At 65.9% G+C, this 54,873-nt stretch carries 57 protein-coding genes and 2 pseudogenes (2 of these 59 running past the window's edge); 19 read left to right on the top strand and 40 right to left on the bottom strand.

Going from position 1 to position 54,873, the window contains the following annotated elements:
- The 3 genes from RT582_RS00790 to RT582_RS00780 all read right to left on the bottom strand — a co-directional run.
- Window positions 1–177: the beginning of a thymidylate synthase gene (locus RT582_RS00790; RefSeq protein WP_191121596.1), read on the bottom strand. 618 nt of this gene lie to the left of the window's left edge; 177 of the gene's 795 nt are visible here — the first part of the coding sequence; its start codon is at window positions 175–177; its stop codon lies beyond the left edge, outside the window.
- 105 nt (window positions 178–282) lie between these two features.
- Entirely contained in the window at window positions 283–1,083 is an 801-nt protein-coding gene (lgt, locus tag RT582_RS00785) for a prolipoprotein diacylglyceryl transferase (protein ID WP_313476164.1), read from the bottom strand.
- 10 nt (window positions 1,084–1,093) lie between these two features.
- Window positions 1,094–1,876 (bottom strand): sulfite exporter TauE/SafE family protein, encoded by a 783-nt coding sequence (locus tag RT582_RS00780; RefSeq protein ID WP_313476162.1) that lies wholly within the window; start codon window positions 1,874–1,876, stop codon window positions 1,094–1,096.
- Window positions 1,877–2,022: 146 nt separating this feature from the next.
- Between RT582_RS00780 and RT582_RS00775 the strand changes: the two genes are divergently transcribed.
- On the top strand, window positions 2,023–2,778 hold the full coding sequence (locus RT582_RS00775; RefSeq protein WP_313476160.1) for an NRDE family protein: 756 nt from the start codon (window positions 2,023–2,025) through the stop codon (window positions 2,776–2,778).
- 19 nt (window positions 2,779–2,797) lie between these two features.
- Here the strand turns inward: RT582_RS00775 and ptsP are convergent, their stop codons facing one another.
- Together ptsP and RT582_RS00765 are read right to left on the bottom strand one after the other, a co-directional pair.
- Entirely contained in the window at window positions 2,798–5,071 is a 2,274-nt protein-coding gene (ptsP, locus tag RT582_RS00770; protein ID WP_014821846.1) for a phosphoenolpyruvate--protein phosphotransferase, read from the bottom strand.
- Window positions 5,072–5,095: 24 nt separating this feature from the next.
- Window positions 5,096–5,575 (bottom strand): RNA pyrophosphohydrolase, encoded by a 480-nt coding sequence (locus tag RT582_RS00765; RefSeq protein ID WP_014821847.1) that lies wholly within the window; start codon window positions 5,573–5,575, stop codon window positions 5,096–5,098.
- A 183-nt stretch (window positions 5,576–5,758) separates the two neighbouring features.
- On the opposite strand from RT582_RS00765, the gene RT582_RS00760 reads away from it, so the two are divergent.
- Entirely contained in the window at window positions 5,759–6,412 is a 654-nt protein-coding gene (locus RT582_RS00760; protein WP_313476157.1) for a histidinol-phosphatase, read from the top strand.
- Window positions 6,413–6,445: 33 nt separating this feature from the next.
- Here the strand turns inward: RT582_RS00760 and RT582_RS00755 are convergent, their stop codons facing one another.
- A complete protein-coding gene (locus RT582_RS00755) occupies window positions 6,446–6,874 on the bottom strand; it encodes a DUF2269 family protein (protein WP_313476155.1) in 429 nt (142 codons plus the stop codon).
- Window positions 6,875–6,894: 20 nt separating this feature from the next.
- Window positions 6,895–8,409, bottom strand: a complete 1,515-nt coding sequence (gene ilvA / locus RT582_RS00750; protein ID WP_313476153.1) for a threonine ammonia-lyase, biosynthetic — start codon at window positions 8,407–8,409, stop codon at window positions 6,895–6,897.
- 158 nt (window positions 8,410–8,567) lie between these two features.
- On the opposite strand from ilvA, the gene rpiA reads away from it, so the two are divergent.
- The gene (rpiA, locus tag RT582_RS00745; RefSeq protein ID WP_312173579.1) at window positions 8,568–9,239 is read left to right on the top strand and encodes a ribose-5-phosphate isomerase RpiA; all 672 of its coding nucleotides are present in this window, start codon (window positions 8,568–8,570) and stop codon (window positions 9,237–9,239) included.
- A 99-nt stretch (window positions 9,240–9,338) separates the two neighbouring features.
- Window positions 9,339–9,683, top strand: a complete 345-nt coding sequence (locus RT582_RS00740) for a YegP family protein (RefSeq protein ID WP_041015240.1) — start codon at window positions 9,339–9,341, stop codon at window positions 9,681–9,683.
- 35 nt (window positions 9,684–9,718) lie between these two features.
- Here the strand turns inward: RT582_RS00740 and RT582_RS00735 are convergent, their stop codons facing one another.
- The 4 genes from RT582_RS00735 to RT582_RS00720 form a co-directional block, all read right to left on the bottom strand.
- Complete coding sequence (locus RT582_RS00735; protein ID WP_312173582.1) at window positions 9,719–10,615, bottom strand: SdiA-regulated domain-containing protein; 897 nt, start codon at window positions 10,613–10,615, stop codon at window positions 9,719–9,721.
- A 72-nt stretch (window positions 10,616–10,687) separates the two neighbouring features.
- The gene (locus RT582_RS00730) at window positions 10,688–11,584 is read right to left on the bottom strand and encodes an SdiA-regulated domain-containing protein (protein ID WP_312173585.1); all 897 of its coding nucleotides are present in this window, start codon (window positions 11,582–11,584) and stop codon (window positions 10,688–10,690) included.
- A gap of 93 nt (window positions 11,585–11,677) precedes the next feature.
- A complete protein-coding gene (locus tag RT582_RS00725) occupies window positions 11,678–12,343 on the bottom strand; it encodes a fumarylacetoacetate hydrolase family protein (protein WP_221104181.1) in 666 nt (221 codons plus the stop codon).
- A gap of 28 nt (window positions 12,344–12,371) precedes the next feature.
- Window positions 12,372–13,766 (bottom strand): FAD-binding oxidoreductase, encoded by a 1,395-nt coding sequence (locus RT582_RS00720; RefSeq protein ID WP_278420403.1) that lies wholly within the window; start codon window positions 13,764–13,766, stop codon window positions 12,372–12,374.
- Window positions 13,767–13,965: 199 nt separating this feature from the next.
- Between RT582_RS00720 and serA the strand changes: the two genes are divergently transcribed.
- Complete coding sequence (gene serA / locus RT582_RS00715; protein ID WP_313476149.1) at window positions 13,966–15,195, top strand: phosphoglycerate dehydrogenase; 1,230 nt, start codon at window positions 13,966–13,968, stop codon at window positions 15,193–15,195.
- Between the two features lie 82 nt (window positions 15,196–15,277).
- Here the strand turns inward: serA and RT582_RS00710 are convergent, their stop codons facing one another.
- The 4 genes from RT582_RS00710 to RT582_RS00695 all read right to left on the bottom strand — a co-directional run bounded on the left by RT582_RS00710 (window position 15,278) and on the right by RT582_RS00695 (window position 19,041).
- On the bottom strand, window positions 15,278–15,571 hold the full coding sequence (locus RT582_RS00710; RefSeq protein ID WP_041015244.1) for a hypothetical protein: 294 nt from the start codon (window positions 15,569–15,571) through the stop codon (window positions 15,278–15,280).
- A 152-nt stretch (window positions 15,572–15,723) separates the two neighbouring features.
- Window positions 15,724–16,065: a hypothetical protein gene (locus RT582_RS00705; protein ID WP_023444528.1), complete on the bottom strand. Its 342-nt coding sequence runs from the start codon at window positions 16,063–16,065 to the stop codon at window positions 15,724–15,726.
- A 116-nt stretch (window positions 16,066–16,181) separates the two neighbouring features.
- Window positions 16,182–17,255: an AI-2E family transporter gene (locus tag RT582_RS00700; protein ID WP_312173451.1), complete on the bottom strand. Its 1,074-nt coding sequence runs from the start codon at window positions 17,253–17,255 to the stop codon at window positions 16,182–16,184.
- A gap of 70 nt (window positions 17,256–17,325) precedes the next feature.
- Window positions 17,326–19,041 carry an OPT family oligopeptide transporter gene (locus RT582_RS00695; RefSeq protein WP_312725402.1) on the bottom strand — a complete coding sequence of 572 codons (1,716 nt, stop codon included), beginning with the start codon at window positions 19,039–19,041 and terminating at the stop codon, window positions 17,326–17,328.
- 262 nt (window positions 19,042–19,303) lie between these two features.
- Here RT582_RS00695 and RT582_RS00690 point away from each other — a divergent pair, with 262 nt between their 5' ends.
- From RT582_RS00690 to RT582_RS00670, 5 genes are all read left to right on the top strand, one after another.
- On the top strand, window positions 19,304–19,888 hold the full coding sequence (locus RT582_RS00690) for a helix-turn-helix transcriptional regulator (protein ID WP_041015247.1): 585 nt from the start codon (window positions 19,304–19,306) through the stop codon (window positions 19,886–19,888).
- 198 nt (window positions 19,889–20,086) lie between these two features.
- Window positions 20,087–20,569 carry a curli production assembly protein CsgB gene (locus RT582_RS00685; protein WP_044315839.1) on the top strand — a complete coding sequence of 161 codons (483 nt, stop codon included), beginning with the start codon at window positions 20,087–20,089 and terminating at the stop codon, window positions 20,567–20,569.
- Between the two features lie 15 nt (window positions 20,570–20,584).
- A complete protein-coding gene (locus RT582_RS00680; protein WP_041015249.1) occupies window positions 20,585–21,466 on the top strand; it encodes a hypothetical protein in 882 nt (293 codons plus the stop codon).
- A 47-nt stretch (window positions 21,467–21,513) separates the two neighbouring features.
- A complete protein-coding gene (locus tag RT582_RS00675; RefSeq protein WP_041015250.1) occupies window positions 21,514–21,909 on the top strand; it encodes a hypothetical protein in 396 nt (131 codons plus the stop codon).
- A gap of 151 nt (window positions 21,910–22,060) precedes the next feature.
- Window positions 22,061–22,504, top strand: coding sequence for a ketosteroid isomerase-related protein (locus tag RT582_RS00670; RefSeq protein WP_221104187.1), 444 nt, complete (start codon window positions 22,061–22,063; stop codon window positions 22,502–22,504).
- 9 nt (window positions 22,505–22,513) lie between these two features.
- Here the strand turns inward: RT582_RS00670 and RT582_RS00665 are convergent, their stop codons facing one another.
- The 11 genes and pseudogenes from RT582_RS00665 to RT582_RS00615 form a co-directional block, all read right to left on the bottom strand.
- Window positions 22,514–24,163, bottom strand: coding sequence for a complex I subunit 5 family protein (locus RT582_RS00665; RefSeq protein WP_312725398.1), 1,650 nt, complete (start codon window positions 24,161–24,163; stop codon window positions 22,514–22,516).
- The gene (locus RT582_RS00660; RefSeq protein ID WP_313476147.1) at window positions 24,160–25,656 is read right to left on the bottom strand and encodes a complex I subunit 5 family protein; all 1,497 of its coding nucleotides are present in this window, start codon (window positions 25,654–25,656) and stop codon (window positions 24,160–24,162) included. Before RT582_RS00660 ends, RT582_RS00665 begins: the two co-directional genes overlap by 4 nt.
- Complete coding sequence (locus RT582_RS00655) at window positions 25,653–25,859, bottom strand: hypothetical protein (RefSeq protein WP_313476146.1); 207 nt, start codon at window positions 25,857–25,859, stop codon at window positions 25,653–25,655. Before RT582_RS00655 ends, RT582_RS00660 begins: the two co-directional genes overlap by 4 nt.
- Window positions 25,835–27,076 carry a complex I subunit 5 family protein gene (locus RT582_RS00650; protein ID WP_313476143.1) on the bottom strand — a complete coding sequence of 414 codons (1,242 nt, stop codon included), beginning with the start codon at window positions 27,074–27,076 and terminating at the stop codon, window positions 25,835–25,837. Before RT582_RS00650 ends, RT582_RS00655 begins: the two co-directional genes overlap by 25 nt.
- A complete protein-coding gene (locus tag RT582_RS00645) occupies window positions 27,073–27,354 on the bottom strand; it encodes an NADH-quinone oxidoreductase subunit K (protein WP_313476141.1) in 282 nt (93 codons plus the stop codon). The genes RT582_RS00650 and RT582_RS00645 overlap by 4 nt, the downstream gene beginning before the upstream one ends.
- Window positions 27,351–28,288 (bottom strand): annotated as a pseudogene (locus RT582_RS00640) (Na(+)/H(+) antiporter subunit B). Before RT582_RS00640 ends, RT582_RS00645 begins: the two are co-directional and overlap by 4 nt.
- Entirely contained in the window at window positions 28,281–28,574 is a 294-nt protein-coding gene (locus RT582_RS00635; protein ID WP_312725390.1) for a cation:proton antiporter, read from the bottom strand. The pseudogene RT582_RS00640 and the gene RT582_RS00635 overlap by 8 nt, the downstream one beginning before the upstream one ends.
- Window positions 28,567–28,818 carry a monovalent cation/H+ antiporter complex subunit F gene (locus RT582_RS00630; protein WP_044314691.1) on the bottom strand — a complete coding sequence of 84 codons (252 nt, stop codon included), beginning with the start codon at window positions 28,816–28,818 and terminating at the stop codon, window positions 28,567–28,569. The genes RT582_RS00635 and RT582_RS00630 overlap by 8 nt, the downstream gene beginning before the upstream one ends.
- A pseudogene (locus RT582_RS00625) lies at window positions 28,818–29,309 on the bottom strand (Na+/H+ antiporter subunit E). Before RT582_RS00625 ends, RT582_RS00630 begins: the two are co-directional and overlap by 1 nt.
- 159 nt (window positions 29,310–29,468) lie before the next feature.
- Window positions 29,469–30,122 (bottom strand): dienelactone hydrolase family protein, encoded by a 654-nt coding sequence (locus RT582_RS00620; protein WP_312725386.1) that lies wholly within the window; start codon window positions 30,120–30,122, stop codon window positions 29,469–29,471.
- Window positions 30,119–30,787 carry a phosphoribosyltransferase gene (locus RT582_RS00615; protein ID WP_046618487.1) on the bottom strand — a complete coding sequence of 223 codons (669 nt, stop codon included), beginning with the start codon at window positions 30,785–30,787 and terminating at the stop codon, window positions 30,119–30,121. Before RT582_RS00615 ends, RT582_RS00620 begins: the two co-directional genes overlap by 4 nt.
- A 262-nt stretch (window positions 30,788–31,049) precedes the next feature.
- Between RT582_RS00615 and RT582_RS00610 the strand changes: the two genes are divergently transcribed.
- Window positions 31,050–32,135, top strand: a complete 1,086-nt coding sequence (locus RT582_RS00610) for an ABC transporter substrate-binding protein (protein WP_023444513.1) — start codon at window positions 31,050–31,052, stop codon at window positions 32,133–32,135.
- The gene (locus tag RT582_RS00605; protein WP_312725385.1) at window positions 32,122–34,518 is read left to right on the top strand and encodes a putative bifunctional diguanylate cyclase/phosphodiesterase; all 2,397 of its coding nucleotides are present in this window, start codon (window positions 32,122–32,124) and stop codon (window positions 34,516–34,518) included. The genes RT582_RS00610 and RT582_RS00605 overlap by 14 nt, the downstream gene beginning before the upstream one ends.
- Here the strand turns inward: RT582_RS00605 and RT582_RS00600 are convergent.
- The 6 genes from RT582_RS00600 to RT582_RS00575 form a co-directional block, all read right to left on the bottom strand.
- Window positions 34,515–35,189: a DUF1028 domain-containing protein gene (locus RT582_RS00600; protein ID WP_312725384.1), complete on the bottom strand. Its 675-nt coding sequence runs from the start codon at window positions 35,187–35,189 to the stop codon at window positions 34,515–34,517. The two genes, RT582_RS00605 and RT582_RS00600, sit on opposite strands and share 4 nt — an antisense overlap.
- Before the next feature lie 67 nt (window positions 35,190–35,256).
- Window positions 35,257–35,595 carry a c-type cytochrome gene (locus RT582_RS00595; protein WP_312725380.1) on the bottom strand — a complete coding sequence of 113 codons (339 nt, stop codon included), beginning with the start codon at window positions 35,593–35,595 and terminating at the stop codon, window positions 35,257–35,259.
- A 54-nt stretch (window positions 35,596–35,649) separates the two neighbouring features.
- Window positions 35,650–36,918, bottom strand: a complete 1,269-nt coding sequence (locus RT582_RS00590) for a PQQ-dependent sugar dehydrogenase (RefSeq protein WP_312725377.1) — start codon at window positions 36,916–36,918, stop codon at window positions 35,650–35,652.
- A gap of 152 nt (window positions 36,919–37,070) precedes the next feature.
- On the bottom strand, window positions 37,071–37,529 hold the full coding sequence (locus tag RT582_RS00585) for a DUF1456 family protein (protein ID WP_014821882.1): 459 nt from the start codon (window positions 37,527–37,529) through the stop codon (window positions 37,071–37,073).
- A gap of 63 nt (window positions 37,530–37,592) precedes the next feature.
- Window positions 37,593–38,981, bottom strand: a complete 1,389-nt coding sequence (locus RT582_RS00580) for a sigma-54-dependent transcriptional regulator (protein WP_041015265.1) — start codon at window positions 38,979–38,981, stop codon at window positions 37,593–37,595.
- Entirely contained in the window at window positions 38,974–40,455 is a 1,482-nt protein-coding gene (locus RT582_RS00575; RefSeq protein WP_312723189.1) for a sensor histidine kinase, read from the bottom strand. The genes RT582_RS00580 and RT582_RS00575 overlap by 8 nt, the downstream gene beginning before the upstream one ends.
- 149 nt (window positions 40,456–40,604) lie before the next feature.
- On the opposite strand from RT582_RS00575, the gene RT582_RS00570 reads away from it, so the two are divergent.
- Window positions 40,605–40,997 carry a DUF4168 domain-containing protein gene (locus RT582_RS00570; protein WP_125877161.1) on the top strand — a complete coding sequence of 131 codons (393 nt, stop codon included), beginning with the start codon at window positions 40,605–40,607 and terminating at the stop codon, window positions 40,995–40,997.
- Window positions 40,998–41,242: 245 nt separating this feature from the next.
- Here the strand turns inward: RT582_RS00570 and RT582_RS00565 are convergent, their stop codons facing one another.
- From RT582_RS00565 to RT582_RS00540, 6 genes are all read right to left on the bottom strand, one after another.
- Window positions 41,243–42,139, bottom strand: a complete 897-nt coding sequence (locus RT582_RS00565; protein WP_312723187.1) for an alpha/beta fold hydrolase — start codon at window positions 42,137–42,139, stop codon at window positions 41,243–41,245.
- Between the two features lie 246 nt (window positions 42,140–42,385).
- Window positions 42,386–43,117 carry a substrate-binding periplasmic protein gene (locus tag RT582_RS00560; protein ID WP_125877165.1) on the bottom strand — a complete coding sequence of 244 codons (732 nt, stop codon included), beginning with the start codon at window positions 43,115–43,117 and terminating at the stop codon, window positions 42,386–42,388.
- Window positions 43,118–43,132: 15 nt separating this feature from the next.
- On the bottom strand, window positions 43,133–44,473 hold the full coding sequence (locus tag RT582_RS00555) for a GGDEF domain-containing protein (protein WP_312725371.1): 1,341 nt from the start codon (window positions 44,471–44,473) through the stop codon (window positions 43,133–43,135).
- Entirely contained in the window at window positions 44,470–45,237 is a 768-nt protein-coding gene (locus RT582_RS00550; RefSeq protein ID WP_041015269.1) for a substrate-binding periplasmic protein, read from the bottom strand. The genes RT582_RS00555 and RT582_RS00550 overlap by 4 nt, the downstream gene beginning before the upstream one ends.
- A gap of 254 nt (window positions 45,238–45,491) precedes the next feature.
- The gene (locus RT582_RS00545; protein WP_152623980.1) at window positions 45,492–45,848 is read right to left on the bottom strand and encodes a hypothetical protein; all 357 of its coding nucleotides are present in this window, start codon (window positions 45,846–45,848) and stop codon (window positions 45,492–45,494) included.
- Between the two features lie 78 nt (window positions 45,849–45,926).
- Window positions 45,927–46,895 (bottom strand): helix-turn-helix transcriptional regulator, encoded by a 969-nt coding sequence (locus RT582_RS00540; RefSeq protein ID WP_313476133.1) that lies wholly within the window; start codon window positions 46,893–46,895, stop codon window positions 45,927–45,929.
- Between the two features lie 172 nt (window positions 46,896–47,067).
- On the opposite strand from RT582_RS00540, the gene RT582_RS00535 reads away from it, so the two are divergent.
- The 5 genes from RT582_RS00535 to RT582_RS00515 all read left to right on the top strand — a co-directional run bounded on the left by RT582_RS00535 (window position 47,068) and on the right by RT582_RS00515 (window position 52,205).
- Window positions 47,068–49,206: a TonB-dependent siderophore receptor gene (locus tag RT582_RS00535; RefSeq protein WP_312725368.1), complete on the top strand. Its 2,139-nt coding sequence runs from the start codon at window positions 47,068–47,070 to the stop codon at window positions 49,204–49,206.
- 54 nt (window positions 49,207–49,260) lie between these two features.
- Window positions 49,261–49,578: a DUF2218 domain-containing protein gene (locus tag RT582_RS00530; protein ID WP_312173205.1), complete on the top strand. Its 318-nt coding sequence runs from the start codon at window positions 49,261–49,263 to the stop codon at window positions 49,576–49,578.
- A complete protein-coding gene (locus RT582_RS00525; RefSeq protein WP_312725367.1) occupies window positions 49,575–50,525 on the top strand; it encodes an alpha/beta hydrolase in 951 nt (316 codons plus the stop codon). Before RT582_RS00530 ends, RT582_RS00525 begins: the two co-directional genes overlap by 4 nt.
- Window positions 50,526–50,629: 104 nt before the next feature.
- Window positions 50,630–51,076 carry a DUF2147 domain-containing protein gene (locus RT582_RS00520; protein WP_041015272.1) on the top strand — a complete coding sequence of 149 codons (447 nt, stop codon included), beginning with the start codon at window positions 50,630–50,632 and terminating at the stop codon, window positions 51,074–51,076.
- A gap of 79 nt (window positions 51,077–51,155) precedes the next feature.
- Window positions 51,156–52,205, top strand: coding sequence for a serine hydrolase domain-containing protein (locus RT582_RS00515; protein ID WP_313476130.1), 1,050 nt, complete (start codon window positions 51,156–51,158; stop codon window positions 52,203–52,205).
- Here the strand turns inward: RT582_RS00515 and RT582_RS00510 are convergent.
- Window positions 52,202–52,927: a response regulator gene (locus RT582_RS00510; RefSeq protein WP_313476128.1), complete on the bottom strand. Its 726-nt coding sequence runs from the start codon at window positions 52,925–52,927 to the stop codon at window positions 52,202–52,204. The two genes, RT582_RS00515 and RT582_RS00510, sit on opposite strands and share 4 nt — an antisense overlap.
- The gene (dcuS, locus tag RT582_RS00505; RefSeq protein WP_313476126.1) at window positions 52,924–54,531 is read right to left on the bottom strand and encodes a DcuS/MalK family sensor histidine kinase; all 1,608 of its coding nucleotides are present in this window, start codon (window positions 54,529–54,531) and stop codon (window positions 52,924–52,926) included. The genes RT582_RS00510 and dcuS overlap by 4 nt, the downstream gene beginning before the upstream one ends.
- Before the next feature lie 249 nt (window positions 54,532–54,780).
- Between dcuS and RT582_RS00500 the strand changes: the two genes are divergently transcribed.
- Window positions 54,781–54,873, top strand: partial view of a 2-hydroxycarboxylate transporter family protein gene (locus RT582_RS00500; RefSeq protein ID WP_014821899.1) — the start only. The gene runs 1,221 nt beyond the window's last position; 93 of the gene's 1,314 nt are visible here — the first part of the coding sequence; the start codon lies at window positions 54,781–54,783; the stop codon falls past the right edge of the window.

Genomic DNA, 54,873 nt, shown 5'->3' with positions numbered 1-54,873 from the left:
CAGCTCGTGGATGATGGATTTGAGGTGGCACTTCTTGGTGGTGACCAGCGGAAAGCCTTCGGCCAGGTCGAAGCGCATCTGATGGCCAAACACGCTGTAGGTGCCGGTGCCGGTACGATCGGTCTTGAAGGTGCCGTGTTCGCGCACGTGGCGCATCAGGTCGAGGTACTGTTTCATCGATTGACTCGAAGCAGGCGCCGAAGCGCGGTGAAAAGGCTGCGCGAATAGTAAAAGGCCTGCGCCCCGCTTGTCGCCCTCATGGCGACAGGCAGGGCAACGGAATCAGGTCGGAGCCCGGCCGGCGTCGCGGCGATAGGCCCAGGCGATCATCCCGGCACCGAGCAGCACCATTGGCACGCAGAGCAGCTGGCCCATGGTCAGCCAGCCGAACGCCAGGTAGCCCAGCTGTGCATCCGGCACACGGACGAACTCGACGATGAAGCGGAAGATGCCGTAGCACACCGCGAACAGTCCGGACACCGCCATGGTCGGCCGCGGCTTGCGCGAATAGAACCAGAGGATCAGGAACAGCGCGACGCCCTCCAGGGCGAACTGATAGAGCTGCGACGGGTGCCGCGCCAGTTGCTGCGGATCGGTCGGGAAGACCATCGCCCAGGGCACATCGGTGGCCTTGCCCCACAGCTCGGCATTGATGAAGTTGCCGATACGCCCGGCGCCCAGGCCGATCGGCACGAACGGCGCGATGAAGTCCATCAGCTCGAAGAAGCTCTTGCCGTTGCGCCGAGCGAAGATCCAGCTGCACAGCAGCACGCCGATCAAGCCGCCGTGGAAGGACATGCCGCCCTTCCAGACCTGCAAAATCAGGCTTGGGTCATTGATGTAGGCAGCCAGATCGTAGAACAGCACATAACCCAGACGGCCACCGACGATCACCCCCATGGCCACCCAGAACACCAGGTCGGAGAGCTTGTCCTTCGGCCACTCGGGTGCGAAGCGCTGCACCCGCAGCGAAGCCAGCCACCAGGCGCCGCCGATGCCGATCAGGTACATCAGGCCGTACCAGTGAATCTGCAAGGGGCCGATGGCGATGGCCACCGGATCGATCTGCGGATAGGGCAGCATCCGTTACTCCTCAAACCAGAAAATTGATGCCGACGCTCAGCAGCAGCAGAGCGAACAGCCGTTTCAAAACCTTTGCCGACAGCCGATGCGCCAGCTTCGCACCCAGTCTGGCGAAAAACATGCTGGTGGCCGCGATGCCGAGCATCGCCGGCAGATAGACGAAGCCCAGGCTCCAGTCCGGCAGCTGCGCCTCGTGCCAGCCGACCACCATGAAGCTCAGCGCCCCAGCAATGGCGATCGGCAGGCCGCACGCCGCGGAAGTCGCCACCGCCTGCTGCATCGGCACGCTGCGCCAGGTCAGATAGGGCACCGACAGCGAGCCGCCGCCGATGCCGAAAATCGCCGAAGCCCAGCCGATCACCACGCCCACCAGCGACAGCTCCGGCCGTCCCGGCGCCTGGCCGGTGGCCTTGGGCCGCAGGTCGAAGCCCATCTGCACCGCCATCGCCAGGGCGAACACACCGATGATCTTCTGCAGCACCGGACCCTGGATCGCCGCCGCGGTCAGGCTGCCCAGAGCAGCGCCAAGGAGGATGCCAAAGGTCATCCACAGCACCATCGGCCAGCGCACCGCACCTTTGCGGTGATGGGTGAGAATGGAATTGACCGAGGTGAAGACGATAGTAGCCAGGGACGTACCGACGGCCAGATGGGTGAGGATTTCCTGAGAAAATCCCTGGGCGCTGAAACTAAATACCAGCACCGGCACGATGATCAGCCCGCCGCCCACGCCAAACAGCCCGGCCAGCACTCCGGCGAAGCCGCCAAGCAGCAGATACAGCAGAAACTCCATGTGCCCCGTCCCGGCGAAACAAAGCGGCATGTTAGCGGAAAATGCGCCCGTCCCGCGCGCCCGACGTTGACCGCTAAAACCCGGCAGTGGCTCATACGCCGGCGGCGCCTGTACTCTTGGCGGTCCGGACATAGTTTGGCTTTCCCATGTGCCTGATCGTTTTCGCCTGGCGCCCCGGCCACACCCAACCGCTCGTGGTAGCCGCCAACCGCGACGAGTTCCACGCCCGCCCGAGCCTGCCGCTGGGGCACTGGGAGGATGCACCCTGGATCGTCGGCGGGCGCGACCTGCAGGCAGGCGGCACCTGGATGGGCGTCACCACCGGCGGACGCTTCGCCGCACTTACCAACATTCGCGCACCCGGCCAGGTGATCGGCTCACGTTCACGCGGCGAGCTGCCGGAACAGTACCTGCGCGGAAACTTGCCGCCGGCCGATTACCTCGCCGAGCTGACCGGGCGCCGCGCCGACTACGCCGGCTTCAACCTGCTGGTCGGCGATCGGCAGGCACTCTGGCACCTGAACTCACACCGCGGTGAGGCGACGGAGTTGCAGCCCGGAATCTACGGTCTGTCCAACGCCGGCCTCGACACGCCCTGGCCCAAGCTGAGAAAAGCCCGCGCAGCACTGGCGACCAACCTCGACCCGGCGACTCCTGAGAACCTGCTCGCCCTGCTGGCGGACCCCAGCCCAGCGGCCGAGCATGAACTGCCGCAGACCGGCGTGCCGCTGGAATGGGAAAGGCGGCTGTCGAGCATCTTCATCGCCAGCCCGGAGTACGGCACGCGCGCCAGCACAGCGCTGATCCGTCATGCCGACGGGGCGCTGGACATCCTGGAGCGTAGTTTCGGCCCGGACGGCCCGGTGGGCGAGGTGCGCTACCGCCACCCGCCAACGAGCTGATTGGCGAGCGGCGGGCTGCTCAGACGGCGGCGGACGGGTTGATCAGCTTGCTCAGGCCGAGGTTGCGCAAGGTCAGCTGGACCGTGCTGTGAATGACCTGCGGGCTGTCCAGCAGCATGACCCGCGCCAGCAGCTGCTGAGCAGTATCCATGCTGATCTGACGCAGCAGCCATTTCACCTTGGGCAGGTTGGTAGCGTTCATCGACAGGCTGTCGAAGCCCATCGCCAGCAGCAGCATGGCCGCCGCCGGGTCGCCCGCCATCTCGCCGCAGATGCTCACCGGCTTGCCCTCGCCATGGGCTTCCTTGACCACGCGCTGCAGCGCCTCGAGCACGGCCGGATGCAGATAGTCGTAGAGATCGGCGACCCGCGGATTGTTGCGATCCACCGCCAGCAGGTACTGCGTGAGGTCGTTCGAGCCGACCGAGATGAAGTCCACCATGCGCGCCAGCTCGCGCGTCAGGTAGACCGCCGCCGGCACTTCGATCATGACGCCGACCGGCGGCATGATCACGTCCAGCCCCTCGTCGCGCACCTCGCACCAGGCACGGTGAATCAGATGCAGCGCCTCTTCCAGTTCGCGGATGCCGGAAATCATCGGCAAGAGGATGCGCAGGTTGTTCAGCCCGGCGCTGGCCTTGAGCATGGCGCGGGTCTGCAGCAGGAAGATCTCGGGGTGGTCGAGGGTGACGCGGATACCGCGCCAGCCGAGGAACGGGTTCTCTTCCTTGATCGGGAAGTACGGCAGGCACTTGTCGCCACCGATGTCGAGGCTGCGCATGGTCACCGGCAGTGGGTGGAAGGCTTCCAGCTGCTCGCGGTAGATCGCCATCTGCTCCTTCTCGCTGGGGAAGCGCTCCTTGATCATGAACGGCACTTCGGTGCGATACAGGCCGACGCCCTCGGCGCCGCGCTCCTGCGCGCGCACCACATCGGCGAGCAGGCCGGTATTCACCCACAGCGGAATGCGATGACCATCGGTGGTCTCGCACGGCAGCTCGCGCAGCACGTCGAGCCCGGCGGAGAGCTGGCGCTCCTGCTCGGCCAGCACTTCATACTGCTCACGCAGGACCTTGCCCGGGTTGGTGATGATCTCGCCGCGATAGCCGTCGATGATCAGCTCGATGCCGTCGACCTTGGAATACGGCAGGTCGACCGCGCCCATCACCGTCGGAATGCCCATGGCACGGGCGAGAATGGCGACGTGGGAGTTGCTCGAGCCGAGCACCGAAACCATGCCCACCAGCTTGCCCTCTGGCACCTCGCCGAGCATCGCCGGCGAGAGCTCCTCACTGACCAGGATGGTCTTGTCGGGATAGGTCAGCGTCTGCTGACGCGCCTCCTGCAGGTAGGAAAGCAGGCGCCGGCCGATGTCCTTGACGTCCGATGCGCGCTCGCGCAGGTAGGCGTCGTCCATCATCTCGAAGCGCCGCACGTGCTCGCTGACCACCTGGCGCAGCGCGCCCTGCGCCCACTGGCCGGTACGGATGACCTTGGTCACTTCGCCGCCCAGGGCGGAGTCGTCGAGCATCATCAGGTACACATCGAACAGCGCGCGCTCTTCCTTGCGCATCTGCGTGGCGAGCTTTTCCGAGAGAGTGCGCATGTCGGCGCGCACGGCCTCCAGCGCAGCTTCGAAGAGCGTCAGCTCGGCATCGATGTTGTCGATGTTCTTGTCCGGCACCACATCCAGATCGGCCGGCGGCAGCACCACCACGGCGGTTCCGACGCCGGCGCCCGGCGCACCCGGAATGCCGATGAAGCGGGTTTCCTGGATGCCCTTGCCTTGCCGGCCAAGCCCGCGGATCGAACCGGTCGCCTCGGCATGGGCGATAACACCGGCAAGCTGCGCGCTCATGGTGACGAGGAACGCTTCTTCACCTTCGTCGAACTGGCGGCGTTCCTTCTGCTGGATGACCAGTACACCCATCACCCGACGGTGGTGGATGATCGGCGCACCGAGAAAGGAGGCATAGCGTTCCTCGCCGGTTTCGGCGAAGTAGCGATAGCGTGGGTGTTCGGAGGCGTGTTCGAGGTTGAGCGGCTCTTCGCGGGTGCCGACCAGGCCGACCAGGCCTTCGTTGGGCGCCATGCTGACCTTGCCGATGGCGCGCTTGTTGAGGCCTTCGGTGGCCATCAGGACGAAGCGTTCGGTTTCCGGATCGAGCAGATAGACCGAGCAGACCTGGCTACCCATGGCCTCCCTGACTCTCAGCACGATGATGCCCAACGCCGCCTTGAGGTCCTTGGCGGCATTCACTTCCTGGACAATCTTGCGCAGCGTGCCGAGCATGCTCAGAGGCTTTCTCCCCGAATCTCAGTCCCGCACCGGTAAACGCGGTGCGAGTTCTTTAAGTGCGCGACGATAGACCTCGCGCTTGAAGGTGACCACCTGTCCCAGCGGGTACCAGTAGCTGACCCAGCGCCAGCCGTCGAACTCCGGTTTGCCGGTCAGGTCCATGCGTACACGCTCTTCGGCACTGGTCAGGCGCAGCAGGAACCACTTCTGTTTCTGTCCGATGCACAGCGGCTGGCTATGGGTACGCACCAGGCGTTGCGGCAGACGATAGCGCAACCAGCCACGGGTGCAGGCGAGGATATTCACATCCTGCTCTTCCAGGCCGACTTCTTCGTTGAGTTCGCGAAACAGGGCTTCTTCCGGCGTTTCACGGGCGTTGATCCCGCCTTGCGGGAACTGCCAGGCATCCTGATTGATCCGCCTGGCCCACAGCACCTGACCGACATCGTTGGTCAGGATGATGCCGACGTTCGGGCGAAAACCATCGGAGTCGATCACGGCATACAACCTCGCAGACGCATGTCGCGGCATTGTTCCACAAAACCGCGATAAGCCGAAAGCACGGCAAGCCGCCGTTCGGCACGTACCCGCGCGCTCGGCGAGGGGCCGCCCGAGGCTGCGCGCAAGACGCTGCAACCGGTATGCTTGGGGCCGCCCTGACCATCATCGAGGAAAACATCCGTGCGCCTGGCTCTATTCGATCTCGACAACACCCTGCTGGCCGGTGACAGCGACCACGCCTGGGGCGAATACCTCTGCCAGCGCGGCATCGTCGATCCGACCCAGTACAAGGCGCGCAACGACGCCTTCTATCAGGATTACCTGGCCGGCAATCTCGACGTGCACGCCTATCAGAATTTCTGCCAGGAACTGCTCGGCCGCAGCGAGATGGCGCAGCTGCAGCAGTGGCACGACGAATTCATGCAGGATTTCATCGAGCCCATCGTGCTGAGCAAGGGCGAGGCGCTGGTGCGCCAGCATCTGGAGGCGGGCGACAAGGTAGTGATCATCACCGCCACCAATCGCTTCATCACCGGGCCGATCGCTGCACGCCTGGCCGTCGATACCCTGCTGGCGACCGAATGCGAGATGCGTGACGGGCGCTACACCGGTCGTCTAACCGACATCCCCTGCTTCCAGGAAGGCAAGGTCCAGCGCATCGAGCGCTGGCTGGCGGAAACCGAGCAGACTCTCGAAGACGCCTATTTCTACAGCGACTCACGCAACGACCTGCCGCTGCTGCAGCGCGTCCCTCACCCAGTGGCGGTGGATCCGGACCCGGTGCTGCGCGACTTCGCCACCGAACGTGGCTGGCAGATCATCTCGCTGCGCTGAGCCAGCGCAGCAGTCATGCCCGAGCCGGTCGAATCAGACCGGCTTGGCGCCCATCAGGGCGGTGATGGCAATCAGCACGACCAGCACCAGCACAGCATAGATGCCGGCGTTACGCGCCGCAGTGGCGTTGCCCGGCGCCTGCCAGGCGGCAAGACGCCCGGCCAGCAGCAGAACCAGCGGGATCAGCACGAGGAACAGCACGGAGCTGGCCAGCAACCAGAGCTGGCCCAGCGGCCACCCGGCCAAATGTGTCAGCCACCAGCCGGTCACCGGCAGCGACAGGCCGATCACGGCCAGCAGCGGCAGGGACAGTCGGCGGGTGCGCTGCAGCTTGCGTTGCAGCACAGCCTGATCGCCATCGCGGCCGGCCTTCCACAGCATCAGCAGATGCACGATGACACCCAGCAACAACAGCACCGCCGTCGCACCATGAATGATTCTGAGGGTGAGGTAGTGGTCCATTTGCCTTCCTTTAGGTTCGCTTAGCCGAGAAACAGCTTGTATGCCGGATTCTCGCTCTCATCCCAATAGCGGTAGCCAATCTTGTCCAGCGCCGCCGGCAGCAGATGGCGCTCATCGGCGGGCACCTGCAGCCCCGCCACCACTCGGCCATCAGCCGCGCCGTGGTTACGGTAGTGAAACATCGAGATGTTCCAGCGCCCGCCGAGCTTGTTGAGAAAGTTGAACAGCGCGCCGGGACGCTCGGGAAACTCGAAGCGCAGCACCATCTCGTTGCTGACGCCGGCGGCGTGGCCACCGACCATGTGCCGCGTGTGCAGCTTGGCGAGCTCGTTATCCGTGAGGTCGAGCACAGGAAAGCCCTTGTCGCGCAGCCCCTGCACGAGCGCGGCGCGCGGGTCGTTTTCCGGATGCGTTTGCACACCGACGAAGATGTGCGCCTCGCGGTCGGTGTGGTAGCGATAGTTGAATTCGGTGATCTGGCGCTTGCCGATCGCCTCGCAGAAAGCCTTGAAGCTGCCCGGCTGCTCGGGAATGGTGACGGCGATGATCGCCTCGCGCTTCTCGCCCAGCTCGGCGCGCTCGGCGACGTGGCGCAGGCGGTCGAAATTGACGTTGGCGCCGGAATCGATGCCGACCAGCACCTGGCCACTGACACCCTCGCGCTCGACGTACTTCTTGATCCCCGCGACGGACAACGCACCGGCCGGTTCGGTGATCGAGCGGGTGTCGTCGTAGATATCCTTGATCGCCGCGCAGATCTCGTCGGTACTGACGGTAATCACTTCGTCGACATGATCCTTGCAGAGCTCGAAGGTGTGCTGACCGATCTGCGCCACCGCCACGCCGTCGGCGAAAAGCCCGACCTGCTCGAGCACCACGCGCTCGCCGGCAGCCATTGCGGCCTGCAGACAGTTGGAGTCGTCCGGCTCGACGCCGATCACCTTGGTCTCTGGGTAGAGGTACTTCACGTAGGCGGCGATGCCAGCCACCAGACCGCCGCCGCCCACTGGAACGAAGATCGCGTCGATCGGCCCCTGATGCTGACGGAGGATCTCCATCGCCACGGTACCCTGCCCGGCGATCACATCGGGATCGTCATAGGGGTGGATATAGACGTAGCCTTTCTCTTCCACCAGCTTCAGCGAGTAGGCCAGCGCCTCGGGGAAGGCATCGCCATGCAGCACCACCTTGCCGCCGCGGGCGCGTACACCCTGGACCTTCAGCTCAGGCGTGGTGCGCGGCATGACGATGGTGGCCTTTATCCCCAGCTGCTTGGCCGCCAGCGCAACGCCCTGGGCGTGATTGCCAGCCGATGCCGTGACCACGCCACGTGCCAGCTCCTCGGCGGACAGCTGCGCCAGCTTGTTGTAGGCACCGCGGACCTTGAAGGAGAACACCGGCTGCAGATCCTCGCGCTTGAGCAGAATCTGGTTGCCGATTCGCTCGGAAAGCTGGCGGGCGGGCTGCAGCGGGGTTTCGATGGCGACGTCGTAGACGCGGGAAGTGAGGATCTTCTTGACGTAATGTTCGAGCATTCTGGCTGTCTTGGCAGGCATTGCGAGGGAACGAGGAGTCTACCCCCCGCACGCCCCCGGCGACCACCGGCAATCCACCACGGCTTCGGCATGACAAGACCCGCCGCCGGCAGAGGGCTATAATCCGAGCCTTCGTCTTTCCCGCCCGGATTCCCGCCATGACCCAGGATCAGCTCAAGCAGGCCGTCGCCCAGGCCGCCGTCGACCATATCGTCCCGCACCTCAGCGATCGCAGCATCATTGGCGTGGGCACCGGTTCCACCGCCAACTTCTTCATCGACCTGCTGGCCAAGCACAAGGGCTTCTTCGACGGCGCCGTGGCCAGCTCCGAAGCCACCGCCGAGCGCCTGAAGCAGCACGGCATCCCGGTCTACGACCTGAATTCGGTGAGCGAACTGGAGTTCTATGTTGACGGCGCCGACGAGGCGAACAAGCACCTGGAGCTGATCAAGGGCGGTGGCGCCGCCCTGACCCGCGAGAAGATCGTCGCCGCGGTAGCCAAGACCTTCATCTGCATCGCCGACGGCAGCAAGCTGGTCGAGCAGCTGGGCGCCTTCCCGCTGCCGGTGGAAGTCATCCCGATGGCGCGCAGTCATGTCGCCCGCGAGCTGGTAAAGCTCGGCGGCGACCCGGTCTACCGCGACGGCGTGGTCACCGACAACGGCAACGTCATCCTCGACGTGCACAACCTGATGATCGGCTTCGCGCCGGAACTGGAAGGCAAGATCAACGACATCGTCGGCGTGGTCTGCAACGGCCTGTTCGCCATGCGCCCAGCGGATCTGCTGCTGCTCGGCACCAAGGACGGCGTGCGGACACTCAAGCGCTGATCCGCTGCGGCGAAGCGCAACGGCGCGACGCCGAACTGGCGACTACGCTTTATGTGAGCTGTGGCGAATCCGCCGCAGCTCATCACAGGAGGTGTCGCCATGTCCGGCAAATTCCAGTTGAAGAAATCCAGCAACGGCCAGTTCCACTTCAATCTTCTGGCCAGCAATGGCCAAGTCGTACTGTCCAGCGAGCAATACAAGGCCCATGCCTCGGCGCTCAACGGCATCGATTCGGTGCGCAAGAACGCGGTGCGCGAAGGTGCGTTCGAGGTCAAGGAGTCGAGCAACGGCAAGTACTTTTTCGTGCTCAAGGCAACCAACGGGCAGGTCATCGGCCAGAGTCAGATGTACGCCAGCCTGCACAGTGCCGAGCAGGGTTGCGACTCGGTACTACGCCACGCACCGAATGCCGCCCTGCAGGACGAAAGCGCGTCGACCGCCTGACCGCCTTCAAAGCCGGTGATCGAGGCGGTAACCGATCACCTGGCCTGTTTGCTGAACACGTAGAACAGGTTCGGCTCGCTGACGACATACAGCGTGCCGTCCGGCCCCATCGCAATGCCTTCCGCCTGCGGCACATCCTGTTCCAGCCCATGCTTGCCGGCATCCAGCGCCAGGCTGCTGAGCGGCTGCCCGCTGCCATCCAGCTCGACCACCAGCCGCGACTCATCCGACAGCGCCAACAGATGCCCGCTCCGCTCATCGAACTGCAGGCTGGACAGGTCGCGCACGAAAAGCCGCGCCTGGTGCTGGTTGATATGCACGGCAGGTGCTTCGGCGACATAGGGAAAGCCGGCGATCTCGTAGATTCTGACCGGGTTGCGCTCCTTGGCGACGAACAGCCGCTCGCCGAGCTTATCGTAGGCCAGGCCTTCGAAGCCCTTGTTGCCGTTACGGTCGATGCCCAGAGAGAGCTGCGACGCGTGCGCGGCATCGATGACCGTCGTTCGCTCATCGAGCTCGACCCGAAGCAGGCGTTGCCGGCGCTCGTCGCTGATCACATACACGCCGGCAGAGATGTACTCGACAGCCTCAGGATCACCGAAGCCAACGAGCGGGATCGCGCGCAGCAGATCGCCCTCCAGGCCGAGTTCGAGCAGATGCGGGTTGCCATTGGTGACGGAGATTAGACTGTTGCGATCGGGATCGAAGGTCAACGCCGAGAGATCGTCATCAATGCCACGGACCACCTTGCCCTGGATCGTCGCCCGGTAATCCGGCAGCCACAATGAGGCGTCCTTCGCCGGTTCGCCGCGATGCCACTGGTTGAGATGGAACCAGCCACGCTCGAACAACCGGTAATGAACGCCGGCGGCAAGCACCAGCAGCAGGGCCACGGTCAGCAACCCCGCCAAGATCCTTTTCAACGCACGCATAAGGCCCACTTTCACCTGGATTGGGGCAGCGATTGTCTTCAGTCAGGCTTACACCAAACTTAATGCGGTCGTTCAGCGCCTGCGGCTGAATACGTAGAAGCGGTTGGGCTCGCCGACCACGTAGATGTTGCCCTCGCCATCCATCGCCACGCCTTCGGCCTGCTCGATCCCATGCACCAACCCATTGAGTCCGCCGAACAGGCTGATGAAGCTGCGCGGCTTGCCCTGCAGGTCCAGCTCCACCAGCAGCCGCGACTCGTCGGAAAGCATCAGCGTGTGGCCGCTGCGCGGGTCGATGGCGACGGAGGAGATGTCACGAACCAGCAGCCGCTGTTTCGGCACGGCCTGCAGCGCCCCGGCGGCGCCGTCCTCACCCGGGAATGGCAGCTCGAACAGGCCCTGCGGGTCGCGTTCCTTGGCCAGCAGCAGGCGCTGCGTGCGCGGGTTCCAGGCCAGTCCCTCGAAGCCCTTGTTGCCGGCATCGGCGAAGCCCAGGTCATAGCTGGCCAGATCATCGAGATCGAGGCTTTCCACGCCGGGCTCCAGACGGAACACCGCCACCAGCCGACGGCGCTCATCAACGATCGCCATGCGCCCGTCACCCAGGGCCTCCACCGCCTCGGGATCGGCGAAACCGGTCAGCGCGACGCGCCGCAGCACAACGCCGGACGGAGTGAACTCGACCAGCTGTTCGCCGGTTACGGTGAACAGCGTGCCGGTCAGGGGATTCCAGGTCAGCCCCGAGGTCTCGTCGTCCTCAAGCCCAGCCAGGGTGGTTTCCAGCGCCAATTCGTAATCCGGCAGCCAGATGCTGGCCGCGCGCTGTTCGGCGCTGACCGCACCTTCGTCCCAGTACAGCTGCAGCTGATCGTCCCAGTGCAGCAGGCGTGTGGCGACGAGCAGCGCAATAAAAAGCAGCAGCAGGATGGCGGCGACGATCAGACGCCAGCGGGAATAACGAACGGGCATGAGAAACGTTCCGGCGGAAGGTGCCGGATTACAACACGAGAGCGGTTCGCAAAGAAGCAGCAGACGCGGCGGGCTTGCCCCGCCGCGTGCAGGTCAGATCACGCGGCTTTCGAAACGCGACAGCCCGACCAGCTCCAGCACCAGCTGGTCGCCCTGCTTGAGCGGGCCGACGCCGGCCGGCGTGCCGGTCAGCACCACATCGCCCGGCTGCAGGCTGAAATGCCCGGCAATGTGCTGCAGCAGCGGCAGGATGGCATTGAGCATCTGGCTGCTGTTGCCGTCCTGGCGGACTTCGCCGTTGATGGTCAGGCGGATGCCGATGTCGCCCAGATCCTCCACCGCATCGCCCGGCACGAACGGCGCCAGCACGCAGGCGCCGTCGAAGCTCTTGGCGATCTCCCACGGGTGGCCCTTTTCCTTGAGCCTGGCCTGCACGTCGCGCAGGGTCAGGTCCAGCGCCGGGGCGAAGCCGGAGATGGCGTCGCGCACCTCCTCTTCGTTGGGCTTGCGCGACAGCGGCTTGCCGATCAGCACGGCGATTTCTGCTTCGTAATGCACGGCACCGCGATCGCTGGGGATGCTGAAGCCGTCGTCCAGCGGCACGCTGCAGCTGCCGGCCTTGATGAACAGCAGCGGCTCGGTCGGCACCGGGTTGTTCAGTTCCTTGGCGTGCTCGGCATAGTTGCGGCCGATGCAGACCACCTTACCCAGCGGATAATGGATTGGCGTGCCATCGGTGTAGTGGTGCTGGTAACTCATCGAAGACTCCTGGTAATCCGTGGGCCCATCAGGCCGCGAAAATCTTGCCCGGGTTCATGATCCCGTTGGGGTCGAACACCGCCTTGACTGCCTTCATGTACTCGATTTCCGCCGGCGAACGGCTGTATTCGAGGTAGTCACGCTTGGTCATACCGACGCCATGTTCGGCGGAGATCGAACCGTTGTACTTCTGTACGGTTTCGAACACCCACTTGTTGACGGTGGCGCACTTGCCGAAGAACTCGTCCTTGTCCATCGCATCCGGTTTGAGGATGTTCAGGTGCAGGTTGCCGTCGCCGATGTGGCCGAACCAGACGATTTCGAAGTCCGGGTAGTGCTCGCCGACGATGGCGTCGATCTCCTTAAGGAAGGCCGGCACCTTGGCGATGGTCACCGAGATGTCGTTCTTGTACGGCGTCCAGTGACTGATGGTTTCGGAGATGTACTCGCGCAGCTTCCAAAGGTTCTGCAGCTGCTGCTCGCTCTGGCTCATCACGCCATCGAGCACCCAACCCTGCTCGACGCAATGCTCGAAGGTCGCCAGCGCCTGATCGGCGCGCTCCTCGGTGGTGGCCTCGAATTCCAGCAGCGCATAGAAGGGGCAGTCGGTTTCGAACGGTGCCGGCACGTCGCCACGCGCCAGCACCTTGGCCAGCGCCTTGTCGGAGAAGAACTCGAAGGCGGTCAGGTCCAGCTTGTCCTGGAAGGCGTGCAGCACCGGCATGATCGAGTCGAAATCCGGGGTGCCCAGCACCAGCGCGGTGAGGTTGGTCGGCTGGCGTTCCAGGCGCATGGTGGCCTCGACCACGAAGCCCAGCGTGCCCTCGGCGCCGATGAACAGCTGGCGCAGGTCGTAGCCGGTGGCGTTCTTGATCAGGTCCTTGTTCAGCTCAAGGACGTCGCCCTTGCCGGTGACCACCTTCATGCCGGCGACCCAGTTGCGGGTCATGCCGTAGCGGATCACCTTGATGCCACCGGCGTTGGTGCCGATGTTGCCGCCGATCTGGCTGGAGCCGGCGGAGGCGAAGTCCACCGGGTAGTACAGACCCTTGTCCTCGGCGAACTGCTGCAGCTGGGCGGTGACCACGCCGGGCTGGCAGACGGCGGTGCGGTCCATCTCGTTGAATTCGAGAATCTGGTTCATGTAGTCGAACGACACCACCACCTCACCATTGGCCGCCACGGCCGCTGCGGAAAGCCCGGTGCGGCCGCCCGAGGGCACCAGCGCGACCTTGCGCTCATTGGCCCAGCGCACGATGGCCTGGACCTGCTCGATGCTCTTGGGGAAGACGATGGCCGAGGGCGCCGGAGCGAAATGCTTGGTCCAGTCCTTGCCGTAGGCGTTCAGCGAATCGGCGTCGGTCAGCACTTTGCCGGGCTCGACCAGGGTTTTCAGCTCATCGATCAGGGCGGGGTCGGTCATCACGGGAACTCTCATACGATTCATGGTCACCCTGAGCACGCTTCAGCACAGGGGTGGGGGTGTTTCGCGGGGCTCGTATGCTAGCATACGCACCCCTTTGAAACGTGCCTCGGCAGACTCCCGACACCGCTAATGACGGGTCGGCCAGCCTTCGCTGGACACTTCAGTCCTATCCTTCGGCCTTAAGGTTTTAATGCAGATGAGCCAGACCTCTCTCGACAAGAGCAAGATCAAGTTTCTTCTTCTCGAAGGCGTGCACCAGAACGCCGTCGACACCCTCAAGGCGGCCGGCTACACCAACATCGAGTACCTCAAGGGCGCGCTGTCCACCGAGGAGCTGAAGGAGAAGATCGCCGACGCCCATTTCATCGGCATCCGCTCGCGCACCCAGCTCACCGAGGAAGTCTTCGAGGCCGCCAAGAAGCTGATCGCCGTCGGCTGCTTCTGCATCGGCACCAACCAGGTCAACCTGAACGCCGCCCGCGAGCGCGGTATCGCGGTATTCAACGCGCCCTACTCCAATACCCGTTCGGTGGCCGAACTGGTACTGGCCGAAGCCATCCTGCTCTTGCGCGGCATTCCGGAGAAGAACGCCTCCTGCCATCGCGGCGGCTGGATCAAGTCGGCGGCCAACTCCTTCGAGATCCGCGGCAAGAAGCTCGGTATCATCGGCTACGGCTCCATCGGCACCCAGCTCTCCGTACTGGCCGAAGCGCTGGGCATGCAGGTCTACTTCTACGACGTGGTGACCAAGCTGCCGCTGGGCAACGCTACCCAGATCGGCTCGTTGTACGAGCTGCTGGGCATGTGCGACATCGTCTCCCTGCACGTTCCCGAGCTGCCGTCCACCCAGTGGATGATTGGCGAGAAGGAAATCCGCGCCATGAAGAAGGGCGCGATCCTGATCAACGCCGCCCGCGGCACCGTGGTCGAGCTGGATCACCTGGCCGCCGCGATCAAGGACGAGCACCTGATCGGCGCCGCCATCGACGTGTTCCCGGTCGAGCCGAAGTCCAACGACGAGGAATTCGAAAGCCCGCTGCGTGGCCTGGATCGCGTGATCCTGACCCCGCACATCGGTGGTTCCACCGCCGAAGCGCAGGCCAACATTGGTCTGGAAGTCGCCGAGAAGCTGGTCAAGTACAGCGACAACGGCACCTCGGTGTCCTCGGTCAATTTCCCGGAAGTGGCCCTGCCGTCGCACCCGGGCAAGCACCGCCTGCTCCACATCCACCAGAACATTCCGGGTGTGATGAGCGAGATCAACAAGGTCTTCGCCGACAACGGCATCAACATCTGCGGCCAGTTCCTGCAGACCAACGAGAAGGTCGGCTACGTCGTCATCGACGTGGACAAGGAGTACTCCGACCTGGCGCTGGAGAAGCTGCAGCACGTCAACGGCACCATCCGCAGCCGCGTGCTGTTCTGATTCGCTGACGCGGTGCGTTGAAAGGGAGGCTTCGGCCTCCCTTTTTCGTTCATGCGCACTGTCTAAACCCGAGCGCTCTCCGCTAGCTGCGCAGCACCCGATTACCTGCAGCATCGACATCCGCCCCTGGCTGCTCGTCACGCGGCTCGGGCGTCGGCGGCACATCGGTCTCGATCGGTGCCTGGCGCGGCTGCAGCACCGGTGCTTCGATCTGTTCCATCTCGTCCGATTGCCGGTCCGACTGCGGCCGCGGCTCGCGGTTGTCCAGCGGATGCTGACGCGCCTTTTCCGGATTGGTCGGCCCGGTAGTCTCGGCCAGGGCGCTCGTCGCGCCCGCCAGTGAAACCAGCAGAATGCTCAAACGCAGCATGCCCATCGCGCACCTCCCGATCATTGCTCTTGCAGATTCGGCACGCCGGCACCGACAAAGGTTTCCGCATGGATGCCGGCAACGGCCGAGCGGTCAGGTTGAACGCAGAACGGCCCGGCAAGCTGAGCCTGCCGGGCCGTTCAGGTGCAACCGATGGATCAGTAGGCGCCGCGTTCGCCGCCCTCGCCGCCCGTACCGGTCGTACCCTGCTTACCAGCCGCACCATCGCCGCCAGCATCGACGCCGGTGCCGTGATCGCTACCGTGTGTGGTCGCCGGGCGCTCGGTCTCGTCCGGCATCTTGCCGGTATCGGAGGTCGAATCCATTCCGGAGTCAGCGCCAGTGCCGCCCATAGTCCCCGGCTGCTCGGTGCTGTGCCCCATCGAGTCGCGGTGGCCGGTATCGGCGCCGGCATCGGTACCAGTGCCGGTGTTGGCCGCGAATGCCGCGCTGGAAAGCAGTCCCGCCAGGGTGAATGCCGCAATCTTGTGCATGTTCATGATTGACTCCTGCATATTTCAGGGGGTTCATGTAATCCGGCAGCGGGACGCGCCAGGGGTTTCGTCGTCAGCCTTTACAAAACGTGACAGCCCTGTGGAGCGCCCTGCCAGAGCGGCTAGTCGCTCGGACCGTCGGTCGCCTGCGGCCGGTCACCGAGCAGATCCTCCACGTAGAGCATGCGCACCAGCACCATGCCGACCGCCGCCAGCGGTGTCGCCAGCAGCAGGCCGAGGGTGCCGGCCAGCAGGCCGAACAGAAGTTGCACGGCGATGGTTAGCGCCGGCGGAACCGAGACGATGCGCTGCTGCATCCACGGCGTGAACACATAGCTTTCCAGGGTCTGGATGAACAGATAGAGCGCGGCGACGTAGAGCACCGTGCGCCCGCCCTCCAGCGAAGCCAGCAGGAGCGCCGGGATCACCGCCAGCACCGGACCGATATTGGGAATGAACGACAGCAGACCGGCGATCAGGCCGAGCACCAGCGCCAGCTCGATGCCCAGCAGCCACAGACCGAGCGTGGTCAGTACGCCGATCAGCAGCATTTCCAGCAACTTGGCCAGCAGCCAGGCGCGTAATGTCGAGCCGCTTTCGTCGAGCACCTCCGCCGCGCGCGGACGATAGCCCAGCGGCATCAGCTTCAGCAGCCCGCGCACATAGACCTGCGGGTTGATGGCGAGGCAGATGCCGATGGCGAAGGCGATGGCGAAGCTGCTCAGCGCCCCGACGATCGAGCCCATCACCTTGGTCACCACGCTGAACGCGCTGGAACCATCGGGCAGCGAGTCCTCCAGGCGCTCACGCTGCTGCAGCAGCTCATTCGCCCAGGGCAGCTGCTCGGCGCGCTCACGCAGGCGCTCGACGGCCTCGGGTAGCGAATCGGAGAGCGCATCGGCCTGCTCGGCGATACTCGGCGCGACCAGCCAGCCGCCGCCGCCCAGACCGAGCAGCAAGAGCACGAAGAACACCCCCATGGACAGCTTGTAGGACAGCGCCGTCTTGCTGCAGAGCCAGCGGCTCACGCCGTGAATCAGCACACCGAAAAGAATCGAGGCGAACAGCAGCAGGATGAAATCGAACGCCAGCCAGGCGACGATGCTCAGCAGCACCACGACGGCCAGCACCGCGGCCTGCACAATCGTGCGATTGGCGACCGTCTTGGCATCGTTCTGCGGTGTCGACGTGGACATGATGCTCCCCCTCGTGAGTACAAGAGGTACGACAGACCGCGCCGCGCATTAATTCAGCTGTTACCGCCAATCAGCGCAGCAGCTGCCAGAGCGAGGCGCCGACGCCGGCCATGCTCTCGCCCGCCACCAGGCCGGCCGCGGCGACGATCACGAAGCGCTCGCCGAGACTGCGCCAGCGTGACGCGAAGGCCCAGGCGAGCACGGCACCGAAGGTCATCATCAGCGAAATCGAAGCCGGAATGATGAATGCCAGGCCGAGCGCCGCGGAGCTCGGCAACCAGCGCAGCCGGCGTTCTGGCAGCAGCCCTTCCAGCGTCCCGAGCAGCACGCCGCAGAGCGCACCAGCGAGCATCGCCCAGCGAATGTCGGCAGCGAGCGCGCCGAGACCGCCGGTCAAGGCTTCGGCCACCGCTTTCCAGGTAGCGACCGCCGGAGCCGGCCATTCGGGTGTGATCAGCATGCTCTGTGGATCGGGAATCAGCAGCTGATAGGCCAGTACGCCGACCACGCTGCCGAGCAGAATGCCGAAGCACTGCGCCAGCGCCTGACCCCCCGGCGCAGCGCCGATGGCATGCCCGACCTTGAAGTCGTTGAGCAGATCGGTGCACTGTCCCGCCGCGCCACCGGCGGTGTTGGCGCTCATCAGATTGACCGGCACCTGGCCCGGGGCGAACACGCCGAAGCTCAGCTGCGACAGCTGGCCGATGGCGCCGATCGGCGGAATCCCGGTCGCGCCGACCACCCGCGCGGCAACCATCGCCAGCAGCAGCGCCAGCGGAATCGACAGCGCCGCCAGCCAGGGGTCGATGCCGAACAGGCTGACCTGCAGCGCCAGCACCAGTCCTACCGACAGCGCAAAACCGGCCGCTGGCCAGCCGTGCGGGCGCCGCAGCACCGGCCGCCGGTGTGTCGTTGCCGAGCGTGAGCGCAGCAGGCGCAGGCCCAGCGAGGTCAGCGTCGCGCAGACCATCAGGCTCACGCCCGGCCACAACAGCCATTCGATCAGCGCAGCGAACTGCGGCCCCTGGGCGGCAGCCGGCAAGCGCACCAGCCCCTCGGCCAGCAGCCAGGGCGCGATCAGGCCCCAGGCCAGCACAGCGCCGAGCAGCAGCGACAGGCCGACGCGCAACCCGATGATGCCGCCGAAGCCGAGCAACAGCAGCGAGGGTTCGAAGCTGAACGTCAGGCGCTCCAGCTGCGCCGAAGGGGTCCAGCGCGGCAGCGTCCAGAAAAAGGTATCGACCAGTTTGCTCCCGGCGGCCAGCACGGCGGCACCGCCCAGTACCCAGAGCCGGCGCCCGGCCTCGGCGCCATGACTGTAGATCTGCTGCAACGTCGCCAGGGTCGCCATGCCCTCGGGAAAGCGCAGCCCCGACTCGACGATCAGCGAGGGTCGCAGGTACCAGGCCACCCAGACCCCGAGAAAGCTCACCGAGAACACCCAGGCCATCAGCGGCAGGCTGTCCAGCTGCTGACCGGTGAGCAGGGTATAGGCGGGAATCGGCGCCACCAGCCCGCCGGAGATGATCGAGGCGCAGGACGAGGCGGTGGTCTGGTTGATGTTGCTTTCCAGCAGCGACCAGCGCGGGCGGCCGAACGCGACGGCAATGCTCTGCCAGAACGCGAAGCCGATCAGCAGCGCGATGATCGACATATTGAACGACCAGCCGATCTTGAGGCCCGAGTAGACATTCGACGGTGCCAGCAGCGCACCCAGCAGCAGACCAGTGAGCAAGGCACGCAGGGTCAGTTCACGAGACGAAACGGCAGAGGTGGTCGCGATCATTCCCCTACCTTAGCAGCCGCCCGGTGCAAAAACGCGCGCCCTTTTCGATGCCTCGCGTTCACCCTGGCGGAGTTGTGCACGTGCTGGCTGGATAATGCCCGTTCGCCATCTCTCGGCTGAACTTCGCTGCAAGGTGCTGGTCGTTTAGTAACTTTTTAATCAATCACGCCCGACTGACTAGGTACCGAACATGGACGCGGAGCTTACACGGGACACATCCTCCCCAACTGTCACGCTGTTAACCGGCAATGAACTGCTTGGGTTGTTCTTTCGCCACTTTCTAGGCGAACAGGCGCAAGTCGAAGTTGCGCTGACCGGACTGCAATCACCGGACAATCGCGGAGCCGACCTGTTTCTGGTCGACGCCGGCCATAGCGAAGCCGAACAGATATCCAGCCTGATCGACCAGCTCGACGAGCACACACCGGTGGCGCTGGTGAATATCGTCCCCGAGCAGGCCGAGCAGCTGGTCGAAAGACACCCGGTGATTCGCGGGGTGTTCTACAGCCACGCCACCCGCGAGCACCTGCTCGAGGGCATCCGCGTGCTGCTCAAGGGTGGCGACTGGCTGCCACGGGTCCTCACCGAGAGGCTGCTGGGCCAGTGGCGGCGCATGCGCCAGCTCGCTGAAACCAAGTCCAGCCTGACGCTGCGCGAGCGCGAGATCCTGAGCCTCGCCGGCAAGGGGCTGTCGAATGCGGAAATCGCCGAGCAGCTGTGCCTCAGCCCGCACACGATCAAGAGTCATATCCACAATCTGTTGCGCAAGATCGGCGCCTCCAATCGGGCCGAGGCGGCGTACCTGCTGCGCAGTCATCTCGACTGGGACAAGTCCTGTAGCGCTTGAGTAGCGTCCCGCAGCGACGGGCGGCCTAGCGGAGCGGGACGTCACCGAGACGCTCTGGCACGGTGCGAAAGCGTCACGCCGTGCCAGGCATTAATCCCGAGCGAACTGCTCGCGCTGCGCCTTTTACATCATCCGATGGATGTTCAAGAGTGTCCGCCGCGTTCAAGAATCGCGACCACTGTCATCCGGTACACGCCAATGGCCCGTTACGCCCTGCCCCGCGCCACATCACTGTCTGCCCTGGTTGCCTGCCTGGCCTGCGCGCCGCTGATGGCCGCCGACCTGATGGACAACGGCGATCTTTCACCCCTTGGCACCACCGCCACCCAGCTTGCGGTTCAGCTGACCGACGCCAAGGCCGCCTACATCCAGCAGCTGGGCCAGGGCAATCTCGCCGAGCTGACTCAGAACGGCCAGGCGTTGAGCGCGCAGATGCTGCAGCAGGGCGGCGACCAGGAAGCCTTTATCCTGCAGCACGGCGAAAACCTGATGGCGGTCATCGAGCAGGTCGGCCAGGGCAACTACGCCGAAATCCGCCAGACCGGCAGCGACAACCAGGCCAGCATCAGCCAGTACGGCGCCTATAACGATGCGCGCATCGAGCAGACCGGCCAGGGCCTGCGCAGCGCGGTGACGCAATACGGCGTCGGCCAGCAGATCAATATCGTGCAGGGTCGCTAGCGATCAGGAGAGTTCATGTTCAAGCCTACGGCAATTGCCACTCTGCTCACCCTCGCCGCCACTCAGGCCATGGCGCAGAACAGCATCGAACTGGAGCAGGTCGGCACGGACAATGTCGCCGAGCTGCAACAGACCGGCCTGGTCGAGTCAAGCACCATGGATGTCAGCCAGATCGGCAACCTCAACACCGCCAGCATCACGCAGATCGGCGAGGCCTACTTCAAGGTCGCCAACCTGCAGCAGATCGGTAACGCCAACGTCACCACCATCGAACAGACCGGACGTACCAGCACGGTCGATGCCAGCAGCATCGGCAACGGCAACCAGATCACCGGCAGCCAGACCGCCTTCGTCACCGCACAGATCGAGCAGCGCGGCGACGACAACGTGCTGACCTTCGACCAGCAGGGCTACTTCGAAGGGTCGCGGATGAACGTGTCCCAGGACGGTCTGGGCAACCTGGCCGACATCTACCAGGGCGACGGCAATCGCATGAACATCGCCCAGGCCGGCACCTACAACATCGCCGAGATTCAGCAGAACGACTACCACAACGAACTCGACTTCACCCAGAGCGGCGACAGCAACCGGCTGACGGTCGACCAGAACGGCTTCGGCGGCCGCATCAGTGGCTCGTCGACCGGCAGCGGTAACAGCGTCGACATCGCCCAGAGCTTCATGTCCAACCAGGCCACGGTGATCCAGAACGGCAACGACAACCTGGCGAGCATCGAACAGGGCAACTACGGTCATCAGGCCACCATCACCCAACTGGGCAGCGCCAACGAGGCGATGATCCGCCAGAGCCTGCCGGCCAATGACTTCACCCGCCTGCCCGGCGCCGCGACGATCCACCAGAGCGGCACCGGCAACAGCGCCACCATCGTCCAGCAGTAGCGCAACCACCCTCCAGCCACGGACCGGCTTCAACGGAAACAGAACGGATGCTGACCATGACCCTCACCACCTGGCTGCTCGCAGCCACCCCCGCCCCTGCCGATGCACCGGTAGCCGTCAGTTTCGAGCTGCAACCGGCCGAGCAAAGCCGGCTTTCGCTCGCCCTGTGCTTCAAGGGCAGCGGGCAGCAGGTCCGCTTTCGTCTGAAGGTGCGCTCCAGTGGCAGGGCCGGCAATGCCCAGACCGCGCAGAGCGGCACGCTGATCGCCACCCCGACGCAGCAATGCCCGCTGAACAACCGCCTCGGCATCGCTGACGACACCCGTGTCGAGGCCGAGCTGCAGTGGTGGATCGACGATGCCGAGCAGCCGCCGATCCTGCGCAGCTACCCGGACGACGACGCCGATGTGGGCGACGAAAGCGAGCCGGAACAGATCGCGTGAAGGCCGAAAGCGGACCGACGGCGCACCAGGTGGCGCTCGTTCAGCGCAGGTTCAGCTGGGGTTCAGGCCGACTGACCGAACGGCACTCCCGCACGGCCCTGGCCGCTGCTAGAGTTCGCTGCCGAGCTATCTGCAGCCCATTGGAGGGCGCATGTCACTGGATGACCGCAAGAAACTCGTCCGTCAGCACATCGACCTGACCTGGAATCGCGGGCGCCTGGCGCTGGCCGAGCACCTGCACAGCAAGGATTTTCTCTACAAGAGCTCCTTCATCGGCCGGCCGCTCGCCAGCGCCGAGTTTCTCGACATGGTCCGGCAGATCCGCCACGCCATGCCGGAACTGGAAGTGGTGGTCGAGGAATGCATCGCCGAAGGCAACCGGGTGGTCACCTGGAGCACGCTGATCGGTACCATCGAGCAGCCGGCGTTCGGCTATCCGCCCAGCGACAAGGTGCTCAGCATCTCCGCCATGGCCTTCTGGACCATCACCCCGACCCAGCAGGTGCAGGAGATCTGCACGATGTTCGACATGGAGAGCTTCCGCGCCCAGCTGGGGCTGGATACCCGGCCCTACGCCGAGAAAGCCCTGCCCTGATCCGATCGCTCACCACAGCCAGCCCAGCCACAACAGCGCCACCAGCAGCCAGGCGCTGAGGGTCAGGGCGCCGCGCTCCCACTGCCGATTCCAGCGTCGCTCGCGCGCCCGCCAGCGGTTCCGCTCGAGCTGCACCCCGGGTACGGGCAGTGGCGGCTGGCGCAGCAGGCGGGTGAGGTACAGCGACGCCCACAGTGCTGGATTGGGCAACTGCGCCAGCCGCGACGGCAGCCTCCAGCCACGGCGCAGCGCCAGCAGCGTCAGACCCAGAGCTGCCAGCAGCGGCCAGAGTGCCGACCACAGGCCCGCGGGATACACCCCAGCCAGCAGCGCTTCGCGCATGGTCGGCCAGAACCAGGGCACAAATAGCGACGCCATGCTGAGCAGCGCCCACGGCAACCACTGGCCGAGCGGCGCGCGTGCGCTGGCGTGCTGCTGATCGCGCCACATCAGCCAGAGCGCGCGCCAGAGCAGCAACGCGGTGGCCAGGCTGGCCAGGGTCAGCCAGGGCAACCAGGCGACGAAGGCGCTTTCATGCCAGGCCTCTTTCAGCAGGTACTTCACTGCCGCGCCGCTGGTGAACGGCGCGCCCATGATCGCCAGCGCCGGCAGCATCAGCAGCACCCAGCCCAGACGCGACAGCCGCCCTTCGTGGACCATCCCGGCGGCGAGGAACAGCGCGCCCTTGGCCAGCCCGTGATGCACGCCGAACAGCACCAGCACCGTCAGCAGCGCCGCAGAGGGCGCCTCCAGGCTCCAGGCCAGCGCCAGGATCATCAGCATCCAGCCCATCTGGCTCACCGAGGACCAGGCCAGCACTGCCTTGGACTTGGCCGCGCACAGCCCCAGCGCAGCCGCATAGAGCGCGCCGAACAGGCCGGCGATCAGCAGCGGCGTGCTCCAGGCCGCCAGCGTCGGATCGCTCTCCGGCAGGCAGCGCCAGATGCCGAGAATGCCGGCCTTGAGCATCGCCCCGGAGAGTACCGCGCTGGCCGGTGCCGGGGCCTGCGGATGGGCCAGCGGCAGCCAGACGTGCAGCGGCCAGAACCCAGCCTTCAGGCCGAGCCCGAGCACCAGCAGGGCCAAGGTCAGGTGGTCGATCGGCTGCGCCTGCCAGGTGGCGAAGTCGAAGGCCTGTTCGGTGCTGTGACTGCGCAGCAACAGCCCGGCGAGCAGCAGCATCTCGCCGCAGATCGCCAGTTGCAGATAGAGGCGTCCGGCCCGCCGCGGTCCCGGCCCCCCGTGCTGCACGATCAACCCGTAGGCCGCGAGGCTCATGGCGCTGAAGCCGAGGTAGAAGCTCAATGCGTCGGTGGCGATGATCAGCAGCAGATTGCCGGCCAGCGCCAGTTGCCAGAACGCCCAGAAGCGCAGCCGCTTCCGATCGGTGGCCAGGCTGCTGTTGGCAAAGATCCCCGCGCAACTCCAGAGCACGGCGGTAAAGCCCAGCCAGGCGCGGGTCAGCGTATCGCTGGCGCCCCAGCGCACACCCTCCCAGAGCCACGGCAACTCCAACGCTGGTGGCGGTTGCAGCGCAGCCAGCAGCGCCGGCGCACAGGCCAGCCACAGCCACGGCAGGCTGCGTTCGCGCAGCCACAACAGCAGCATGCCGCCGAGCAGCGGTGCCAAGGGCACCAGCAACCAGAGCCAGGCGTTCATATGGCGAACTCCCGCTCGACGATCAACTGGCTCCAGCCCAGCGGGCTGAGCGCGGTGGCCGCCAGCAGGCCGACCAGCAGCGACAGCAGCGCCGTGATCAGCGGCGGCAGCAACAGCATCCAATGGGTTTCGAAACGCTCATCGACCCAGCGGTTCTGGTGCCAGTCCGCCGGCTCAGCGAACCAGCCCCGCCACAGCAGCGGCAGGAAGTAGGCGGCATTCAGCAGCGCCGAACCGAGCAACACCAGCAGCACCCAGTCCTGACCGACCTCCAGCGCGCCGAGGCCGAGCGTCCATTTGCTGATGAAGCCGGCAATCGGCGGAATGCCGATCATGCCCAGCGCCCCGATGAAGAACGCCGTCATGGTCCAGGGCATGCGCCGGCCGACGCCGTCCATCTCGCGGATGCGGTGAATGCCCAGAGTCTCGGCGAAATTGCCCGCACAATAGAACAGCGTGACCTTCATCAGCCCCTGATGGACCAGATGCACCAGGCCGCCCACCGCCGCGATCGGCCCGAGCAGCGCGACGCCAAGCGTCACGTAGGACACCTGGCTGATGGTCGAGTAGGCCAGGCGCTTCTTCAGCTCCTGCTGCTGCAAGGCGCGCAGCGAGCCGTAGAGGATGGTCGCCGCCGCCAGCCAGAGCAGCGGCGTGGTGAGATCCAGTTGCGTCAGCGCCTCGGCGCCGAAGACGTCGTAGACCACCCGCACGATGCCGAAGGCCCCGGCCTTCACTACCGCCACCGCGTGCAGCAGCGCACTGACTGGTGCCGGGGCGACCATCGCCTGCGGCAGCCAGCCGTGCAGCGGGATCAGCGCCGCCTTCACGCCAAGGCCGAGAATCAGCAGGGCGAAGGCCACGCGCAGCCCGAGGTCATGCTCGCCGACTGCGTCCAGCAGGTAGCCGGCCGCCTGGAAATCCGGCGTCCCGGCCAGGCTGTGCAGCAAGGCCACGCCCATCAGCACCAGCGACCCTCCACCGACGGTGTAGGCCAGATAGACGCGCCCCGCGGCGAGCGACTCCGGCGTGCCGCGATGCACCACCAACGGAAAGGTGGCCAGGGTCAACAGTTCGTAGAACAGCAGGAAGCTGACCAGATTGCCCGCCAGCGCCAGGCCCACCGTGGCGCTGACGCAGAGGCTGAAGTAGCCGAAGAAGCGCGAGCGCAGCGGCGAGTTTTCCAGGTAGCCGATGGCATAGATCGTCGTCACCGCCCACAGCAGCGATGACAGCGCGACGAACAGCAAGGCCAGCGCATCGGCCTGCAGTACCAGCGGCACGCCCGGCAACAGTGGCACGCTGAAGCGGTACTCGCTGCCCTGGCTGACGCCATAGAGCATGCTGCCGACCAGCACCAGCTTGAGCGTCACGCCGAGCAGGTTAAGGGTCACACGCAGGCGCTGCTGGTCCTCGCGCAGACCGAAGATCACCAGGCCCGGCAGCAGCGAGCTGAGCACGATGCCCAATGGCAGAAACGCATGCCAGCTCATCGCCCGAGCCCTCCCAGCCAGAGCAACAGCGGCTCGCTGATAAGCGCCAGCCCCCAGACCAGCAGCGCCGGCAGCAACGCCAGCCACTGCGCCAGACGGTCGGCATGAATGCTCGGTGGATTCGGCCGGGCACGGTCGAATCCATGGGCGACGACGCGAAACACGTAGGCCGCCGACATCAGCGTGCCGAGCAATGCGCCCAAGGCCCAGGGCCAGTGCTGCGGCCGTTCGAACAGCGGCTGCAACAACAGCCACTTGGCCAGGAAACCGCCACTGGCGGCAAGCCGATCAGGCTGCCGCCGGCCACGGCGAACGCCGCCAGGGCGATCGGCACGTTCTGACTCGCGCCTTTCATGCCGCTCACCCGTTTGCTGCCGAGAATGCTCTGCAATTCGCCGGCCGCGAGGAACATGGAGACCTTGGCCAACCCGTGGGCCAGCACGAACAGCCACAGGGCCGCATGCAGGCGCGGTTCGTCCAGATGCAGCAACAGCCCCAGCGCCAGCAGCGCGTAGCCCAGCTGGGCGACCGTCGAGTAGGCCACCAGCGTCTTCAGTCGCGGCGCGCGCAACGCCGACCAGCCGCCGCCGACCAGCGCCAGCACACCGGCGGCGCCGAACAGCAGGCCGGCGTCGCGGCCGAATTCAGCCGGGGCAATCTCGCTCCAGATCAGCCAGAGGATGTACAGCGGCCCCTTGACCACCAGTGCCGAGAGCAGCGCGCTGACCGCAGTCGGTGCCGCGGCGTGGGCCGGCGGCAACCACAGGTGCAGCGGCCACAGCGCGGCCTTGAGCATCAGCCCGAGGGTCATCAACAGCAGCGCCAGATAAGTCACGCCATCGGCTTCGGTCAGTTGCGCCAGCATGGCCAGATCGAGCACGCCGTAGCGCCCGTAGATCAGCGCCACACCGAGCAGATAGGCCAGTGAGCCGGCCAGCGACAGCAGCAGGTAGTTCAGCGCCGGCTTCCAGGCCTTGCGCCCCGCCAGCGACACCAGCGCCACCGCGACCAGGCTGAGCAACTCCAGCGTCACGTAGAGGTTGAACAGGTCCGCCGACAGCCACAGCGCGGCCAGTGCCGCGTGCAACAGGCAGGACAATGGCCAGTAATCCTGATTCCCGGCGGCATGTGCGATGCGCGCCGCGTACAGCGCCACCAGCAGGTGCAATCCGGCAGTGAACACCAGCAGCAGCGCGGCCAGCGGGGTCAGGCGGAAACGGATCGCCAGCCCCGCCTCCCAGCCACCGACCAGCAGGCTTCGCTCGCCATGATCGAGCACCACCTGCAGCGCCATGATCGCCGCCAGGAGCGCGCCCAGGCTAAGCGCGATCACCCAGCGGCCGCTGCGCGCCGGGCGCAGCAGGATCAGCAGCAAGGCACCGGCCAGCGGCAGCAGCAGGCTGACCAGGGCGGCGTTCATCGCTCTTGCCCCTTCGAGGTGGCCAGCGCACTGCTCAGGCGCAACGCCAGGGCGGTCGCACTCACCGCCACCACCAGCCCGGTGACCACCAGCGCCACCACCAGCGGATCGCTCGGGGCGTGACGCGCCGCCAGGGCGATCATCACCAGAAACACGCCGCTGCCCATCAGATTGATGGCGATGATCCGCCGCAGCGCATGGCGCAATGTGAGCAACCCGTGCAGGCCGAGCAGCCAGAGGGCGAAGCCGACGGCGATCCAGAACAGCGTGACGCTCATGACTGCGGCTCCGGGTCGTCGCCGATCACCAGCAGGCTCAGGCTGGCGGCGATGGACAACGTCGCCGCGGCCTCGATGACGACGATCAGCGGCTTGGCCCAGCCGGTCGGGTACTGCAGCCAGCCATCGCCAAACCAGGCGCAGGCTGCCGCCACCGCGACGAACAGCAGCAGGCTGCCGCCACCGCGACGAACAGCAGCAGGCCGACCAGCACCAGCAGACGCAGCGGCCAGAAGCCCCAGCGCAACGCCGGCAACGCACCGGCCAGACGCAGCAGGACGATGCCGGAGGCCAGCAGCGCGCCGGCCTGGAAGGCACCGCCGGGCGAGGCGGCACCACGCCAGAGCACATAGCCACCGGCCAGCACCAGCAGCGGCGCGAGAGTTCGGCCCCAGGCGCGCAGCATAGGCCAGGGCTCGCTCAGCTGCGGCTGCAGCGATCCGAGCTGCCGTGCACCGAGCAGGGCCAGGAGCAGGACGGCCAGCTCGAGCAAGGTGTCCCAGGCGCGGAAATTGAGCAGCACCGCCGTGACCAGATGCTCGACGCCGCTCTGCGCCAGCGCGGCATCGATCTGCGTCGGCACGCTCGGTTGCAGTTCGGCCAGCGGCGCTAGCTGCGGCAGAACCATCAGCAAGAGCGGCAGCACCACCGCCACCGCGGCCAGACGCCGGCGGCGCGACAGCTGCGGCTCGCTGCCGGCCCGTGGCTGACGCGCCAGCGCGGCGAACAGCAGCACACCGGTCAGCCCGGCGCCGATGGCGGCCTCGGCCAGCGCCAGGTCGGCCGCGCCCAGTCGCGCCCAGACCAGCGCCAGCACCAGGCCGAAGGCGATGAACAGCAACACGCCGGCATACAGCTGGCGCACATGCAGCGCGCCACCGGCCAGACCGAGCAGCAACAGGCCGAGGACCGCATCCAGCAGCCAGTCAGTCATCGCCGTCCTCCTCGTCGGATTGACGTGCCAGCACCTGACAGGCAGTGGCGCCGGAGGCCAGCACCAGCAGCCAGATCAGTAGCATCTGCGCGACTTCCAGCACGCCGCCGGCGCGCAGCGAAAGGCCGGCGACCACCAGGCCGAGGCCGAGGGTGTCGGCCTTGGTCAGCGCGTGCAGGCGACTCAGGGTATCGGGAAAGCGCAGCAGACCGATGCTCCCGGCAGCGAAAAACCCCAGCCCACCGGCCAGCAGCAGCCAGCTGAAGAAGTCGAGCAGTTCACTCATGGCGGCTACGTCGCAGCAGCTGTACCAACGCGGCGCTGATCATCGCCGCCAACAGCGCCAACACCAGCGCCGCATCGCGCAGTGCCGGCGCGCCCTGCCACTGCGCCAGCACCAGCAGAAGCGCGGCGCCGGTGGTGCCGAACAGCTGCACGGCAAGCAGCCGGTCGACCCGTCGCGGGCCGAGCAGTACGCGCCAAAGACCGATGATCAGGGTCAGCAGCAGAAGTGCGCAGAACACTGCCATCAAGGCCGCCCCTCCGCGCCAAGCAGCCGCTCCAGGCGCAGTTCCAGTTCGGCCACGGTGGCTTGCCAGGGCAGGCGTTCATCCAGCACGTGCACACGCATCTCGTCGGCATCGACTCGCGACGCCAGGGTCCCGGGCAACAGCCCGACCATCGCCGAGAGCAACAGGCGCACCCGCGGCGACTGGCTGGTGAGCGGATAGGGATGCCACGCCGGCTGCAGCGGACAGCGTGGCTGCAGCGCACGCCGCGCCACATCCCAGCCACCGAGCAGCATGTGCTTGAGAAAGAAGCCGAGAAACGCCGGCAGCGCCGCCAGGCGCAAGGTCATCGGGCGCAGGCCGAGTCAGAGGCTCAGCGCCACGGCCAGGGTGATCGTCGGCACACCCAGCACCCAGCCCTGCCCGGCAGCGAACAGCGCCCAGAGTGCGGTATAGAGCAGTGACCAGAAGAGTGCGTCGGTGGCTCCGCGACGCCATGCGGCCTGTGTCATCACAACCTCCTTGGCATTCCGATCTTTGTTACAAGTCGAGGCCAAGAGTTCGCCGCTGTCCACCAAACACCGCGAAGAGCCTTGTATCAGCAGATTGCCGTTCGGCCTGGCCAGCGGTGCTGCACCGCCTGTTTCTCCCAGCTGCGGCCCGCGGCAGGATCAGCACAGGTGTCTCAGGAACCAGTCGCCGGCCAGCCGCGCCACCTCCTCCAGCGTACCGTGCTCCTCGAACAGGTGCGTCGCGCCAGGCACCATCACCAGCTGATGCACGCACTGCAGGCGTGCAGCCGCCGCTCGGTTCAGCTCCAGCACTTCGAGGTCGCCGCTGCCGACGAGGAACAGCGAGGCCGCCTTGACCCGCGCCAGCGACAGATCCGCCAGGTCGACCCGGCCGCCACGCGAGACCACCGCGGCGATGTCCGCCGGACGCGAAGCCGCGGTGGTCAGCGCCGCAGCGGCGCCGGTGCTGCTGCCGAACAGACCGATGCGCAGCTCGTGCAAGCGCGCATCGCTGCTCAGCTGGTCGACCACGCCACTGAGGCGCTGACTGAGCAGCGGGATGTCGAAACGCAGCTGGCGAGTGATCTCGTCGATGGGTTGCTCGTGCTTGGTGAGCAGATCGAAGAGCAAGGTCGCCAACCCCATTTCGTTGAAGCAATGCGCCACGCTGCGGTTGCGCGGGCTGTGCCGGCTGCTGCCGCTGCCGTGGACGAACACCACCAGGCCGGTGGCCGAGGGCGGCAGGCACAGCTCGCCGTGCAGGCGTGCCTTGCCGAGCGTGAAGCGCATGGGTGTCACCGCAAGCGCGGTCATGCCGCCTGCCCTCCCTGGGTCCACGCGCGCTGCAGCAGCTCCACCACCTGACGGTCGGGGGTCTGCTCGAAATGCTCGTACCAGCGGCCGATGGCATACAGGTCATGGGGCACATGCAGGCAGACGACGCGATCCGCCAGTTTTTCCAGCTGCGCGATGCTCTGCGCAGCCGCCACCGGCACCGCAACGGTGATGCGCGCTGCACCCAGCTGACGCACGGCCTGCACCGCGGCGCGCATGGTGGCACCGGTCGCCAGGCCGTCGTCGACCAGAATCACGCCACGTCCGGCGATCAGCGGCGGCTGTCGCTCACCACGATAGGCCTGCTCGCGCCGCTGCAGCTCGTGGGTTTCCTGGGCGATGGTGCCGTCGATCTCGGCTCTGGATGCGTGGGTGTACTGCACGATGTCGTCGTTCATCACCCGCACGCCGCCACCGGCAATGGCGCCCATGGCCAGCTCGCGATTGCCCGGCGTGCCAAGCTTGCGCACGACCAGAATGTCCAGTTCGAGACCCAGCCGCTGTGCCACCTCGAATGCCACCGGCACACCGCCGCGCGGTAGCGCCAGGACCAGGGCGTCGCGCCAGTCGGCATCCTGCACCAGGCGCTCGGCCAGCGCCTCACCTGCCTGGACTCGATCGTAGAAGGGGATCTTGAAGGTCATGGCAGGCTCCTCGGTTTGGCACGGGCTGTATTGGAGTCTGGCTCAAGAATCGAGTGCCGGTACGCCATCTGCGACGAACAACCCGTCTGGCTGACCGGCTTCGAGGGCCACCGATCGGAACGGACGCGGACAAGGTTACAAATTCATTGCCGCCGACTCTATGACGCCATTAAAGTGCCATCATCGGTTGCCGATAACTTGGGTAGACCCGTCGAATGCGCTGCCACTGCCACGGCGGCCAAATGCCTGGGATGGATGATCAATGACCGAGAAGAACAACAAACCGGCGCCATGGCGTATGCGCAGCACCCTGCTGATGACGGTCAGCCTGCTGTTTCCCTCAACTCCCGTGCACGCGGCCGAACACCTGACGCTGCTAACCTGGGAGGAATACCTCAGCGAAGCGGTGATCGAACGCTGGCAAGCCGAAACCGGGGTCGAGATCAGGCAGATCTACTTCGATAGCGGCGACAAGCGCGACGAAGTCCTCGCCAAGCCCGAGCATCAGATCGATATCGCCCTGACGGAGCTGATCAGCGCCTCGCGCTTTGGCGCCCGCGGCCTGCTGGACCCGATCGACGACAAGCAGCTGCCGACGCTGCGTCATGTCCCGCAACGCTGGCGCAACAGCTGCGGGCGCTACGGCGTGCCCTACCTGTGGGGCACGCTCGGCATCGCCTATCGCAGCGACCGCCTGGAAAGCGCGCCACGATCCTGGAAGGACCTGCTGCAACCGGCTCGCGCCGACGAGCCACACATCATCATGATGGAGGACCACGAGGACATCCTCGCCAGTCCGCTGATCCTGCAGAACCATTCGATCAACACCTCGAACAACGACGAACTCAAGGCCGCCTTCGATCTGCTCATGGCCCAGTCCAGCGCCGTGCTGACCTACGAGTACGTGATCACTTCACTGCGCAGCCAGCGCTACCTCGACCAGGCCGACATGGCCCTGGCCTACAGCGGCGACCAGCAGGTGCTCAACGAAGTCGAAGGGGTCGACGGCGAGCCCTGGCGCTACGTAGTGCCCGAAGAGGGCACGCTGCTCTGGGTCGATTGCCTGTCGATACCGACCGGCACCGCGAAGAAGGCGCTGGCGCGGCGCTTCCTCGACTTCCTCCAGCAGCCGGAAATCGCCGCCCTGAATGCCGCCGATCTGGGCGTCGCCACACCGAACGCTGCGGCGCGGGCACTGCTGCCGGCGGATATCCGCGCGGATTCGACCATCTACCCGGCGGAAGCGGTACTGGAGAGAAGCCAGGTCTACGAGACGCGACCGCTGGAGGGCACGCAGACGCGGCGGCGCATCATCAGTGCACTGATCAACGCCCATGACGCTAGGTAAACGCACGCTGCTGGTGATCTTTCCGGTCATTCTGATCATCCAGCTGGTTGCCTCGACCACCGCCTACCTGACCCAGCGCGCCTCGCTGCTGGGGCTGGAGCAGGCGCGCCTGGAGCAGCAGCTCTCGGCGCTGACCTCCGCCTACCTGGACTATGAGGCGTTCAATCGCAGCGTGCTCTACTCGATCATGGATAGCGAGGCGCTGCTGCTGTTCCTGCGCGAGTCGGACACCGACTTTCGCAACGACACCCTCGGGCTGCGCATCCAGCAGAGCATCCGCTCGCTATCCAATACCGAGCTGACCTTCGTTTCCCTCGCCGTCGTGCAGCCCGATGGCAGGCCGGCCTACTACTTCGAAAGCAGCCTGTCGCCATTCGCCTCGATGAATGCGAGCCAGCAGCGTATCGTCAGCGAAGCCAGACGGTCTTCGGCATCCGGCAACACCCTCTACGTCGAGCAGGCCAATGACGACCCGCTGCTGATGAACACCGACTTCATCCTGCCGGCCTCCAGCAGCCGGCCACTGCCAAGCCAGCGCGCCGAGGCCTTCGCCATTCAGCTGGCGGTGCGCCCGGAGCGCTTCCTCAAGCTCAAGCGCAGCCTGGAAAGCGAATACGGCGTGCCTGTCGAAATCGCCGACGAGCCGTTGCTGGCGGTCGCGGGGTTGTCCGCCAGGGTTTCGCTATCGCGCTCGCTGCATGCAAGGCTGACGCCGGCACCGCACTATACCGCCGAGCGCCTGCAGACCCTGGGGCTCGCCTTCATCGCCGGCGGTGCGCTGATCTGTCTGATCTCCATCGGCCTGCTGCTGTGGCTGATCCGCCGTTCCATTACCGGCCCCATCAGTCAGCTGGACGACCAGCTCACCGACCTGCTGCTATGCAAGCGCGACGCGCTCGACGAGCCGACCGATGGCGGCGAGATCGGCCGGCTGACGGTGAACATGAAGACCCTGCACGACCGCAACACCGAAGCGCTGCAACGCATCCGCGAAATATCCTGGGAGGACAGCCTGACCCAGGTCAGCAACCGGGCGCACTTCGGCGTGCTGGCCAATACCATGTACGAGCAGTGCATGCGCACGCACAAGCGGCTGGCACTGCTGTTTCTCGATCTGGACAACTTCAAGCAGGTCAACGACCAGCACGGCCACGAGGCCGGCGACGCTCTACTGCGAATCTTCGCCCAGCGTGCCCGCGGCGTGCTCGAACGTCATCGCACCGACTACCCGCAGACGGAAACGGCCCTGGCGCGCCTGTCCGGCGACGAGTTCGCCATCCTGCTGCTGAGCGAAACCGGCGACGGCGGCCTGCAGCAACTGTGCGACGCGCTGCTCGGCCTCTGCCGCGGCGGGTTTCGTCTGGAGGATCGCCTATATCCGGTCAGCGTCAGCATCGGCACCGCCTGCTACCCGGAAGATGCGGACTCGATCACCCAGTTGCTCACCCGTGCCGACACCGCCATGTACCAGGCCAAGGCCGAGGGCAAGAACACCGCGGTGGCCTTCAGCGGCGAGCTGGAGCGACGCAACGAGCGAATCCGCCTGATCGAAGACCAGCTGCGCGAGCTCGACGGCGACGACCAGCTGCGGCTGGTCTACATGCCGGCGCTCGATCGCGAAGGCGCAGTGGTCAGCTGCGAAGTGCTGCTGCGCTGGCATTCACCGATCCTCGGGACGGTTTCGCCCGGCGAATTCATTCCCATCGCCGAGCGTGCCGGGCTGTTCCCGAAGATCGACAGCTGGGTCATTGATCATGCCCTGGCGGAGTACCCGAAACTGGTGCAGCTGTTCGGCGAAGGGGTGCTGCTGGCGATCAACGTGTCCTCCGCGCAGCTCAACGACGACCGCATCTGCCGCTACCTCGTAGAGCGCGCCGCCCATCACGGCGTAGAGCCGGGCCGAATCGAGATCGAGCTGACCGAGACCTACGCCGCCGAGCTGTGCAAGAACACCATGGAAGTGGTCCAGGCGATTCGCCGCGCAGGCTTTCGCGTCGCCATCGACGATTTCGGCGTCGGCTATACCTCGATCCAGCAGCTGCTCGAGTACCCCGCCGACACCATCAAGCTGGACATGGCGATTATCACCCGGCTGACCCGCCCGGAGATGCAGCAGAGCCTGAGCGCCCTCATCGCCTTCTGCCACGCCCAGGGCAAGCGCGTGAATGCCGAGGGCGTCGACAACATGGAAAAACAGTCGGCACTGCTGCAGGCCGGCTGCGACCTGTTCCAGGGTTACCTGATCTCGCCGCCGCGCTCGCTGGCGGCACTGGATGACTGGATGGCGGTGCGCAACCGCGCCCACGGCGCGCTGCGTCTGGAGCCGCTGCCGCCATCGGCTAGCCCGCTAGCCAACCCGGCCGCAGTCAGCAGCGACTACTAGATGGAATCTTCCTCGGCAGCGCCGGCGGGATTGGCGCGCGTCGACATCGCGAGGATTTCCGGCACCACGTCGCGCGCGAACACATCGTGCAGCCGGCGCAGCTCGGCGAACGGGTCGGGATGATGGTCGACGCGGATATCCCACAGCGGGTATTCCTCGTTATCGACCACATACACCGTTGCCGATGACTCACCATGGCGATCGCCGCCCTGGGCATCGCCGGCGGCGATCGCCTCCATCAAACGTTCCACCAGCGGCAGGTGTGCGCTGCGCTCATAGGCTTCGCAGGCGGCTTCCAGCACCTCGCGCCCCTTGAGCCGGTTACCCTGCACACAGAACTGTTCGCCGGCGATCGAGCCGGCCCAGGGCAGGCACTTTTCCCCGGTCCAGCAGGACGTGCGGCCCTTGCTGTCGATCACCGCGCACTGGCGCTGGCTCATACAGGGATCGGTGCACCGCAGCCGCTCCAGCACCTCGGGCGCCGGGCTGAACTGGCGCAGGAAACGCAGGCCGTCGATACCCAGGTACGGATTGATCTGTGCCTGGGTCGCCACCGCCCCGACATGGGCCGCCGCGTGGGTCAGCAACTTGCCCACCGCGGGCATCGCCGTGGCCGCGGCCACGCCGAACTGACCGGTGCGCGGGCAGCGGGCGATGATGGAAAAGGTCATGGGCGTGCTCTCTGGATTCGTCAGGGCTTAGGCCCGGGCCGAGCGGCAAACGTTCAGAGCGGGCGGCTCACTCGGGCAATTCGACACTGACCTTGATCGCCGAATACCAGGCCGTGACCGCGGCGATATCCTCGTCGCTCAGCCCGGAGGCGATGACGCTCATCTGCGGATGCTTGCGCTCACCGGAGCGGAAGGCCTGCAGCTGGCGCGCCAGGTACAGCTCGCCGTTGCCGGCCAGGTTCGGTGCATCGGCGACCGTGGCGATGCCATCGATGCCGTGGCACGCGGCGCACATCTTGGCCTTGGCCTTGGCAGCGGTCAGGTCGGCCGCCAGCGCCGGAAGGCAGGCGCTGCCTAGCAGCAGTGCCAGCGCCAGGGACAGCCGCCGGCTGAAATCCATCGACATGCAGAAATCCTCGAATGGCGCCGGCTACCGCGAACGGCAGCCCGGCGCAGCGGCTCAGTTGCCCTGGTAGGAGATGCGGTAGATGGCCCCGGCAGTGTCGTCGCTGACCAGCAGCGAGCCGTCCTTGAGCTGCGCGACATCGACGATGCGGCCGTAGTACTCGCCGGTTTCCTCATCCAGCCAGCCTTCGGCGAAGGGCACCGTCTCGCCGGACGGACCGCTGCCATCGGCCTCGAACGGCGTGAACATCACCCGCGCACCAGCCGGCACGGTGCGGTTCCAGCTGCCGCGCTGGGCGCTGAACAGCCCGCCGCGGTACTGCTCGGGAAACTGCTTGCCGGTATAGAACATCAGGCCCATGTCCGCGGCGTGGGCGGTAGTTTCCACCACCGGCGGGGTCAGGCCATCCGGCGGGGTCTCGTCGGCATATTCGTTGGTGCGCACCTGACCACCGCCATACCAGGGCATGCCGAAGCGCATGCCTGCCTTTGGCGCATGGTTGATTTCGCCCGGCGGCGTATCGTCGCCCATGCCGTCGACCTGGTTGTCGGTAAACCACAGCTCCTTGCTGGTCGGGTTATAGGTGATGCCCACGGAGTTGCGCACCCCGGTGGCGTAGACCTCGCGTTTGCTGCCGTCGCGCTCCATGCGCACGATGCCGCCGATGCCGTGCTTGGCGTACAGGTCGAGCTTGTCCTTGGGTGGCACGTTGTGCGGCTGGCCGAGGGAGATGGTGAGCTTGTTGTCCGAGCCCACGGCACAGACCCGCGCGCCGTGGTTGTAGCTCTCCTCGTCCTTTGGAATCAGCTCGCCGGTCGGGACCACGATGTCCGCCGCCACGTCCGGCCCCTCGTAGAAGAACTCCGCCGCCGGGAACACCAGCACGCGGTTGTGCTCGGCGACGAAGAGGAAGCCGTCCGGGCTAAAGCAGGGGCCGGGCTGGGTGAAGGAAATCGCCGGAGCGAAGCGCTTCACTTCATCGGCCGTGCGGTTCTTGGTGCGGTCGGTGACCGTCCACAGATCGGTCTTGCGGGTGCCGACGAACACCACCCCGCTGGAAGGCCCAACCGCCATGTGACGGGCATCCGGGACTATGGCGTAGAGATCGATGCGAAAACCCTCCGGCAGCTTGATGCGCTTGAGGTTGTCGCGGATGGCGTCGGCGGTGGGTCCATCCTGGGGGATGGTCTTCATGTCCAGCGACTGGCCGGTGGTCTTCATCGAGCGCATGCGCTCCAGTGCTTCATCACTGGTCGGCGCCGCAATCGCAGCGGCACAGCTCATCGCGAGCAGGGCGCTCAGGGTCAGGCAGGGAATCTTCATGGCACGCACCTCAGGGCACCGCCGCGTGGGGCGGTCATCTTGTTGTTATGGCGTTCCCGGCGACGAGCTGCGCACCGGGCATGCGGCTAGCTGCCTGCTTCAGCGTAGCGGCCGCCTGGCCATTTACCACTTGAGGTGCCGTGCGGTGTGGATCAACCCTGGCGCAGCGAAAGGCCCTTGAGGAAATTGCGCAGCAGCTGATCGCCGCAGGCGCGGTAGTTGCTGTGGCCGGGCTTGCGGAACAGCGCGCCGAGTTCGGATTTCGACAGCTGCAGGTCGGCGGCATGCAGGATCGCCTGCAGGTCTTCGTCGCGCAGCTCGAAGGCCACCCGCAGTTTTTTCAGGATCTGGTTGTTGCTGACCGGCAGCTCCAGCGGCGGTGCCGGACGGCTTTCGTCCTTGCCGCGCTTGAAGTAGATCAGCCCGTCGAGAAAACGCGCCATCGCTTCGTCCGGGCATTCCTGATAGCCGTCCTCGTCCTCGCGGCTGAGCCAGGCGCGAACCTCGGCCTCGTCCACCGTGCAGCCACCCAGGGCGGCAATTTCGGCCATCTGTGCATCACTGGCCTTGAGGGTGTAGCGCAGGCTGCGCAGGACGTCGTTATTGAGCATGTTCGCTCCTCACTGAGAAAAGGCCGGCAGTGTGCGCTTTCGGGCGCCCTGCGGCGAGTCCGATCAACCGTCTTCACGCTCGCCGAGGCGACGGTACAACGTGCGCCGGCCGATGCCGAGCAGGGCCGCGGCGCGGCGCTTGTTGCCGTCCACCAGCTTCAGCACATGCTCGATATAACGCAGCTCCAGCTCCTCCAGAGTCGGTAGCAGCGGGCCATCACTGAGCTGAGCGAGCAGTTCGGCGCCGGCACTGCGCGCCTTGTCATCACGATAGTCGGCGATGCGGCTGGGCAGGTGCTCCAGCTCGATGCTGCGCCCGTGGCAGAAGGTCACCGCACGCTCGATGGCGTTCTGCAGCTCGCGCACGTTGCCTGGGAACGGATAGCGTCGCAGCTGCGCCAGTGCCGCCGGCGCGATGCCGCGCACCGGTCGCCCGCTGCGCGCGGCAAAGTGGGCGACGAAGCCGGCGGCCAGCAGTTCGAGGTCCTCCTCGCGATCACGCAGCGGCGGCACCTGCAGAATGAAGGTTTCCAGGCGGAAGAACAGGTCCTCGCGGAAGGCCTCGCGGCCGGCCTCGGTTTCCAGCGGGCGGTTGCTCGCCGCGATGATGCGCACATCCACGCTCAGCTCACGCTCGGCACCCACCGGGCGGATCGTGCCTTCCTGCAGCACGCGCAGGAGCTTGGCCTGCAGCGGCAGCGGCATCTCGCCGATCTCGTCGAGAAACAGCGTGCCACCGTCGGCCTGCTGGAAAAGTCCCTTGTGCGCGCGGTTGGCGCCGGTGAAGGCGCCAGAGACATGGCCGAAGAATTCGCTTTCCAGCAATTCGGCCGGCAGCCCGGCGCAGTTGATCGCAAGGAATGGCCCTCTGGCACGTTCGCTTTCCGCATGCACGGCGCGGGCGACCAGCTCCTTGCCGGTGCCGCTCTCGCCGATCACCAGCACCGGCCCCTCGGCGCGGGCAAGCTGGCGGATCTGATCGAACAAGCCGCGCATAACCCGGCTGCGGCCGAGCATGCCGTGGAAGCGATCATCGCTGAGCAGCTGCTGGAAGCGCCGCACCTCGTCGCGCAGGCGTCGCGTCTCCAGCGCACGGGCCACCGCCAGGGCGAAGTGCTCGAGGTCCAGCGGCTTGGTGAGGAATTCGTCGGCGCCTTCCTTGAGCGCCGCCACGGCCTGCTGGATGCTGCCGAACGCGGTGATCACCAGAAATGCCGGTGCCGCCTGCATCGTCTTGACCCGTCGCAGCAGCGCCATGCCATCGGCACCGGGCAGGCGCAGATCGCTGACCACCAGCGCCGGCTCCCAGCTTTCCAGCGAGCCGACCGCCTCCTCCGCACTGGCCAGCGCGCGCACCTGCAGGCCGCGGTCTTCCAGCTCCTCGACCAGCAACTGGCGCAGGCTGTCGTCGTCCTCGACCAGCAGGACCCGCTCCTGCGTCACTTCAGTCATGCTCGACCTCCTCGTCGATCAATGGCAATGCGATACGGAAGGCCGCGCCCGGCAGACCGCCGTCGACCAGCTCGATACGTCCACCGCACTCGCTGACCACGCCATGGGCAACCGCCAGCCCCAGCCCACTGCCCTCGCCCACCGCTTTGGTGGTGAAGAACGGCTCGAACAGCGCGGCTCGGTTCGACTCGGCAATGCCGGGACCGTCGTCCTCGACCTGCAACATCAGCTCGGCAGCATCGCGCCACCAGCGCAGGCGCACCAATCCGCCAGGGCTGGCCTGGGCGGCATTGCGCAGCAGATTGGTCAGCGCCTGCTCGAAACGCGGCGGGTCGACCCGGCAGTACAGGGTTTGTGCCGGTGCCTGCAGCTCCAGCCGAACCTGCAGCGCAGCCAGCTCATCGGCCACCGCCGCGGCTGCCGAATGCGCCAGCACCTCGGCGGGCACCTTGCGCAGCGGCGAGCCGGCAGCGCGACCGAAATCCAGCAGCTGGCGGACGATGGCACTGAGCCGCGCCACCTGCTGGCGAATCTGCAACAGAGCGCGGCGATGGGTTTCGCCCAGCTCGTCGTCGCGCAATACGCGCTGCGCCTTGCCGTCTATCACACTCAGCGGGCTGCCCAGCTCATGCGCAACACCAGCCGCCAGCCGTCCCACTGCCGCCAGTTGCTGACTCTGGCGCAGGCGCGCCTGCAACTGCTCTTCGCGGGCCTGCTGCTCGGCCACCTGGCGCTCGGCGGTGGCGATGCTGTCGAGCATCTGATTCAACGCGCCGGACAGCACGACGATTTCCTGCGGCCCGCTACGCGGTGCACGATGCTCGCGCTCGCCGGCCGCGACGCGCTCCATGCTGCGCGCCAGCTGCTGCAGATGCTTGCCCACCGCGGAGCGATGGCCGAGCAGAATCACCACCAGCGCCACCCCGGCGAGCATGCCACTTAAGCCCGCGGCGATCAGGCGCAGGCGGCGGATGTCCTGCTCGAAATCGCCCCAGCGCCGGGTCACCTGCAGCAGGCCATTGATCTGCCCGCCACTTTCCTCCAGCGGAACGAAGTAGGAATAAACCGGGCGGCCATTGATGCGCTGATAGGTGCCGGTCAGCTCGCCGCCGGCGGTGAGCTGCTGGATCGCCGACTCGTCCTGATCGGGCTCTACTGCGCCGGCATAGGCCGCCAGCTTGCCATCGCGGTCGTAGACATAGGCGCCGTATACGCGGCCGACGCCGAGCACCGATTCGAGCACCTGTTGCAGGGTGCGCTCGTGGTTCTTCTCCAGGCTGGCACTGAGCGGCAGACGTACCGCCCGCGCCACCAGCTCGACCTCCGCCTGCAAGCGCCGCTCGCTGCTGCGCTCGACCGTCCAGAGCACCACCGAACTGAAGCCGAACATGATCGCCATGAGCGGCACGATGACCTTGAGCAGAAGCGCGCCACGTAGGCTCGCCGGGCGCTGCCAGATTGATACATGTGTCATATGGGCACACTACAGACGCCCTATCTGCCGGTCCACCCTGCCCCGACGAAACGAGAAACCCTTTAAATAACAGGCAATTAGATACACAAACCAGAGCTGGCACAGCTGCTGCAATGACAAATACGTCTTTAACCGAAGCAGGAATGAACATGACCCAGCACAACGCTCGTCTCGCCTTCGCCGGAATCCTCTCGCTGTTCCTCGGCCTGGCCGCCCCCCTTGCATCGGCGCAATCAGCCAACCCGGCACCTACCGCCCAGCCAGCCGCCGGCGCACAGGCGCAGCAGTTCAGTGAAACGAAACTGGAGAACTTCGCCGAATCACTTGGCGAGATCATGGAGATCCGCGAGGAATTCACCGGCAAGCTGCAAAAGACCGAAGACGCCGACAAGGCCCGTGAGCTTCAGCAGCAGGCCAACGAGAAAATGCTCGGCGTGATCGAGGAAAAGGACATCAGCATCGACGAATATAACGCCATCAACGAAGCCGTGCAGACCGACCCGGAACTGCGTAACCGTGTGATCGCGATGATGCAGCAGTGATTACATCACCGACACCGCGCGGCGCTGCCTGAGGCAGCTCGCGCAGGCTAACGAGAAAGCCCCGTTTGGCTGATGCCGCCGGGGCTTCTTGCGTCTGGATGCAAGACCCTGAAGTTGCTCAAACGGGTATCTGACGGGAATAACCGGCCGGGCGACCTCCCCCAGGTCCTCATTCAGCAAGGCCTATCGCCCTTGGAGCCACTCCCACGCGGATGCACCACCGAACAGGCTAGCGTGCCGCCGACTCAACAGCCGCGGTCTACAGAGGCAAGACGCGCGCGAAAGTTGAAGTAGTGTTCGAGCACCCGCTGCGGCGCCTCGACCTGCGGGTAGTGACCGATGCCCTCCAGCAGCACGGTGTCGGGCGTCGGAATCAGCTCGCGGTAGCGAGCGACCATATGTGCACCGGAGATCGGATCGGCCGCGCCGTCGATCACCCGCAACGGCACATTGCAGCGCTGCATGGCCGTAACCCAGCGCTCGCGTTGCCTGACCCGCTCGGGCATGTAGCGGATCAGCCGGTGCATCACCGCCGGTCCGTCGCTCTCGGCGATCAGTCGCCAGTAATCGTCCAGCTCAGCGTCGCTCGGCTGCGTCTGCGCACCGAAGACCCGGCCGAAGGTCGCCCCGAGCGTACGCCGCGAGAACAGCCTGCCCAGCAGGAAGCCGAACGGCCCGAGCAGCAGTTTCTGCACCCGTACCGGATGATGGGTTTCCGGGAACAGCCCGCCATTAAGGAACACGCAGCTGGTCAGCGCGATGCGCCCTTCGCAATGCCGCGCCAGCAGCTCCTGAGCGACGCTGTCGCCATAGTCATGCGCCAGCACATGAATCGCGCCGTCGATACCCAGCTCCGCCAGTAGTGCCTGCTGCAGATCGGCCTGTTCGATCAGGCTGTAAGCGTGCCCGCGCGGCTTGGCCGAATAGCCGAAGCCGAGCATGTCGCAGGCAATCAGCCGATAGCGCGCCGCAAGTGGCTGCCAGACCTTGTGCCAGTCCCAGCTGGCAGTGGGAAATCCATGGATCAGCAGCAGCGGCTCACCTTCGCCAGCCGTCCAGTAGCGGATGCGATTGCCGCCAAAATCGAACTCGCGAGCGCTGGCGCGCCAGGTATCCAGTGCTATGCCGTCGGTGCTACTCATTCGCTCTTCTTGTTTTCATGGAGACGAAGCCAGTCTAGCGGGGTGGCTTGGAATGACGACTTGCCGTGCCGGCCAGCTTGGTGGCCCGGCGAGTCAGCTGGGCGCTGCTGGGAAGAAAAACGGGGGGGGGGCGAATCATTGGTTCTGCATACGCGGAAAACACCGTTACTGCGACGGAACCAAGGTTCGCCCACCCCCTCTCGGGCGTCTGGAACGGTTACCGCCCGACCGCGCCACCAGGTCAGTTCACGGCTGCCCCGCCATGATCCGCGCCACCTCGCCTTCGGCCTGCAGGTGCTCGAAGGCGGCCTGGGTGCGCAGCACGGTGTCGTCGTCGGTCTGGCGGCTGTAGGCCATGTAGAGCTGCGTCGAGGTGTGCGGGCTGAAGACCTTCTCGACCGTAGCCGGGTCGACGCCGGCCTCGGCGCACAGGGCGAGCATGTCGTGCTCGGGCATCGGCACCAGGTCGACCTGGCCGTTGACCAGGCGCTTGAAGTTGTCGCTGTTGTGCGCACTCACCACGATCTTGCTAAAGCCGTTGGCCTGCAGGTACTGGTGCCGGACGTCGTCGCGCATGACGCCGATCCGGTAGGCCTTGGCCGCCTCCAGGTCCGGCACCCGGATATCGCCCCGCCCGCTGAGTTTGTAGAAGTGGTAGTCGATGCGCATGATCTCGCCGACCCAGCGGAACAGCGCTTCGCGTTCGGAGGTGCGTGCGATCAGGTAGATCAGTACGCCGGGCTCGCGCAGGGCCATGTCATACGCCCGCGCCCACGGGTAGAGGCTGACCTGGTAGTCATTGAGGCCGGCGCGCTGCAGGGTGGCCTCGACGACGCGGCTCGCCGTGCCGGCTACCTTGCCGTTCTCCAAGTAGCTGTAGGCGGTGTCTTCGGTCACCACACGCAGCGGACCGGCGTTGGCCGTGGTGGTGCCGAGCAACGCAAGGAAGAAAGCGGTCCAGGCAAACGGATGCATCATGCAGTCCTCATGCGATCAGGCGGAAATGCAGTTGCGCCCGTGGGTCTTGGCCCGGTAGAGGGCCTCGTCCGCGCGGTGCAGCAGTTGGTCGAATTGGTCCATGGTGTCCGGATCGAGCACGGCCAGGCCGATGCTGAAGGTCACGTAGGGTGAAACTGCGGAAGCCTCGTGGGGCAACTCGCGCTCGGCCAGGCGTTGCTGCAGGCGCACCGCCGCCCGCCGCGCGGCCTCGGCATCGACGCCGGGCAGCAGCACGACGAATTCCTCGCCGCCAAGCCGCGCGACCACCTCGCCGGCGCGGGCGAATACGGACTGCAACGTGTCGGCGACCATTTGCAGGCACTGGTCGCCCTGGGCGTGGCCGTAGTGGTCGTTGTAGCGCTTGAAGAAATCCACGTCGCACATCAGCACCGCCAACGGCTGGTCCTGACGCAGCGCACGGCGGAATTCGACTTCCTTGATCTCGTCGAACTGGCGCCGGTTGGCCAGTCCGGTAAGCGGATCGCTGCGCGACAGCTCTTCCAGTTGCACGTTGGCGGCGCGCAGTTCGGCAGTGCGCTCTTCAACCAGCTCGGCAAGGCGGTCCCGGTGTGCGGCCAGGGCCAGCTCATCCTGGTGCTGGCGCTCGAGATAGGCCGAGAGTTTCGCCTGCAGGCTGTTGACGCCGCCTTCCAGCAGGCTCAGCTCGTCGTGCCGCTTCGGCGAACGATCAAGGCGCAGGCTGCGATCGAGATTGTCCGGCGTCAGCCGCGTCAGGTGACGGGCAATGCGCCGCACGTGCAGGGTGACTGTGCGGTTGAACATCCACATGATCAGCCCGGCCAGCAACAGCGACTGGATGACCTGGGTGATGACGATGTCGTAGACCTCGGCAAGCATGCGCTCCCAGAGCAGTTCTTCATTGCCTTCGAGCACCAGCTCGCCCACCGTCTCACTGGCGCCGGCGTAGGGTTCGTAGCTCAACTGATGCTGCAGGCGCGGCGCGCGGTGCTCGGCCGGCTGCTCACCCCGTTGCCGCTGAACCAGTTCCGGCTCGCGGCCGGCGCGGATGATCCGCAGCTCGACGCGGCCGATGGGCGCGGCCTGCACCACGCTGTCGAGCTGCGAATGCAGGGAATCACTGTCCATTTCCCAGATCGCCTTGGACAGGGTGCTGCGGAACACCTGATCGATCAGTGCCAACTCGGCGTTCATCTCCGCCAGGTTGTTCTGCCAGGCGGTCCAGGTCCGCAGCCCGACGGTGGCGAGGGTGAAAAGCAGGCAGAAACCGAGTGTGGCCAGCACCAACCGGCGGCCGAGCGAACCCACCGGTCGCGGCACCGGCTCGCTGATCGTGGTGGTTGAGTCGTCGTTCATTTCAGCCATTTCGCGACAATCGCGTCGTAGCGCCCATCGGCCCGCACGCGAGCCAGCGCCTGGCGGAAGCGCTCGACGACTTCATCCGGCGTGTCGCGACTGAACGCCATGCACAGGCCATCCGCACCGCCAAGGTCGTCCAGGCTCAGCTGCGGCACCGCCGCCTCGTTCGGATCACCACTGGCCTGGCGCACCAGGTAATGGGCGTTGAGCTCGTTGGATATCCACAGATCCACCCGCCCCGCCTTGAGCTTCTGATAGTTGTGCTCGTACTTGTTGCTCGACTGCAGGTTGCGGCCGACGGCGAAGCCCTTGTCGATCAGATACTGCTCGCCGACATCCGCCTTGACCGTGGCGATCTGGTATTGCCGGGCATCGTCCAGGGTTTTCAGGTCGAACTCGGTGCCGGGCAGCGAGAACAGGAACCAGCGGGTCGGCGCGATCACCCCGACCCACTTGAACAACGGTTCGCGCTGCGGCGTGCGGGCGATGGAATAGATCAGCACGTTCTCGTTGTTCAAGGCGATGTCATAGGCACGGGCCCAGGGCATGGAACGGATGCGCACGTCCTCGCCGGCCTCCTCCAGCACCGCCTTCACCACCTCGGTGCCCATGCCGGTCAGCTCGCCATCGACGGTCATGTTGTAGGGCGGCAGCTCTTCGGTGACCGCGGTGATTGCATGGGCATAGGTGAGCGCGCTACAGACCCCGGACACTAGCAGGACAAGGGCGACGCTCAGATCGCGGAGCCAGGACGAACGCATGCAGTGTCCTCGGAGGGATGCCGGCATCGGGGGCAGGCCACTAGAATCAATCAGATACCCCCTTTCTCGGCGCCAGCCCATCACACTTGAGCAGATGTGCGTGCCCGTCCACAGCTCTCCGACGTATGGCGAGCCCGGAGAGGCAGGAATGTGGGGGAAGAGGCGCCGCTCACATGGCGTAGATCGCCGGGCCAGCTTGTTCAACCGTCAGCCGGGCTATATCACGCGTTATGCGGTACACCCACGGTTCCCGCTCAGGGCCGCTGTCGCTTGTGCTCGAACGCCTCTACGCAGGCAGGCAAGTCATAGAAGCGAGGCGCACCGCCGGCCCGGTTGCCGTTTTCACCGGCGGTCTTGCGCCGACATTCGGTCTCGGCGCGACTGTTGCGGGTCGTTCTCATGCAGTCCTGAAACGCCGCTTCGCGCAGCGGCGCCAGCTTCGCCTCCCGGGCCGACTCGCAACGCTGGTCGAGCTCGGCCTGGCGCCTGTCGAACGCCTCCCTGTCCTTCTGGAAACCGGCCTGCGCCTGTGTCGCCAACACAGCCAGCAGCACCGTAGCCAACAATCCCTGTTTCATCGAATCGCTCCTTTGAATACCGGTGGCGAGCATGGCGCGGCGGTGGCGGCTTAACAAGCCGCCGCGAGATGTGGCCGCGGGCAAAAGCCCTACGGCGCACCTTCCGAGCATTCAAACCCGCGCCCGCACCTGCCGCGGGCTGATGCCGAACTGGCGTTTGAACGCCGTGGCGAAGTTGGCGGGGCTGTTGTAGCCGGCGCGCCAGGCGGCCTCGTTGACGCTGGCACCTTCGCGCTCCAAAGCCTCCCGTGCCAGTTTCAGGCGGCGGGCACGCTGGTACTCGAACACAGTCATGCCCTTGAACTGGCGAAACTGCCGTTGCAGCGTGGTGGCATTGACGCCCACGTCCCGGGCGATGCGCTCCAGCGTCCAGTCGTCGGCCGCACCGCTGTCGAGGAGCGCGAGGAGGCGTTGCAGACGGCGGTACTCCTGCGGGCGCAGGCCCTGTTCCGCCGACGCCGAGCCATCACCCAGGCTGATCAGTGCCTCGCAGGCGATGTCCAGTGCGCGGCTTTCCAGGTACAGGCCCTGAAGCAGCGGGTCATAGCCGGGCGGGTTGAGCATCTGCTCGGCCAGGGTCAGCAGCCGCGCCGAGGGCTTCCAGATGCGCGGCGTCAGATGACTGTCCATGAAGCGGCGGATCGCGCCATCACTCGAGTCGACGCCCTCCCCGCGCCCTTCGAACCAGTCCGGCGTCAGGCTCACCACCAGCTTGCGGATATGACTGCCGCGACGCGCCTGGCGGCGGAACAGCACGGGCTCGTTCATCGAAACCGCCACGCCCTCGGGGGCTCGCTGCGACGCCGACTGACCGAGCGTCAGCGACAGATCGCCATAGCTGACCCGGCTCTGGCCCTGCAGAAAGAGCACGAACGATACCCGCGGACCAACCACGTTTTCGGTGACGAAATCCTGCAGCTCTTCGCAATCGGACCAGTGCAGCGACAGGCCATCCCGCAGCTGCGCCCACTTCACCCGGCCGTAGAGCAAGCGGTCGTCATCGTCGTTGGGCAGGCGCAGCCCCGGCCTGCTCATGGCCGGCAACTCATCGCCACGAATGATGTGATCGGCTTGATTCATGCGGCGCTGCGCCTCGAACTGACGGGATTGCAAAGCAAATGTTCGGCCCCGCAAAGGTTCGCGAAGCGGCTGGGTGGCAGACTACGCGCCGACATCTTTTGATGCAAATCATTATCATTAAGTAGCGCGAACGTTTGCCAACACGTCGCCGCCGCTGCGACAGGAGCCGCCCATGGACAGAATTCTCCGCACCTCAAGCCTCAGGCCATTGCTGCTCGCCGGCCTGCTCGCCCCGTTTCCGTTGAGCGCCCTGGCGCAGAGCGTCGCCGCCCAGGCCGAAACGGTGCAGCTGGAGAGCATCACCGTAGAAGGCAACCGCCTGTACGACATGCCGTCTTCGGAGCAAAGCGGCGGCTACACCGTGCCGGCCGCCACCGTCGGCACCAAGACGCCGGCCGAACTGCGCGACATTCCGCAGTCGATCAGCGTGTACACCAGCGATTACATCCGCGACCGCCAGTTCGTGAACCTGGATGACCTGGCCAAGTACTCAACCGGCCTGCGCACCCTGAGCAACGACAGCGGGCGCTCGTCGATCTATGCGCGCGGCTACGAGTACGACGAATTCAACATTGATGGCCTGCCCGCGCCGATGGCCAGCATCAACGGCACGCTGCCGTCGCTGTCGCCGTTCGATCGGGTCGAGGTCATGCGCGGGCCGTCCGGGCTGTTCAACAGCACCAGCGAGATGGGCGGCATCGTCAACATGGTGCGCAAGCGTCCGACCCGCGAATTCCAGGGCAGCCTGACCGGGCGCTACGGCAGCTGGGACACCAATTACCTGGAAGCCGACCTGTCCGGCCCGCTCGACGAACAGGGGCGCGTGCGCGGCCGTACGGTGATCTCCCGCGCCGACACCAACGGCGAGGTCGACTACAACGCCAACACCAGCGAGAGCTTCTATGGCGCACTGGACATCGACCTGTCCGACGCCACCGTCATGTCCTTCGGGCTGATCCACCAGACCAAGGACATCCTTCCGCACAACGGCTATCCGGCCGCCATCGACGGCAGCCTGGAAGACTTCAGTCGCTCGACCTACCTGGGCGCCGACTGGGGGAATTTCGACAGCCGCGGCACCGACGTCGTCGCCGAGCTGACCCATCGCTTCGACAATGGCGGCTATGGTCGCGTGGCGGTGCGCGGCTCCAGGCGCGCGACCGATTACCTCTATGCCTTCACCGCGCGTAACGTCAACAGCGGCGCGACCAGCCTGGCCTACACCGCCCGCGATCTGGAGCAGGACACCCTCGCTGTGGATGCCAACTACAGCCAGCCGTTCGAGCTGCTCGGGCAGGTCAGCGAGTTCGTCATCGGCAGCGATTTCAAACGCTACGAGACCGAGTATGCGGACGCCCGCGGCAATCTCGGCGCCATCGACGTCGCCAGCTACCAGCCGGGCGACACCAGCAAGCCGAACGTCACCTTCGGTACGCCGACCGAAACCGACGAGCGCGAAGCCGGCCTCTACGCCAAGCTGACCTTCCGCCCGATCCAGCGCCTGGCGCTGATCGGCGGCGCGCGGGTCAGCAGCTTCGAAGGCGAGAACAGCAGCGCCACGCAGGATGTGCGCGAGTCCGGCTATATCACGCCCTACGGCGGCCTGGTGTTCGATCTGGATGACCAGCACTCCCTCTACGCCAGCTACTCGCAGGTATTCAAGCCGCAGAGCGAGGCCGGTGCCGACGGCCGCATCATCGACCCGCGCGAAGGCGAGCAGTACGAGGTGGGCATCAAGGGCAGCTATTTCGGCGGCGACCTCAATGCGCGCATCACCGCCTTCCAGCTCACCGACGAGAACCGCGCGGCCGGCGCCATCGATGACAGCGGCGCGCCGATCAGCGGCGTCTACGAGGCCACCGGCAAGACCCGCATCCGCGGTGGCGAACTGGAAGTCAGCGGCTACCTGACCCCCGACTGGGAGGTGCTGGCCGGCTACACCTACATGAAGACCGAGAACCTGGCCGGTGACGACAACGCGCTCTTCGCGCTGATGCCCCAGCACCAGGCCTCGCTGTGGACCAAGTACACCCTGCCCGGCGGTGCCCTGCGCGGCCTGGGGATCGGTGGTGGCGTGACCGCGATGAGCGACTACTACATCGAACGCGCCGGCAGCCCGCGCCTCAGCGCACCGGGATATGCAGTGGTGGATGCCAAGCTGTCCTACCCGATCACCGACAAGCTGACCGGCACCTTCGACGTGAACAACCTGCTCGACCGCAAATACGTTTCGCGGGTTGGCAGCGTTGGCACCTTCAACTTCTACGGCCCGTCGCGCAGCTTCACGGTGGGCGCCCGCTACGAGTTCTGAGCCACCTGGCCGCCGGCGCCCGTAGGCGTCGGCGGCTGACTTCCGGAGATCACCATGCCCCAGTTTCACGCCCAGGTGGCGACACCCCGCGCGTCGCGCAACATGATGCGGCTGTGCAAGCACTTCGCGCACAAGGCCGAAGTCCAGCTGGACGAACGTCAGGCGCAAGTCGAATTCGCCTTCGGCCAGTGCCGGATGCTCGCCGATGACGAGCGACTGCTGATCGACTGCCAGGCCGAGGCCGGCGAGGCGGAAAAGCGCCTGCGCTTCGTTATCGACGACCACCTCCATCGCTTCTCGGGCGAGGAAGCACTGAAGGTGAGCTGGCTGGACGGGCCGCTACCGCCAGGCCACAGGCAGGTCGAGCCATGAAAGGCGTCCTGCTCGCCGTGCTCGCCAGTCTGGGACTTGCCGCCGTACAGGCACACGCTGGGGAAGAAGCCGGCTGGCAGCCAGTTCAGCTACCGCACAGCAGCCAGCGTGACCTGCATTCGCAACGCACTGGCAAGGACTACCGCATCTTCGTCTCTGAGCCGCGACACGCGCCACCGCCGGGTGGCTATCCGGTGCTCTATGTGCTGGATGGCAACGCCCTGTTTCCGGGGCTGGCGATCCAGGCCCAGGCGCTGGAGGATCGGCCCGACCCTAATCTTCGCGATTCGGTACTGGTGGTCGGCATCGGCTACCCCGATGACGCCCTGTACGACTTCAAGGCGCGTGCCGAGGATTACACGCCCAAAGCCGAGGATCGCCAGCGCCTGCCGGGCCGCGAACCGCCGCCATCGGGCGGTGCCGATGACTTTCTGGCCTTTATCGAGGACGAACTCAAACCGCTGATCGCCCAGAGCTACCCGGTCGACGCCCGACGGCAGACCCTGTTCGGCCATTCCTACGGCGGCCTGTTCACCCTCTACACACTGTTCACCAAGCCGCAGGCATTTCAGGGCTATGTGGCCGCCAGTCCGTCGATCTGGTGGTACCAGGGCTATGTTGAACGAACACTCGCCGCATTCGAACGGCAGCTCGCGGACCAGCCTGTCGCCGCGCGCCTGCTAGTCACCGCTGGCGGTGCCGAACAGCCCGCGGCGGATGCCGCCATGGACGACCCGCGCCAGCGCCATATGGCCGAGCGGCGCATGGTCGGCAATGCCCGGGATCTGGTCGACCGTCTGCAGCGGCTGTCCGGCCACGGCCTGCACAGCGAATTCCAGCTGTTCCCGGGAGCCAACCACGGCACCAACGCCGCACACAGCTCGGTCGTAGCACTGGCGTTGGCGGCCGCGATCGGACGCCAGCCATCCCGCGATCAGGACGACTGAGGATGACGAAAGCGACGAGAACCGACCGGTCAGCCGGCCAGGGCAAGTGCAGGCAAATGCCCGGTGCTAGAGTCGGCGCTGCCTTTTCCATCACTGGAGACACCATGCGTCCTCTTTTCAATGCCCTGCTGCTGGCCCTGCCACTCTCGCTCTCGTCACTGGCCTTTGCCGCCGAATCGCCTGCCGGCCGCTGGCAGACCATCGACGACGAAACCAGCAAGCCCAAGTCCATCGTCGAAATCCAGCAGGCCGCTGACGGCACGCTGAGCGGCAAGGTCGCCGAAATCCTGAAATCGGATCACGGGCCGAACCCGGTCTGCAGCGAATGCGACGGCGAGCGCAAGGATCAGCCCATCACCGGCATGACCATTCTCTGGGACCTCAAGCCGGACGGCGAACAGGCCTGGAGCGATGGCACCATCCTCGACCCGGCCAAGGGCAAGACCTACCGCGCCAAGGCCAGGCTGGTCGAAGGCGGCGACAAGCTGGAGGTCCGCGGCTACATCGGCATCGAGGCGCTGGGCCGTACGCAGACCTGGATTCGCCAGTAACCTCGCTCGGCATCCGAGAGCCGGACCGCCGCCCGGCTCCCGGACTGCACGGTGGCGCCAGGCCAGGGTCGAACCCTGCATGCACTCACTTGCCCTGCGCCTCCTGCCCCCATCGAGCCCCCGCCCTCGCCGCGCACTCTGCCTGGCGATGCTGTTCCTTCTCTGCCCCCTGGCAGTCGCCGATACCCGGCTGACCGCCGTGCTCGCGCAGGCCGAGCGCCTGGAGCAGCTGCAAACCCTGATCATCGCCCAGCGTGGCGAGATCCTTGCCGAGCGCGGTTACCGCGGCCATCGCACGACCACGCCGAGGAACATCAAATCCGCGTCCAAATCGGTGATTTCCGCACTGGTCGGCATCGCCATCGACAAAGGCGTCATCGAGAGCGTCGAGCAGCCCATTGCGGAGCTGCTGCCAGCCGACCTGCTCGGCAAGCCCGATCCACGTCTGCAGCAGGTGACGGTTGGCAACCTGCTGAGCATGCAGGCCGGGCTCGGATCGACCTCCGGGCGCAATTACGGCGCCTGGGTGGCGAGTCGCAACTGGGTTCGTGCGGCACTGGCACGACCGTTCGAGGCCGACCCCGGCACGGCGATGATCTATTCGACGGGCTCCAGCCATCTGCTCTCGGCAATCCTTACGCGCCGCACCGGCAAATCCACATTGCAGCTGGCGCGACAGTGGCTGGCGCCACTCGACGGCTTCACCATCAGCGCCTGGACGCGCGACCCGCAGGGCATCTACCTGGGCGGCAACGAGATGGCGATGACGCCACGCTCGCTGTTGGCCTTTGGCGAGCTCTACCGCCGCGCTGGGCTCACGGCCTCGGGCGAACGGCTGCTCTCGCAGGACTGGATAGAAGCGTCCTGGACACCCCGCACCCGCTCGCGCTACACCGGGCACGGCTACGGCTATGGCTGGTTCATCACCGAGCTAAGCGGAGAAGCGGTGCGCTATGGCTGGGGTTATGGAGGACAGATGGTCTACGTGGTGCCGGGCCTCGAGATGACGGTGGTGATGACCTCCAACACCCAGCAGCCCTCCAGCGGTGCCATGGGGCATCGCGACGCGCTGCACCGGCTGCTTGGCGAGATCATCGGCGCGCTGCATGCAGCAGGCGCGCGGCCCTAGCCCTGCACCAGCCGCAGCAACGCGGCGCGGTCCAGGCAGCGATAGCGAAACGAGGGCCGGCCGATCTGCCCGTAGTGAAAGGATTCTTCCAGCAGCTGTGAATCGCTCAGATGCTTGAGGTACTTGCGCACCGACACGCGCGACATGCCGGTGGCCGGCAGCAGGGTTTCGCTGGTGAAGCTGTCCTCGTCCAGCGCCAGGATCGCCTGCGCCACCTGCGCCAGCGATGCCGGTGTCAGCCCCTTGGGCAGGTCGCCGGGGCGGCGCAGGTCGGTGGCGGGCGGTTGGCTGAACAGCCGGTCGATATCGCCCTGACCGAGCTGATCCGGCAGGCGGGACAGCGCCTCGCGGGCACGGCGACAGGCCTCTACCGCATCGCGGAAGCGCTCGAAACTGAACGGTTTGACCAGGTAATCCCGCGCGCCGAGGCGTTGCGCCGCGCGCACGGTCTCGATCTCCGAAGCGGCGGTGATCAGCACGGCATCGGTGTTGCGGTCCTGCGCGCGCAGATGGCGCAGCACCTCCAGCCCGGAGCGATTGCGCAGGTAGACGTCGAGCAGCAGCAGGTCCACCGCCTCGCGCTCCAGCAATTCGAGCGCGGCCGGCACGCTCTCGCACTGGCCGACCAGCTCGACGCCCTCTAGCCGGGCCAGGTAATCGACGTTCAGGCGCATGACCATCGGGTCGTCCTCGACGATCAGCACGCGCATGGCTGCTTTCATGATTCGACGTCTCCCGCGGCGCTCCGATAGGGCAATTCAACCTCGAACAGGCTGCCACGACCGGCCTCGGAATACACCGCCAGGCTGCCGCCCCAGGCCCCGACCTGCTCCTGCACCGCGGCCAGGCCGATGCCACGCCGCTCGCCCTTGGTGGATACGCCGCGCTGGAAGATCTGCTCGCGCACTGCGGCTTCGATTCCGCCACCGCTGTCCTGCACGTGCAGCGAGAGCAGCGCTTCGTCGTAGTCCAGCGTCAGGTTGACCCGTCGCTCGTCCTCTTCGGCCACCGCTTCGAAGGCGTTTTCCAGCAGGTTGCCGAGGATGGTCACCAGGCCATGGATCTGCTCGGGCGCGGCGGCCGGCACCGGGTGCTCGACATCCACCTGAAAGAGGATGCCGCGCTCGCGGGCCTCGCTCTGCTTGCCGAGCAGAAAGCCCGCCAGCACCGGCTCACCGATCCCCTCGACCAGGGACGTCGCCGGCGCCAGCTGGTGATCGGCAAGGTCGCGCAGATAGGCGCGCAGGGCATCCAGATCACCCATCTGTGCCAGGCCGAGCAGCACGTGCAGCTTGTTCTTGAATTCGTGGGTCGCCGCCCGCAACGCTTCGGCATAGCGGCTGACACCGGTCAGCTGCTCGGCTAGCGCGTTGACTTCGCTCTTGTCGCGGAAGGTCGCGATGGCGCCGATCACCCGGCCCTGATGACGGATCGGCGCACGATTGGCGAGGATCGCCCGCCCGTTGAGGCTGAACTCACGGTCCCGCTGCTCGGTTGCGCTGGCCAGCACTTCGGGCAGGCCACTGTTGGGCAGGTATTCGGCGATCGGCCGGCCCAGCGGTGGTTTGCCGAGACCGGTGCTGGCCAGCAGGCGCTCGGCGGCGGGGTTGACCAGGGTGATGCGCGCCTGGTCGTCAACCGCCAGAACGCCTTCGCGCACCGAGGCCAGCATCGCCTGACGCTCCTCCACCAGCCAGGTGATCTCGTAGGGTTCCAGCCCCAGCAGCACGCGCTTGATATAGCGTGCCAGCAGGTGCGCACCGAGGGCGGTGACCAGCATCAACGCCAGTACACCGAGCACCACGCCGCGTTGATGCGCTTTCAGTAGTTCGCCGAGCGAGGCCAGGGTGACGCCAACCGAGACGGCGCCGACCACCTCGCCTTTGTCGTTCAACACCGGGGCAAACCCGCGAATGCTGCTGCCCAGACTGCCATCGGCACGCGAGGCATAGGTTTCACCGGCCAGTGCGCGGCCTTCGTCATCGCCGCGAAAGGCCTGCCCGATGCGGGCCGGCTCCGGGTGCGTCAGCCGTAGGGCATGCGGATTCATCACCACGATGAAGTCCACGCCCAGACGCTGGCGCAGGCCATCGATGTCTCGTTGCAGCGGATTATCGGGACTGAATTCGGCACCCGGGTTGGCCAGCGCTCGCTGCACATCGGTGCGTGCGGCGACGCTCTGCGCCAGGTTGGTCACCCGCGAAGCCTGCCCCTCTTCGAGGGTGTCCTGCAGCTGCACGTTGAACAGCCAGAGGGCGAGCGCCAGCGCCAGCACCACCATGACGGCGACCAGCAGCGAGATCAGCGTATTCAGGCGCAAGCGCACAGCCATCACTCCAGTGCATGAGCGGACGCTCGACGCGCCGCGCTAGAGGGCCGGATCGAGCCAGCCCTGTGCTCCAGGGTCAAGCTCGGCTCCACTTTTTTTAGTTTCGTAATGGTTTTTTAACTTCGCCAAACATTGGCCGCGAAGCATCTCTGCTTAAGGTAGCCCCGGCGTGGTTGTCCGACCGCGCATTCGCAAACATCACCCGTACGTGCGCCGCCTGGCCGCCACGTTCGAAGGAGTACAACAATGAATCGGACCACGCTGAGCGCTGCCGTGCCTGAAGGCAGCCCGAACATTCCCCTGCTGTCCCAACGCATCTTCAACCTGCCCTTGCCTCTG

The organism is Stutzerimonas kunmingensis, from assembly GCF_032106285.1.
Taxonomy (GTDB): Bacteria; Pseudomonadota; Gammaproteobacteria; order Pseudomonadales; family Pseudomonadaceae; genus Stutzerimonas; species Stutzerimonas kunmingensis_B.
This window is presented reverse-complemented; position numbering and strand designations above follow the sequence as displayed.

Excerpts from the sequence above, each read along its gene's own strand:
- lgt (WP_313476164.1), bottom strand. The coding sequence starts at position 1,083 with ATGCTGCCCTATCCGCAGATCGATCCGGTGGCCATCGCCATCGGCCCC.
- RT582_RS00780 (WP_313476162.1), bottom strand. The coding sequence starts at position 1,876 with ATGGAGTTTCTGCTGTATCTGCTGCTTGGCGGCTTCGCCGGAGTGCTG.
- RT582_RS00775 (WP_313476160.1), top strand. The coding sequence starts at position 2,023 with ATGTGCCTGATCGTTTTCGCCTGGCGCCCCGGCCACACCCAACCGCTC.
- ptsP (WP_014821846.1), bottom strand. The coding sequence starts at position 5,071 with ATGCTCGGCACGCTGCGCAAGATTGTCCAGGAAGTGAATGCCGCCAAG.
- RT582_RS00755 (WP_313476155.1), bottom strand. The coding sequence starts at position 6,874 with ATGGACCACTACCTCACCCTCAGAATCATTCATGGTGCGACGGCGGTG.
- ilvA (WP_313476153.1), bottom strand. The coding sequence starts at position 8,409 with ATGCTCGAACATTACGTCAAGAAGATCCTCACTTCCCGCGTCTACGAC.
- rpiA (WP_312173579.1), top strand. The coding sequence starts at position 8,568 with ATGACCCAGGATCAGCTCAAGCAGGCCGTCGCCCAGGCCGCCGTCGAC.
- RT582_RS00740 (WP_041015240.1), top strand. The coding sequence starts at position 9,339 with ATGTCCGGCAAATTCCAGTTGAAGAAATCCAGCAACGGCCAGTTCCAC.
- RT582_RS00735 (WP_312173582.1), bottom strand. The coding sequence starts at position 10,615 with ATGCGTGCGTTGAAAAGGATCTTGGCGGGGTTGCTGACCGTGGCCCTG.
- RT582_RS00730 (WP_312173585.1), bottom strand. The coding sequence starts at position 11,584 with ATGCCCGTTCGTTATTCCCGCTGGCGTCTGATCGTCGCCGCCATCCTG.
- RT582_RS00725 (WP_221104181.1), bottom strand. The coding sequence starts at position 12,343 with ATGAGTTACCAGCACCACTACACCGATGGCACGCCAATCCATTATCCG.
- RT582_RS00720 (WP_278420403.1), bottom strand. The coding sequence starts at position 13,766 with ATGACCGACCCCGCCCTGATCGATGAGCTGAAAACCCTGGTCGAGCCC.
- serA (WP_313476149.1), top strand. The coding sequence starts at position 13,966 with ATGAGCCAGACCTCTCTCGACAAGAGCAAGATCAAGTTTCTTCTTCTC.
- RT582_RS00710 (WP_041015244.1), bottom strand. The coding sequence starts at position 15,571 with ATGGGCATGCTGCGTTTGAGCATTCTGCTGGTTTCACTGGCGGGCGCG.
- RT582_RS00705 (WP_023444528.1), bottom strand. The coding sequence starts at position 16,065 with ATGAACATGCACAAGATTGCGGCATTCACCCTGGCGGGACTGCTTTCC.
- RT582_RS00700 (WP_312173451.1), bottom strand. The coding sequence starts at position 17,255 with ATGTCCACGTCGACACCGCAGAACGATGCCAAGACGGTCGCCAATCGC.
- RT582_RS00695 (WP_312725402.1), bottom strand. The coding sequence starts at position 19,041 with ATGATCGCGACCACCTCTGCCGTTTCGTCTCGTGAACTGACCCTGCGT.
- RT582_RS00685 (WP_044315839.1), top strand. The coding sequence starts at position 20,087 with ATGGCCCGTTACGCCCTGCCCCGCGCCACATCACTGTCTGCCCTGGTT.
- RT582_RS00680 (WP_041015249.1), top strand. The coding sequence starts at position 20,585 with ATGTTCAAGCCTACGGCAATTGCCACTCTGCTCACCCTCGCCGCCACT.
- RT582_RS00675 (WP_041015250.1), top strand. The coding sequence starts at position 21,514 with ATGCTGACCATGACCCTCACCACCTGGCTGCTCGCAGCCACCCCCGCC.
- RT582_RS00670 (WP_221104187.1), top strand. The coding sequence starts at position 22,061 with ATGTCACTGGATGACCGCAAGAAACTCGTCCGTCAGCACATCGACCTG.
- RT582_RS00665 (WP_312725398.1), bottom strand. The coding sequence starts at position 24,163 with ATGAACGCCTGGCTCTGGTTGCTGGTGCCCTTGGCACCGCTGCTCGGC.
- RT582_RS00660 (WP_313476147.1), bottom strand. The coding sequence starts at position 25,656 with ATGAGCTGGCATGCGTTTCTGCCATTGGGCATCGTGCTCAGCTCGCTG.
- RT582_RS00650 (WP_313476143.1), bottom strand. The coding sequence starts at position 27,076 with ATGAACGCCGCCCTGGTCAGCCTGCTGCTGCCGCTGGCCGGTGCCTTG.
- RT582_RS00645 (WP_313476141.1), bottom strand. The coding sequence starts at position 27,354 with ATGAGCGTCACGCTGTTCTGGATCGCCGTCGGCTTCGCCCTCTGGCTG.
- RT582_RS00635 (WP_312725390.1), bottom strand. The coding sequence starts at position 28,574 with ATGAGTGAACTGCTCGACTTCTTCAGCTGGCTGCTGCTGGCCGGTGGG.
- RT582_RS00630 (WP_044314691.1), bottom strand. The coding sequence starts at position 28,818 with ATGGCAGTGTTCTGCGCACTTCTGCTGCTGACCCTGATCATCGGTCTT.
- RT582_RS00620 (WP_312725386.1), bottom strand. The coding sequence starts at position 30,122 with ATGACCGCGCTTGCGGTGACACCCATGCGCTTCACGCTCGGCAAGGCA.
- RT582_RS00615 (WP_046618487.1), bottom strand. The coding sequence starts at position 30,787 with ATGACCTTCAAGATCCCCTTCTACGATCGAGTCCAGGCAGGTGAGGCG.
- RT582_RS00610 (WP_023444513.1), top strand. The coding sequence starts at position 31,050 with ATGACCGAGAAGAACAACAAACCGGCGCCATGGCGTATGCGCAGCACC.
- RT582_RS00605 (WP_312725385.1), top strand. The coding sequence starts at position 32,122 with ATGACGCTAGGTAAACGCACGCTGCTGGTGATCTTTCCGGTCATTCTG.
- RT582_RS00600 (WP_312725384.1), bottom strand. The coding sequence starts at position 35,189 with ATGACCTTTTCCATCATCGCCCGCTGCCCGCGCACCGGTCAGTTCGGC.
- RT582_RS00595 (WP_312725380.1), bottom strand. The coding sequence starts at position 35,595 with ATGTCGATGGATTTCAGCCGGCGGCTGTCCCTGGCGCTGGCACTGCTG.
- RT582_RS00590 (WP_312725377.1), bottom strand. The coding sequence starts at position 36,918 with ATGAAGATTCCCTGCCTGACCCTGAGCGCCCTGCTCGCGATGAGCTGT.
- RT582_RS00585 (WP_014821882.1), bottom strand. The coding sequence starts at position 37,529 with ATGCTCAATAACGACGTCCTGCGCAGCCTGCGCTACACCCTCAAGGCC.
- RT582_RS00580 (WP_041015265.1), bottom strand. The coding sequence starts at position 38,981 with ATGACTGAAGTGACGCAGGAGCGGGTCCTGCTGGTCGAGGACGACGAC.
- RT582_RS00575 (WP_312723189.1), bottom strand. The coding sequence starts at position 40,455 with ATGACACATGTATCAATCTGGCAGCGCCCGGCGAGCCTACGTGGCGCG.
- RT582_RS00570 (WP_125877161.1), top strand. The coding sequence starts at position 40,605 with ATGACCCAGCACAACGCTCGTCTCGCCTTCGCCGGAATCCTCTCGCTG.
- RT582_RS00565 (WP_312723187.1), bottom strand. The coding sequence starts at position 42,139 with ATGAGTAGCACCGACGGCATAGCACTGGATACCTGGCGCGCCAGCGCT.
- RT582_RS00560 (WP_125877165.1), bottom strand. The coding sequence starts at position 43,117 with ATGATGCATCCGTTTGCCTGGACCGCTTTCTTCCTTGCGTTGCTCGGC.
- RT582_RS00555 (WP_312725371.1), bottom strand. The coding sequence starts at position 44,473 with ATGAACGACGACTCAACCACCACGATCAGCGAGCCGGTGCCGCGACCG.
- RT582_RS00550 (WP_041015269.1), bottom strand. The coding sequence starts at position 45,237 with ATGCGTTCGTCCTGGCTCCGCGATCTGAGCGTCGCCCTTGTCCTGCTA.
- RT582_RS00545 (WP_152623980.1), bottom strand. The coding sequence starts at position 45,848 with ATGCTCGCCACCGGTATTCAAAGGAGCGATTCGATGAAACAGGGATTG.
- RT582_RS00540 (WP_313476133.1), bottom strand. The coding sequence starts at position 46,895 with ATGAATCAAGCCGATCACATCATTCGTGGCGATGAGTTGCCGGCCATG.
- RT582_RS00535 (WP_312725368.1), top strand. The coding sequence starts at position 47,068 with ATGGACAGAATTCTCCGCACCTCAAGCCTCAGGCCATTGCTGCTCGCC.
- RT582_RS00530 (WP_312173205.1), top strand. The coding sequence starts at position 49,261 with ATGCCCCAGTTTCACGCCCAGGTGGCGACACCCCGCGCGTCGCGCAAC.
- RT582_RS00525 (WP_312725367.1), top strand. The coding sequence starts at position 49,575 with ATGAAAGGCGTCCTGCTCGCCGTGCTCGCCAGTCTGGGACTTGCCGCC.
- RT582_RS00520 (WP_041015272.1), top strand. The coding sequence starts at position 50,630 with ATGCGTCCTCTTTTCAATGCCCTGCTGCTGGCCCTGCCACTCTCGCTC.
- RT582_RS00515 (WP_313476130.1), top strand. The coding sequence starts at position 51,156 with ATGCACTCACTTGCCCTGCGCCTCCTGCCCCCATCGAGCCCCCGCCCT.
- RT582_RS00510 (WP_313476128.1), bottom strand. The coding sequence starts at position 52,927 with ATGAAAGCAGCCATGCGCGTGCTGATCGTCGAGGACGACCCGATGGTC.